At 74.2% G+C, this 55,482-nt stretch carries 53 protein-coding genes, 3 tRNA genes and 1 CRISPR repeat array (1 of these 57 cut by a window edge); of the genes, 33 read left to right on the top strand and 23 right to left on the bottom strand.

Features of this window, described 5'->3' with window-relative positions:
* The 10 genes from EYB28_RS12205 to EYB28_RS12160 form a co-directional block, all read left to right on the top strand.
* Positions 1–307, top strand: the final stretch of a protein-coding gene (locus tag EYB28_RS12205) for a DUF5107 domain-containing protein (RefSeq protein WP_166848221.1). Its footprint begins 2,996 nt before the window's first position; 307 of the gene's 3,303 nt are visible here — the last part of the coding sequence; its start codon lies beyond the left edge, outside the window; the stop codon is at positions 305–307.
* Between the two features lie 34 nt (positions 308–341).
* Positions 342–2,804: a beta-galactosidase gene (locus EYB28_RS12200; RefSeq protein WP_166848218.1), complete on the top strand. Its 2,463-nt coding sequence runs from the start codon at positions 342–344 to the stop codon at positions 2,802–2,804.
* Positions 2,795–4,123 carry an ABC transporter substrate-binding protein gene (locus EYB28_RS12195; protein ID WP_205710907.1) on the top strand — a complete coding sequence of 443 codons (1,329 nt, stop codon included), beginning with the start codon at positions 2,795–2,797 and terminating at the stop codon, positions 4,121–4,123. Before EYB28_RS12200 ends, EYB28_RS12195 begins: the two co-directional genes overlap by 10 nt.
* Positions 4,120–5,055 carry a carbohydrate ABC transporter permease gene (locus EYB28_RS12190; RefSeq protein WP_166848215.1) on the top strand — a complete coding sequence of 312 codons (936 nt, stop codon included), beginning with the start codon at positions 4,120–4,122 and terminating at the stop codon, positions 5,053–5,055. Before EYB28_RS12195 ends, EYB28_RS12190 begins: the two co-directional genes overlap by 4 nt.
* On the top strand, positions 5,052–5,948 hold the full coding sequence (locus EYB28_RS12185; RefSeq protein WP_166848212.1) for a carbohydrate ABC transporter permease: 897 nt from the start codon (positions 5,052–5,054) through the stop codon (positions 5,946–5,948). The genes EYB28_RS12190 and EYB28_RS12185 overlap by 4 nt, the downstream gene beginning before the upstream one ends.
* Before the next feature lie 5 nt (positions 5,949–5,953).
* Entirely contained in the window at positions 5,954–7,270 is a 1,317-nt protein-coding gene (locus EYB28_RS12180) for a cellulase-like family protein (RefSeq protein ID WP_240930534.1), read from the top strand.
* 349 nt (positions 7,271–7,619) lie between these two features.
* Positions 7,620–7,793 (top strand): hypothetical protein, encoded by a 174-nt coding sequence (locus EYB28_RS12175; RefSeq protein ID WP_166848210.1) that lies wholly within the window; start codon positions 7,620–7,622, stop codon positions 7,791–7,793.
* 106 nt (positions 7,794–7,899) lie between these two features.
* Positions 7,900–7,972, top strand: a tRNA-Gly gene (locus tag EYB28_RS12170).
* Between the two features lie 56 nt (positions 7,973–8,028).
* Positions 8,029–8,099: transfer RNA gene (locus tag EYB28_RS12165), tRNA-Cys, on the top strand.
* Between the two features lie 16 nt (positions 8,100–8,115).
* A tRNA-Val gene (locus EYB28_RS12160) sits at positions 8,116–8,173 on the top strand.
* 82 nt (positions 8,174–8,255) lie between these two features.
* Positions 8,256–10,373: a CRISPR direct-repeat array (repeat unit 21 nt; unit sequence GTGCTCCCCGCGCGAGCGGGG).
* A gap of 105 nt (positions 10,374–10,478) precedes the next feature.
* Here the strand turns inward: EYB28_RS12160 and EYB28_RS12155 are convergent.
* Both EYB28_RS12155 and EYB28_RS12150 read right to left on the bottom strand, forming a co-directional pair.
* A complete protein-coding gene (locus tag EYB28_RS12155) occupies positions 10,479–11,108 on the bottom strand; it encodes a VanZ family protein (RefSeq protein WP_166848207.1) in 630 nt (209 codons plus the stop codon).
* Positions 11,105–11,749, bottom strand: a complete 645-nt coding sequence (locus tag EYB28_RS12150) for a M15 family metallopeptidase (protein WP_166848204.1) — start codon at positions 11,747–11,749, stop codon at positions 11,105–11,107. The genes EYB28_RS12155 and EYB28_RS12150 overlap by 4 nt, the downstream gene beginning before the upstream one ends.
* Positions 11,750–11,836: 87 nt before the next feature.
* Between EYB28_RS12150 and EYB28_RS12145 the strand changes: the two genes are divergently transcribed.
* Together EYB28_RS12145 and EYB28_RS12140 are read left to right on the top strand one after the other, a co-directional pair.
* Entirely contained in the window at positions 11,837–12,544 is a 708-nt protein-coding gene (locus tag EYB28_RS12145) for a response regulator transcription factor (RefSeq protein ID WP_166848202.1), read from the top strand.
* Positions 12,537–13,637: a HAMP domain-containing sensor histidine kinase gene (locus EYB28_RS12140; RefSeq protein ID WP_166848199.1), complete on the top strand. Its 1,101-nt coding sequence runs from the start codon at positions 12,537–12,539 to the stop codon at positions 13,635–13,637. Before EYB28_RS12145 ends, EYB28_RS12140 begins: the two co-directional genes overlap by 8 nt.
* A 14-nt stretch (positions 13,638–13,651) precedes the next feature.
* Here EYB28_RS12140 and EYB28_RS12135 read toward each other — a convergent pair whose 3' ends face one another.
* Both EYB28_RS12135 and EYB28_RS12130 read right to left on the bottom strand, forming a co-directional pair.
* Positions 13,652–15,253, bottom strand: coding sequence for a Na+/H+ antiporter NhaC family protein (locus tag EYB28_RS12135; RefSeq protein ID WP_166848196.1), 1,602 nt, complete (start codon positions 15,251–15,253; stop codon positions 13,652–13,654).
* A gap of 90 nt (positions 15,254–15,343) precedes the next feature.
* Entirely contained in the window at positions 15,344–16,966 is a 1,623-nt protein-coding gene (locus EYB28_RS12130) for a glycoside hydrolase family 10 protein (protein ID WP_166848195.1), read from the bottom strand.
* A gap of 261 nt (positions 16,967–17,227) precedes the next feature.
* On the opposite strand from EYB28_RS12130, the gene EYB28_RS12125 reads away from it, so the two are divergent.
* Together EYB28_RS12125 and EYB28_RS12120 are read left to right on the top strand one after the other, a co-directional pair.
* Complete coding sequence (locus tag EYB28_RS12125; RefSeq protein ID WP_240930533.1) at positions 17,228–17,800, top strand: SigE family RNA polymerase sigma factor; 573 nt, start codon at positions 17,228–17,230, stop codon at positions 17,798–17,800.
* An 885-nt stretch (positions 17,801–18,685) separates the two neighbouring features.
* Entirely contained in the window at positions 18,686–19,132 is a 447-nt protein-coding gene (locus EYB28_RS12120; RefSeq protein ID WP_166848191.1) for a hypothetical protein, read from the top strand.
* On the opposite strand, the gene EYB28_RS12115 is transcribed toward EYB28_RS12120, so the two are convergent.
* The gene (locus EYB28_RS12115) at positions 19,110–19,865 is read right to left on the bottom strand and encodes an SDR family oxidoreductase (protein ID WP_166848190.1); all 756 of its coding nucleotides are present in this window, start codon (positions 19,863–19,865) and stop codon (positions 19,110–19,112) included. The two genes, EYB28_RS12120 and EYB28_RS12115, sit on opposite strands and share 23 nt — an antisense overlap.
* Before the next feature lie 112 nt (positions 19,866–19,977).
* Here EYB28_RS12115 and EYB28_RS12110 point away from each other — a divergent pair, with 112 nt between their 5' ends.
* The 3 genes from EYB28_RS12110 (at position 19,978) to EYB28_RS12100 (ending at position 22,408) form a co-directional block, all read left to right on the top strand.
* Positions 19,978–20,823, top strand: coding sequence for a helix-turn-helix transcriptional regulator (locus EYB28_RS12110; protein WP_166848188.1), 846 nt, complete (start codon positions 19,978–19,980; stop codon positions 20,821–20,823).
* A gap of 158 nt (positions 20,824–20,981) precedes the next feature.
* Entirely contained in the window at positions 20,982–21,362 is a 381-nt protein-coding gene (locus tag EYB28_RS12105; protein WP_166848186.1) for a PadR family transcriptional regulator, read from the top strand.
* Complete coding sequence (locus tag EYB28_RS12100; protein WP_166848184.1) at positions 21,359–22,408, top strand: hypothetical protein; 1,050 nt, start codon at positions 21,359–21,361, stop codon at positions 22,406–22,408. The genes EYB28_RS12105 and EYB28_RS12100 overlap by 4 nt, the downstream gene beginning before the upstream one ends.
* Positions 22,409–22,498: 90 nt before the next feature.
* Here the strand turns inward: EYB28_RS12100 and purB are convergent, their stop codons facing one another.
* A complete protein-coding gene (gene purB, locus EYB28_RS12095; RefSeq protein ID WP_166848183.1) occupies positions 22,499–23,998 on the bottom strand; it encodes an adenylosuccinate lyase in 1,500 nt (499 codons plus the stop codon).
* Between the two features lie 94 nt (positions 23,999–24,092).
* The gene (locus EYB28_RS12090) at positions 24,093–25,457 is read right to left on the bottom strand and encodes an FAD-binding oxidoreductase (protein WP_166848181.1); all 1,365 of its coding nucleotides are present in this window, start codon (positions 25,455–25,457) and stop codon (positions 24,093–24,095) included.
* 104 nt (positions 25,458–25,561) lie between these two features.
* Between EYB28_RS12090 and EYB28_RS12085 the strand changes: the two genes are divergently transcribed.
* From EYB28_RS12085 to EYB28_RS12075, 3 genes are all read left to right on the top strand, one after another.
* On the top strand, positions 25,562–26,431 hold the full coding sequence (locus tag EYB28_RS12085) for a sigma-70 family RNA polymerase sigma factor (protein ID WP_166848178.1): 870 nt from the start codon (positions 25,562–25,564) through the stop codon (positions 26,429–26,431).
* Positions 26,432–26,548: 117 nt separating this feature from the next.
* Positions 26,549–26,785, top strand: a complete 237-nt coding sequence (locus EYB28_RS12080) for a hypothetical protein (RefSeq protein WP_166848176.1) — start codon at positions 26,549–26,551, stop codon at positions 26,783–26,785.
* Positions 26,782–28,407, top strand: coding sequence for a hypothetical protein (locus tag EYB28_RS12075; protein ID WP_166848173.1), 1,626 nt, complete (start codon positions 26,782–26,784; stop codon positions 28,405–28,407). The genes EYB28_RS12080 and EYB28_RS12075 overlap by 4 nt, the downstream gene beginning before the upstream one ends.
* Before the next feature lie 11 nt (positions 28,408–28,418).
* Here the strand turns inward: EYB28_RS12075 and EYB28_RS12070 are convergent, their stop codons facing one another.
* Positions 28,419–28,811 carry a phage holin family protein gene (locus tag EYB28_RS12070; protein ID WP_166848171.1) on the bottom strand — a complete coding sequence of 131 codons (393 nt, stop codon included), beginning with the start codon at positions 28,809–28,811 and terminating at the stop codon, positions 28,419–28,421.
* Between the two features lie 91 nt (positions 28,812–28,902).
* On the opposite strand from EYB28_RS12070, the gene hisC reads away from it, so the two are divergent.
* Positions 28,903–29,988 (top strand): histidinol-phosphate transaminase, encoded by a 1,086-nt coding sequence (gene hisC, locus EYB28_RS12065; RefSeq protein ID WP_240930531.1) that lies wholly within the window; start codon positions 28,903–28,905, stop codon positions 29,986–29,988.
* Positions 29,989–30,006: 18 nt separating this feature from the next.
* On the opposite strand, the gene EYB28_RS12060 is transcribed toward hisC, so the two are convergent.
* A complete protein-coding gene (locus tag EYB28_RS12060) occupies positions 30,007–30,717 on the bottom strand; it encodes an SDR family NAD(P)-dependent oxidoreductase (protein WP_166848168.1) in 711 nt (236 codons plus the stop codon).
* A gap of 102 nt (positions 30,718–30,819) precedes the next feature.
* Between EYB28_RS12060 and EYB28_RS12055 the strand changes: the two genes are divergently transcribed.
* Complete coding sequence (locus EYB28_RS12055) at positions 30,820–31,686, top strand: helix-turn-helix transcriptional regulator (RefSeq protein ID WP_166848166.1); 867 nt, start codon at positions 30,820–30,822, stop codon at positions 31,684–31,686.
* On the opposite strand, the gene EYB28_RS12050 is transcribed toward EYB28_RS12055, so the two are convergent.
* The 3 genes from EYB28_RS12050 to EYB28_RS12040 form a co-directional block, all read right to left on the bottom strand.
* Positions 31,683–33,422, bottom strand: a complete 1,740-nt coding sequence (locus EYB28_RS12050; protein WP_166848163.1) for a pyruvate dehydrogenase — start codon at positions 33,420–33,422, stop codon at positions 31,683–31,685. The genes EYB28_RS12055 and EYB28_RS12050 overlap by 4 nt on opposite strands.
* 90 nt (positions 33,423–33,512) lie before the next feature.
* Complete coding sequence (locus EYB28_RS12045) at positions 33,513–34,655, bottom strand: low temperature requirement protein A (RefSeq protein WP_240930530.1); 1,143 nt, start codon at positions 34,653–34,655, stop codon at positions 33,513–33,515.
* A gap of 40 nt (positions 34,656–34,695) precedes the next feature.
* Entirely contained in the window at positions 34,696–35,400 is a 705-nt protein-coding gene (locus tag EYB28_RS12040) for a TetR/AcrR family transcriptional regulator (protein ID WP_166848161.1), read from the bottom strand.
* 54 nt (positions 35,401–35,454) lie between these two features.
* Between EYB28_RS12040 and EYB28_RS12035 the strand changes: the two genes are divergently transcribed.
* The 4 genes from EYB28_RS12035 to EYB28_RS12020 are packed head-to-tail and all read left to right on the top strand — an operon-like array spanning position 35,455 to position 38,190.
* The gene (locus tag EYB28_RS12035; RefSeq protein WP_166848158.1) at positions 35,455–35,793 is read left to right on the top strand and encodes a nuclear transport factor 2 family protein; all 339 of its coding nucleotides are present in this window, start codon (positions 35,455–35,457) and stop codon (positions 35,791–35,793) included.
* Position 35,794: 1 nt separating this feature from the next.
* Positions 35,795–36,526 carry a potassium channel family protein gene (locus EYB28_RS12030; protein ID WP_166848156.1) on the top strand — a complete coding sequence of 244 codons (732 nt, stop codon included), beginning with the start codon at positions 35,795–35,797 and terminating at the stop codon, positions 36,524–36,526.
* 45 nt (positions 36,527–36,571) lie between these two features.
* Positions 36,572–37,276 (top strand): thiamine pyrophosphate-dependent enzyme, encoded by a 705-nt coding sequence (locus tag EYB28_RS12025; RefSeq protein ID WP_166848154.1) that lies wholly within the window; start codon positions 36,572–36,574, stop codon positions 37,274–37,276.
* Complete coding sequence (locus EYB28_RS12020; RefSeq protein WP_240930529.1) at positions 37,273–38,190, top strand: transketolase; 918 nt, start codon at positions 37,273–37,275, stop codon at positions 38,188–38,190. The genes EYB28_RS12025 and EYB28_RS12020 overlap by 4 nt, the downstream gene beginning before the upstream one ends.
* On the opposite strand, the gene EYB28_RS12015 is transcribed toward EYB28_RS12020, so the two are convergent.
* On the bottom strand, positions 38,183–38,596 hold the full coding sequence (locus tag EYB28_RS12015; RefSeq protein WP_166848152.1) for a DUF952 domain-containing protein: 414 nt from the start codon (positions 38,594–38,596) through the stop codon (positions 38,183–38,185). The genes EYB28_RS12020 and EYB28_RS12015 overlap by 8 nt on opposite strands.
* A gap of 46 nt (positions 38,597–38,642) precedes the next feature.
* On the opposite strand from EYB28_RS12015, the gene EYB28_RS12010 reads away from it, so the two are divergent.
* Entirely contained in the window at positions 38,643–39,227 is a 585-nt protein-coding gene (locus tag EYB28_RS12010) for a TetR/AcrR family transcriptional regulator (RefSeq protein WP_240930528.1), read from the top strand.
* 5 nt (positions 39,228–39,232) lie between these two features.
* On the top strand, positions 39,233–39,859 hold the full coding sequence (locus EYB28_RS12005) for a class I SAM-dependent methyltransferase (RefSeq protein WP_166848147.1): 627 nt from the start codon (positions 39,233–39,235) through the stop codon (positions 39,857–39,859).
* On the opposite strand, the gene EYB28_RS12000 is transcribed toward EYB28_RS12005, so the two are convergent.
* The 3 genes from EYB28_RS12000 to EYB28_RS11990 all read right to left on the bottom strand — a co-directional run bounded on the left by EYB28_RS12000 (position 39,813) and on the right by EYB28_RS11990 (position 42,452).
* Complete coding sequence (locus EYB28_RS12000; protein ID WP_166848145.1) at positions 39,813–40,175, bottom strand: hypothetical protein; 363 nt, start codon at positions 40,173–40,175, stop codon at positions 39,813–39,815. The genes EYB28_RS12005 and EYB28_RS12000 overlap by 47 nt on opposite strands.
* A 72-nt stretch (positions 40,176–40,247) precedes the next feature.
* The gene (locus EYB28_RS11995; protein WP_166848142.1) at positions 40,248–40,928 is read right to left on the bottom strand and encodes an SDR family oxidoreductase; all 681 of its coding nucleotides are present in this window, start codon (positions 40,926–40,928) and stop codon (positions 40,248–40,250) included.
* 81 nt (positions 40,929–41,009) lie between these two features.
* Complete coding sequence (locus EYB28_RS11990; RefSeq protein WP_166848140.1) at positions 41,010–42,452, bottom strand: MFS transporter; 1,443 nt, start codon at positions 42,450–42,452, stop codon at positions 41,010–41,012.
* Between the two features lie 101 nt (positions 42,453–42,553).
* Here EYB28_RS11990 and EYB28_RS11985 point away from each other — a divergent pair, with 101 nt between their 5' ends.
* Positions 42,554–43,456 carry a helix-turn-helix transcriptional regulator gene (locus EYB28_RS11985; RefSeq protein ID WP_166848137.1) on the top strand — a complete coding sequence of 301 codons (903 nt, stop codon included), beginning with the start codon at positions 42,554–42,556 and terminating at the stop codon, positions 43,454–43,456.
* A gap of 36 nt (positions 43,457–43,492) precedes the next feature.
* Here the strand turns inward: EYB28_RS11985 and EYB28_RS11980 are convergent, their stop codons facing one another.
* Positions 43,493–44,512: an acetylxylan esterase gene (locus tag EYB28_RS11980; RefSeq protein ID WP_166848135.1), complete on the bottom strand. Its 1,020-nt coding sequence runs from the start codon at positions 44,510–44,512 to the stop codon at positions 43,493–43,495.
* 85 nt (positions 44,513–44,597) lie between these two features.
* Here EYB28_RS11980 and EYB28_RS11975 point away from each other — a divergent pair, with 85 nt between their 5' ends.
* The 3 genes from EYB28_RS11975 to EYB28_RS11970 are packed head-to-tail and all read left to right on the top strand — an operon-like array spanning position 44,598 to position 45,667.
* The gene (locus EYB28_RS11975) at positions 44,598–45,398 is read left to right on the top strand and encodes a DeoR/GlpR family DNA-binding transcription regulator (protein ID WP_205710905.1); all 801 of its coding nucleotides are present in this window, start codon (positions 44,598–44,600) and stop codon (positions 45,396–45,398) included.
* A 3-nt stretch (positions 45,399–45,401) separates the two neighbouring features.
* Entirely contained in the window at positions 45,402–45,524 is a 123-nt protein-coding gene (locus EYB28_RS20500; RefSeq protein ID WP_255461516.1) for a hypothetical protein, read from the top strand.
* Positions 45,521–45,667: a GNAT family N-acetyltransferase gene (locus EYB28_RS11970; protein ID WP_166848130.1), complete on the top strand. Its 147-nt coding sequence runs from the start codon at positions 45,521–45,523 to the stop codon at positions 45,665–45,667. The genes EYB28_RS20500 and EYB28_RS11970 overlap by 4 nt, the downstream gene beginning before the upstream one ends.
* Positions 45,668–45,682: 15 nt before the next feature.
* Here EYB28_RS11970 and EYB28_RS11965 read toward each other — a convergent pair whose 3' ends face one another.
* From EYB28_RS11965 to EYB28_RS11940, 6 genes are all read right to left on the bottom strand, one after another.
* The gene (locus EYB28_RS11965) at positions 45,683–46,630 is read right to left on the bottom strand and encodes a LacI family DNA-binding transcriptional regulator (RefSeq protein WP_240930527.1); all 948 of its coding nucleotides are present in this window, start codon (positions 46,628–46,630) and stop codon (positions 45,683–45,685) included.
* Positions 46,627–48,903: an FAD-dependent oxidoreductase gene (locus EYB28_RS11960; RefSeq protein WP_166848128.1), complete on the bottom strand. Its 2,277-nt coding sequence runs from the start codon at positions 48,901–48,903 to the stop codon at positions 46,627–46,629. The genes EYB28_RS11965 and EYB28_RS11960 overlap by 4 nt, the downstream gene beginning before the upstream one ends.
* Positions 48,904–48,996: 93 nt before the next feature.
* The gene (locus EYB28_RS11955) at positions 48,997–50,895 is read right to left on the bottom strand and encodes a BNR-4 repeat-containing protein (RefSeq protein ID WP_166848127.1); all 1,899 of its coding nucleotides are present in this window, start codon (positions 50,893–50,895) and stop codon (positions 48,997–48,999) included.
* An 11-nt stretch (positions 50,896–50,906) separates the two neighbouring features.
* Positions 50,907–52,211, bottom strand: coding sequence for an extracellular solute-binding protein (locus EYB28_RS11950; RefSeq protein ID WP_166848125.1), 1,305 nt, complete (start codon positions 52,209–52,211; stop codon positions 50,907–50,909).
* Between the two features lie 65 nt (positions 52,212–52,276).
* Positions 52,277–53,215, bottom strand: a complete 939-nt coding sequence (locus EYB28_RS11945) for a carbohydrate ABC transporter permease (protein WP_240930526.1) — start codon at positions 53,213–53,215, stop codon at positions 52,277–52,279.
* On the bottom strand, positions 53,212–54,138 hold the full coding sequence (locus tag EYB28_RS11940; protein ID WP_166848123.1) for a carbohydrate ABC transporter permease: 927 nt from the start codon (positions 54,136–54,138) through the stop codon (positions 53,212–53,214). Before EYB28_RS11940 ends, EYB28_RS11945 begins: the two co-directional genes overlap by 4 nt.
* A gap of 318 nt (positions 54,139–54,456) precedes the next feature.
* On the opposite strand from EYB28_RS11940, the gene EYB28_RS11935 reads away from it, so the two are divergent.
* The gene (locus EYB28_RS11935) at positions 54,457–55,473 is read left to right on the top strand and encodes a LacI family DNA-binding transcriptional regulator (protein WP_166848121.1); all 1,017 of its coding nucleotides are present in this window, start codon (positions 54,457–54,459) and stop codon (positions 55,471–55,473) included.
* Positions 55,474–55,482: the final 9 nt, after the last annotated feature.

The raw sequence follows: 55,482 nt of genomic DNA, 5'->3' as shown, positions 1-55,482 counted from the left end.
CGCGGCGCAGCAGGGCGACTTCGAGGGCATGGCCGTCCAGGAGTTCTCCGAGCGGACGGCGGCCTCCGTCCTCGCGCTGCGCCGGCTGGGGCGCGACGACGAGGCGCGGCACCTGCGCCACGGGCTCGCCCGGTACGTCGAGGCGGAGGCCGGCCGCCGCGCGACCGTCGACTACTTCGCCACCTCCCTGCCCACGATGCTGCTGTTCACCCACGACGTCCAGCAGGACCACGACGACCGGGTCCGCGCGCTGCGCGACCAGCTCGCCGCCCTCGACCGGCACGCCGCCGCCACCGCGCCGGCCTGACCACCCCGTCCACGGATCTCGAAGGAGAGAGACGATGCCCGACGCCCTCACGACCCCACCCCTCACGCACCGCGTGCGGGCCGCCCGCCCCGCCCCGCCGCCACGCGACCAGCTCGACCTGGGCGACCCGCCCGGCACGCCGGACGCCGTGGCGGTGACCGGCCGGTACCTCGAGCGGGCGGGCTGCCCCTGGTTCCCGGTGACCGGGGAGGTGCACTACTCCCGCGTCCCGCGGCGGCGCTGGTCGGAGGTGCTGGGACACGCGTCCGCGGGCGGGCTGGACACGGTGGCCACCTACGTCCTCTGGCAGGCGCACGCGCCCGCGCCCGGCGACTTCCGCTGGGACGGCGACCTCGACCTGCGGGCGTTCGTCGAGCTCGCGGCGCGGCACGGCCTCGACGTGATCGTGCGCATGGGGCCGTGGGCGCACGGCGAGGCGCGCTACGGCGGGTTCCCGGACTGGCTCGTCGAGCGCGGGCTCGCCACCCGCACGAACGACCCGGCCTACCTCGACCTGGTGCGGGCGCTCTACGGGCAGACGATCGCCCAGCTCGACGGGCTCCTGCACGCCCAGGGCGGTCCGGTCATCGGCGCCCAGATGGACAACGAGCTCTACGACCAGCCGGACCACCTGGCCATGCTGCGCACGATCGCCGAGGAGCTGGGCCTGCAGGTCCCGGTCTGGACGGCCACCGGCTGGGGCGGGGCGCAGGTGCCGGACAACCTGCTGCCCCTGTACAGCGCGTACGCGGACGGGTTCTGGGAAGAGACCGACACCGAGTGGCCGGCGTTCGCGCCCGTGCACTTCCGCTACAGCACCGTGCGCGACGACCTGTCCGTGGGTGCGGACCTGCGCGAGGCCCTGGACGGGCTCACGGTCGACGGTGCCTCCGGGGTCGCGTCCCGGGACCTCGACGACGACGCCCTCCCGTACGCCACGTGCGAGCTCGGCGGTGGGATGCACGTGGCCTACCACCGGCGGCCGCTCGTGACGCCCGACGACGTGGCCGCGCTCGCGCTCGCGAAGATCGGCAGTGGGTCCGTCTGGCAGGGGTACTACATGTACGCCGGCGGCACCCAGCGCGTCGGGCCGCACGGCACCGAGCAGGAGTCGCACGCCACCGGGTACCCGAACGACGTGCCCACCCGCAGCTACGACTTCGGCGCGCCCGTCGGCGAGCACGGCCAGGTGCGCCACCACCACCACCTGCTGCGCCGCCAGCACCTGTGGCTGCGGCAGGACGGCGCGGCCCTCGCGGCCATGACGACGACGGTGGGCGGCGGGAGCGACGACCCGTCCGAGCTGCGCTGGTCCGTGCGCGCGGACGGGCGTCGCGGCTACCTCTTCCTCACCACCTACCAGCCCGCGCGGCGGCCGCTCCGGGCGCAGCCGGGCGTGCAGGTGGAGGTCGGGCTGGACGACGCGACCGTCGTCGTCCCGTCGCGCCCCGTGGACCTGCCGACCGGTGTCAGCGTCGCGTGGCCGCTGCGGTTCCCGCTCTCCGACGGCCTGGCGCTGCGCAGCGCGACGGCCCAGGTGCTCACGCGCCTCGACGCCGACGACGCCGAGGGCGCCGGCCGTGAGCTCGTCGTGCTGGTCGCGACCGACGGTGTGCCGGTGGAGCTGGTGGTCGAGCGTGACGGCGGGGGCGAGGTCGTGGCGAGCGGGCCCGTCGAGGCGCGTGCCGAGGACGGCGCGACCGTCCTCGACCTGGTCGGCGCCCCGGGGCCGGACACCGTGGTCGGCCTGAGCGGCCCGGGCGGCGAGGATGCGGTCGACGTGCTGGTGCTCGACGAGGCGACCGCGAACCGGCTGTACCGCCTCGACGTGGGCGGCCGCGAGCGCCTGGTGCTCTGCGACGCCCCGGTGCACGCCCTCGACGGTGCGCTCGTCGTGCACACCGAGGCTCCGGCCGTGACGGTGTCGATGCTGCCCGCCCCTCCGTCGCTCACGGTGACGGGCGGCGACGACGGCGCGAGCGTGGCACCCCGCGGCCAGGGGACGCGGTGGCGGTCCTGGTCCCTGTCGGTCCCGGCTGCCGGGCGCCGCCGGGTCGCGGCGGACCTGCGTCCGCACGCCCCGGCCCCGCCGGAACCCGCGCGAGGGGGACCGGTCGGCCGGCTGAGCGCGCCGACCGACTTCTCGGGCGCGGCCCGGGTGCACGTGGACGTGCCCGCCGGCGCGGTCACCGGCGTCGACCGCGCGCTGCTGCGCGTCGCGTGGACGGGCGACGTCGGCCGCGCGCTGGTGGGTGGCGAGGTCGTGAGCGACCACTTCTGGCACGGCCGCGACTGGGACGTCGACCTCACGCCGTGCCGCGACGACGTCGCCCGTGACGGCCTGACGCTCGAGCTCCTGCCCTGGCGCGCGGCGACCGGCGTCTGGGTCGACCCGTCCGTGCGGGACGTGCCCGACGGGATCGCCGTCGCGGCGGTGGACGTCGTGCGGGTGGCGCGCGTGGTGCTGACCGCGGGGGAGGAGCGGCCGTGGACCTGAACCGGCGAGACCTGCTGCGGCTCCTCGGCGTCACGGGTCTCGGCGCCGCGGGCGCCGGGATCCTCTCGGGCTGCGCGACCACGACCGCGGTCGACCCGGTCCGCTCCGGCGAGGCGTCCCTCGGGCTGTGGACGCACGACCCGGGCTACGCGAGCTACTTCACGCAGGCGGCGACCGACGCCGCCGTCGTGGGCGGCAGCGCGTGGTCCTTCGGCGTCGACGTCACGTCCGTCGCGCCGGCGGACATCGTCTCGCGCCTGGTGACGCAAGCGGTCGCGCAGCGGCCGCTGCCGGACCTGGCCGGCCTGGTGATCGACCAGTTCCCCCGCGTGATGCGGGCGGGGATCGCGGAGAACCTCTTCGTCGACCTCACCTCGCTGACGGCGCCGCTCGGCGACCGGTTGCTCAAGACCCAGCCGTACACGGTGGACGGCAAGGTGTACGCGCTGGAGTCGGACAACTCGATCTCGGTGATGTTCTACCGGGCCGACCTCTTCGACGAGCTGGGCATCCCGGCGGACGTCGACACGTGGGAGGAGCTGCTCGAGATCGGGGCCGAGGTCGCCGCCGACACCGGGCAGGCGATCGGCATGGTGGCCAACGGTGACAACGGGTCGATCGTCAACGGGTTCACCCAGCTGCTCCTGCAGCGCGGCGGCACCCTCTACGACGCCGACGGGAATCTCGCCGTGCTGTCGGACGAGGCCGTCGAGGTGCTCGAGCTCATGGCCGAGGGCGTGCGGACGGGCGCGTTCGTCGCCCTGGCGGACCCGTACGGCGGTGCCGCCGCGGCGGCGCTCAAGGGCAGCCGGCTCGTCGCGACCGTCATGCCGAACTGGTACGAGGTGTACGGCCTGCAGGCCAACGCCCCGGACCAGGAGGGCCTCTGGCGGGCGCGCACCATCCCGCGGTTCGCGGGCGGCGGCCACGTCGCCTCCACCATGGGCGGGACCGCGTTCGCGGTGCTCAAGGACCAGCCCCTCACCGAGGCCGCGACCGACTTCCTGCGGCGGGCCTACCTGTCCCAGGAGGGGCAGCTCGCCCGGTACTTCGCCGGTGCCTACATGCCCACCCTGGTCGACCTCTACGACGCACCCGAGTTCCAGGAGATCACCGACCCCTACCTCGGCGGCCAGCGCGTCTTCGAGGTCTTCTCCGCCGCCGCGGCCGACATGCCGCTCTTCTACCAGTCCGCGGGCGCCTCGGTGCTGCGCGACAGCCTCGGCGGCCCCGTCCTTCGCGCGATCACCGGGCAGGTCGGCGCCGAGGAGGCGCTGCGGGCCGGGGTCCGCACGTACGAGAGGCAGGTGCAGCGATGAGCACCCTGACCAGGCCGTCGACGGCGACGGCCACACGGGGCGCCGCGCGCGCCCCCCGACCTGGCGTCCGGCGGCAGTGGGCGCCCTACCTGTTCATCTCCCCGTTCTTCCTGCTGTTCACGGTATTCATGGTCGTGCCGGTCGGGGCAGGGGTGTACCTCAGCCTCACCGACTGGGCCGGCCTGGGCAGCCCGGAGTACGTGGGGCTGGCGAACTACTCGCGCCTGCTGCGCGACGCGAGCTTCGGCGCGGCCCTGGCGAACACCGCCTTCTACACGGTCTTCGCGATGGTCGTCGTGCTGCCGCTGGCGCTCCTGATCGCGCTCGCCCTCGACGCGAGGGGGCTGCGGCTGCGGGACTTCTTCCGCCTCACGTACTTCATGCCGGTGGTCCTGTCGCCGATCGTCATCGCCCTGATCTTCGGGCTGATCTTCGACGGCGAGTACGGGCTGCTCAACGCGACGCTCGAGGCCCTGTTCGGTGTCGGCGGGGTCTCCTGGCTGACCGACCCGTGGTGGGCGCGCGTCGTCGTGGTGGTGCTGGTGCTGTGGCGGTGGACCGGGTACCTCACGATCTTCTTCCTCGCCGGCCTGCAGAACATCCCGCGCGAGCTGCACGAGGCGGCCGAGCTGGACGGCGCGGGCGTCGTGCGGCGGTTCTTCGCCGTCACGGTGCCCCAGCTGCGGCCGGTCACGGCGTTCATCGCCGTGACGATGCTCGTCAGCACCGCCCAGATCTTCGAGGAGCCGTTCCTGCTCACGCAGGGCGGCCCGGGCGAGGCCACGCTGTCGGTCTCGATGTTCGTCTACCGGGCCGGGTTCCAGCGCCAGGAGCTCGGCTACGCCGCGGCCGCCGGCGTCGTCATGTTCGTCATCGTCTTCGTGCTGGGCCGGCTCGGCACCCGCGCGTTCGGCGTCGGGAGGAACCGATGAGCACACCGACCCTCGCCCGGGCGCCCCGCGCCGGCACGACCCCGACGGCCCCGGTGACGCGCCCGGCGCGGCGCCTCCGCCCGGGCCGTGTCGCGCTGTACGCGGTGCTCGGCCTGCTGACCGTCGTCTACGTGGCGCCGCTGCTGTGGGCCGTGTCGTCGTCCCTCAAGGACCGCAGCGACATCTTCGCCTTCCCGCCGTCGCTGATCCCCGACCCGGCCACGGTGGACAACTACGCGAACCTCCTGGCCACGCAGCCGTTCTGGCGGTGGATGCTCATGAGCACCGTCGTCGCCGCCGTCAGCACCGTCGCCACGGTGTTCCTGTGCTCCCTGGCAGGCTTCGGGTTCGCCAAGTACGAGTTCCGCGGCAAGCGGGTGCTGTTCGACGTGATGTTCTCCTCGCTCGCGATCCCGTTCGCCGTGATCGTGGTGCCGCTGTTCGTCCTGGTCGCGAAGCTGGGGCTCGCGAACCCGTTCTTCGCGCTCGTCGTGCCCTGGGTGGCGCCGGCGTTCGGCATCTTCATGATGCGTCAGTACACCGAGCAGTCGGTGCCCGACGAGATCCTCGACGCGGCCCGCATCGACGGGTGCTCCGAGCTGCGGACGTTCCTGTCCGTCGTCATGCCGCTGCTGCGGCCCGCGGTCGGGGCGCTCGCGGTGTGGAGCTTTCTCAACTCGTACAACACGCTGCTGTGGCCGCTGGTGATCATCGCCGAGCCCGAGTACTACACCCTGCCGCTCGGGCTCCAGGCGCTGTTCGGCGCGGAGGGGCGCCAGTACGACCTGGTCATGGCGGGGTCGGTGCTCGCCGCCGTGCCCGCGCTGATCGTGTTCTTCGTGCTGCGCAAGCAGCTCGTCAGCGGCCTGACGGCGGGAGCGGTGAAGGGATGAGAGCGATGACGGACCCCCGGATGGTGACGGGATCGGCGGCGACGACGGGCGGCGGCGCCGCAGGCGTGCCCGCCCACCTGCCACGGCGCCTGGCGATCACGCTGTGGGACTTCTCCTGGTACGTGCGCACCGGGCCGGGAGAGCCGTTCGAGGACCTGGACGCGGCGTTCGCCCGCGCCGCCGACCTCGGGTACAACGCCGTGCGCGTCTGCGCGATGCCGTTCCTGCTGTTCCGCTCCGGCCTCGACACGCGGGCGCTGCGGCTCGGGCCGATCGGCGGCGGCTACGCGTCGCGGGTGCGCTGGTACGACGTGCGCGAGCCGACGACGATCGACGCCCGCGCGCACCTGCTGGAGCTCTTCCGCGGCGCCGACCGGCACGGCATGACGGTGATCGCGTCGTCGTGGGAGTACCAGCAGAGCCCGGCGTTCGCCGACGGCCGTGCCTGGTACGACGCCCTGCAGGCCGTCGACCCCGAGGAGCGCCTCACCGTGCTCGGCGAGGCGATGGCCGACCTCGTGGACCTGCTGCGGGACGAGGGCCTCGACCACGTGCTCGCGTACGTCGAGCCGCACAACGAGGTGCAGGCCGGGCATCTCACGGCCGGGCTGCCCGGCGTCGAGGACCCGGTGGTCGAGCTGCGCGACCGGCTCGAGCGGGGGATCGCCGCGTTCTCCGCGCGGCACCCCGACGTGCTCTGCGGCCCGAACTACGCCGCCGTCCCGGTCACCGCGATGCGGGGGCTGCCGCGCAACGCCGGCGTGCTGGGGGTCCACCCCTACGTGTACGGCGTGCTCGACGACCTGGTGCGCGAGTTCGCGCTGCGTGGCGAGGCCGCCGACTTCCCGCAGGAGCGGGCCGACGCCGAGCTGCTGCGACCGGGGGCGCCGCGCCTCGGCGAGTGGGCACCGCCGGCCGGCGAGGAGTGGAAGCGGCACGCGTCGATCGTCGGCCACGCCGAGATCTACGTGCACGACTGGTGCGACCCGCAGGCCGTCGACCGGTGGCTGTACGAGCGCTACGGGGCGCACCGTCTCGCCATGGCGGAGCGCCTGCGCGAGTGGATCGGCGTCGCCGCCGACCACGCCGCGCGCCTCGGCGTCCCGCTCGTGCTCGGCGAGGGCTGGGTGGGCTACACGCCGCGCGACACGCGCTTCGAGGAGGGGCCCGTCGGGGCGCAGATCTGTCGCGACGCCGTCCGGCACGCGGACGCCGTCGGTGCCTGGGGCTCCGTCGTGTGCTCCAACGCGGCGCCGCACCACGCCATGTGGCACGACGCGGACCTCCAGCGCGAGTGCACCGCGATCCTGCGGGACGCCTGAGGCCCGGTGCGGCGGCCGGGCCGAGAGGCTCAGACGGCGGCGGGCTCGCCTTGTGTCACGGGCGCGCTCGCGGCCTCGGCCGTGCGGGGGCCGTCGTCGGGCTGCCCGAGCCCCAGCCCCAGTCGTTGCCCTTCGAGACGCCGACCAGCACGGCGACCAGGCCGACGGCGACGGCGCGTGCGCCCGATCGCGTCGCGGCTGACACGGCGTCCAAGCACGCGGTGATCGGCCTGACCAAGTCGCCCGCCGTCATGGACGTGGGCACCGGCGGCGACTGGTGGGGCCCCACCCGCGGCGCTACGTTGGCCCGAGGTCCAGGAGCGGTCGACCGACGGACGAGGAGAGGCGCATGAGCGACGACCCGAACGAGCGGGCACGTCCGGACGAGGAGGACGCGCAGCCCCTGAGCGAGCGGGAGCGGGCGCTGCGCGACGGCCGCGCCGCCGACGTCGGGGCGGTACCCGGTGAGGACCCGAAGGACGACCCCGACGAGGAGGGCGAGGACCGCTTCGACGCCGGGTGAGGGTGCGGGCGCAGGTCACACGGCCGGCGATTGGACCTCCGGGCCGTGGGTCCAGTAATGTTCCTCAGGCGCCGGGAGCGCAGGGGAGACCCGAATTCCTGGTCGTGCGGATGTGGCTCAGTTGGTAGAGCATCACCTTGCCAAGGTGAGGGTCGCGGGTTCGAGTCCCGTCATCCGCTCGGAGGCCCCACTCTCTGTTCGGCTCAACCACGAGCGTCCAGAGGGCACGTCTCAAGGTGGGTTGGCCGAGAGGCGAGGCAGCGGCCTGCAAAGCCGTATACACGGGTTCGAATCCCGTACCCACCTCGCAGCACGGGCGATTGGCGCAGCGGTAGCGCGCTTCCCTGACACGGAAGAGGTCACTGGTTCGATCCCACGCCGAAGATCTCGGCGACGACCCTGGCGACCGCGCTACACCACTATCGGGGACTCAACTCCGTTCTGGTCGCGCCGTCTGTCGGGGTGCTCCCCGCGCGAGCGGGGATGAGCCCCTCACGAGCTTCGAGGTCCGCGGCTGGCGATGGTGCTCCCCGCGCGAGCGGGGATGAGCCCCGCCCTGTTGAGCCGCGAGAAAGTGCTCGCCTGTGCTCCCCGCGCGAGCGGGGATGAGCCGCCGCGCACACCGCCAGCCCCGAGTGCGCCCGCGTGCTCCCCGCGCGAGCGGGGATGAGCCGGGCCCCGAGGATCACCCCGGGGCCCTTCGTCGGTGCTCCCCGCGCGAGCGGGGATGAGCCCTGGTCGTTGATCGCCTGCTGCACCGTGGGCAGGTGCTCCCCGCGCGAGCGGGGATGAGCCCCCCTCGTTCTCGTTCCAGAGCTTCACGACGACGTGCTCCCCGCGCGAGCGGGGATGAGCCGGACTGGTTCGACATGGCAACCGAGAAGGAGCTGTGCTCCCCGCGCGAGCGGGGATGAGCCCATTCGGGCTCCCAGCCCGGGAACGACGAAGGCGTGCTCCCCGCGCGAGCGGTGATGAGCCCCGGTACGCCGACGACGTGCTCATGATCTACGAGTGCTCCCCGCGCGAGCGGGGATGAGCCGCTCGGCAACATCAAGCGCCGCACCGTCACCGTGTGCTCCCCGCGCGAGCGGGGATGAGCCGGCGACGTCGAAGACCTTCGGCACCCAAGAGGGGTGCTCCCCGCGCGAGCGGGGATGAGCCCGCGGGCCGCAGGCCGTGGAGCTTGCCGGAGTCGTGCTCCCCGCGCGAGCGGGGATGAGCCGATGAGGCGGTAGTACTTGCTGGCCACCTGGTGGTGCTCCCCGCGCGAGCGGGGATGAGCCCAACGCGGCCTCACGCCGGGCACCAACGACCCGGTGCTCCCCGCACGAGCGGGGATGAGCCCGGGGGACAGGAGGACAGGCCTCCCCGGTATGGGTGCTCCCCGCGCGAGCGGGGATGAGCCCAGCGGCGGCGAGCACCGACCCTGGCGACCGCGCTACACCACTATCGGGGACTCAACTTGCTCCCCGCGCGAGCGGGATGAGCCGTCCGCCGGGTCCCGATGGGCTGGCAGCACCCGGTGCTCCCCGCGCGAGCGGGGATGAGCCGCACCAGGAGTCAGCGGAGCAGATCGCCAAGCTGTGCTCCCCGCGCGAGCGGGGATGAGCCGGCACCACCACCTCATGGCACAGATCACCCTCAGTGCTCCCCGCGCGAGCGGGGATGAGCCCTCCTCGAACGAGGCGACGCACAACGCGATGGTGTGCTCCCCGCGCGAGCGGGGATGAGCCCGCCCGCGAGCCCGTCGAGGACCGCGACGCGGGGTGCTCCCCGCGCGAGCGGGGATGAGCCGGCGACGGGCGCGGCAACCGCAACCCAGCTCGGGTGCTCCCCGCGCGAGCGGGGATGAGCCCCACCCTAGGAGGGCTCATGAGCACCAGGCTGGGTGCTCCCCGCGCGAGCGGGTGTGAGCCCGACACGACGCTGGGCGACGACATCCGAGCCATGTGCTCCCCGCGCGAGCGGGGATGAGCCGCCGCGGAACCTCGACCCCGCCGTCGCCGGCGAGGTGCTCCCCGCGCGAGCGGGGATGAGCCCCCGCACCCGCAGCCGAAGTCCTCGCAGCGGTAGTGCTCCCCGCGCGAGCGGGGATGAGCCCTGCCACGACCCCCGGAGCGTCGCCAACCCGGAGTGCTCCCCGCGCGAGCGGGGATGAGCCCTTCCAGACGACGATGACGTCGGCCTCGCCCGCGTGCTCCCCGCGTGAGCGGGGATGAGCCCCGCTTGCCGTCGACGACCGAGTACCGCGGCACGTGCTCCTCGCGCGAGCGGGGATGAGCCCGACGGGTTCGCCCGGACGATGGCGGCGCTGGCGTGCTCCCCGCGCGAGCGGGGATGAGCCCGACCGCGCCGAGCGGGCCCTGGTCATCGTCTAGTGCTCCCCGCGCGAGCGGGGATGAGCCCAACGCGGCCAACCAGAACAGCGCCGCCGACCGGTGCTCCCCGCGCGCGCGGGGGTGAGCCGTGCGTCGTGCGCGGGTTCGCGGAGGACGGTGAGTGCTCCCCGCGCGAGCGGGATGAGCCCCGACCGGCCATGGTGCCGGCGTCGAGGGCGATGTCCTCCTCGCGCGAGCGGAGATGAGGGATGAGCCCCACTGCCGCGAAGCGGCAACCCAGGATGAGCCCCCATGGGCAGTTGGCCTGTGTAGAACGGGAGGCCGGCGACCTGCCGTGCCGGCCGGATCATCCGGGGGCGTCGTCCCGCACGCTGGTCCCGGCGTCCTGGGCGGGGAGGGTCCGGTGCGGCCGCGGCGCGTCTCTGGGCGGGGCGTAGCGGAGCGGGGAGGCGACGACGAGCGCGCTCGCGAGGAGTGCGAGCACGGTCACGGCCGCGCACGCCCGGGTCACGACGGCGGTGGCCCTGGCGCGCAGCGTGCGCCGCGCGAGGGCGTGCAGCGCGAGGCCGACGACGCCGCCGGCGGTGTTGACGACCAGGTCGGTGACGTCGGACCGCCCGACGGCGAGGGCGTACTGGGCGGCCTCCAGGGCGAGGCTCGTCCCGGCGACCGCGCCCACCGCCTTCCACCACGGCCAGGACGGCGCGAGGAGGCCGAGGTAGAGGCCGAGCGGCACGAAGAGCACCAGGTTCGCCAGGACCTCGGACGGGTCGCTGGCGCCCGCGCCGCCATCGGCGGCGAACGGTACGAGCTTGACGACCCGCTGCGCGGCCGTGCCGACCCACGGGGTCTCGAGCTTCCACAGCACGATCCACCCGAGCAGGGCGAGGTAGACCACGAAGAGCGCGGTCGTGGCGGTGCCGGGGCGGGGTGCCGCCTCGGCCTCGGGGAGGGGCCGGGGTCTCGTGCCGGTCACTGCTGCATCCTCGGGTCCTCGGTGGGGTCGGCGTACGTGTCGGGGCAGCCGGCGTCGGCGGCGTCGGGGAACAGCTCGTAGTGCCAGGGCTCGTTGGCGTAGACCTGGCACAGCCCGAACCGAGCGCCGTGCTGGGACAGCCAGGCGGTGGCCGCGGTGGGGCCCAGGTCGACCGCGTCGCCGGACACGTGCGCCGACGTCTCCGCGGTGGCCACCCAGCGTGCGGCCTCCTCGATGGAGCCGTATTCCGCGACCGCCTCGTCGAAGAGCTGCGTCTGGAGCTCCGCGGAGCGCCACCCGCTGTTGACGTGGAACGTGACGTCGTCGCCGGCGGCCTCCGCCGCGGCCTCGCGCAGTGCGGCGAGCAGGTCGTCGTCGAGGCGGGCGACGCCGGGATCGGTCTCGTCCAGCACCGTCCCGCCGCCGGGGCCGGGCGGCGCGACGTGGTCACCGTGACGTGGGCGTTCGCCGTCGGACGATGCGGACGACGCGGACGCGGAGGACCGTGACGCGGGCGCCGCCGTCGGGGACGGCCGAAGGAGGACGGCGAGGGCGACGCCGGCGGTCAGCAGGAGGACGAGGCCGGCGAGGCCGACGGCACGGGCGCGGTAGGCCGGTCGTACGTGCTGGTGTCTGGTCATGCCGACCAGTCCAGGTGCCGGGGCGTTGCCGGGGCGTATGCGCTTCTCGATACGCCGGCGATATGTGCGGGCTCGTAGCATCGAGAGGTGCGTGTGCTGATCGTCGAGGACGAGCCCTACCTGGCGGACGCCGTCCGCGACGGGCTGCGCCTGGAGGCGATCGCCGCGGACGTCGCCGGCGACGGCGACACCGCCCTGGAGCTGCTGGGCGTCAACCCGTACGCCGTCGCCGTCCTCGACCGCGACGTCCCCGGGCCCTCGGGCGACGAGATCGCCGCGCACATCGTCGCCTCCGGGAGCGGCACGCCGATCCTCATGCTCACCGCCGCGGACCGGATCGACGACAAGGAGTCGGGGTTCGGGCTCGGCGCCGACGACTACCTGACGAAGCCCTTCGAGATGCGTGAGCTCGTGCTCCGGCTGCGGGCGCTGGACCGCCGTCGGGCCCGCCACCGGCCGCCCGTGCGCGAGCTCGCGGGCCTGCGGCTGGACGCGTTCCGCCGCGAGGTCTACCGCGGCGGGCGCTACGTCGCGCTGACCCGCAAGCAGTTCGCGGTGCTGGAGGTCCTCGTCGACGCCGAGGGTGGAGTCGTCAGCGCCGAGGAGCTCCTGGAGCGGGCCTGGGACGAGAACGCGGACCCGTTCACGAACGCCGTGCGCATCACCGTCTCGGCGCTGCGCAAGCGGCTCGGGGAGCCGTGGCTGATCGTCACCGTGCCGGGCGTCGGCTACCGCATCGAGGGGGCTCCCGACCCGGCGCCCGAGGCCGCGCGTCCCGGCGGCGCGCGTGGATAGGCGGCCCGGGCCGAGCGTCCGGCTCAAGCTCACCCTCAGCTACGCCGGGTTCCTCATGGTGGCCGGGGCCCTGCTGCTCGCCGTCGTGTGGGTGTTCCTGCTGCGGTACGTCCCCGAGTCCGTGGTCGTCACCGTCGCCCCGGGGAGGCCGGGCGCGGGCCAGTTCGTGCCCGACCGGTCCGACCTCGAGCAGGCCTTCGCGCCCCGGGTGGCCTGGGCGCTGGCCTTCCTCCTGGTGTTCGGCCTGGTGGGCGGATGGTTCCTCGCCGGCCGCATGCTCGCCCCGCTGAACCGGGTCACGGCCGCCACCCGCCTGGCCGCGGGAGGGTCGCTCTCGCACCGCGTCCGGCTGCCCGGCCGCCGGGACGAGTTCCGCGAGCTCGCCGACGCGTTCGACGCCATGCTCGCGAGGCTCGAGGCGCAGGTCGCCGAGCAGCGACGCTTCGCGGCCAACGCCTCGCACGAGCTGCGCACCCCGCTGGCGACCACCCAGGCGCTCCTCGACGTCGCCCGCGGCGACCCGGACCAGGACACGGGCGAGCTCGTCGAGCGCCTGCGCGCCGTCAACACCCGCGCGATCGACCTCACCGAGGCGCTGCTGATGCTCAGCCGCGCCGACCAGCGGTCCTTCCGCCCCGAGCATGTCGACCTGTCCCTGCTCGCGGAGGAGGCCGCCGAGACGCTCCTGCCCCTTGCGGAGCAACGCGGCGTCACCCTCGAGACCTCCGGCGACATCACCCCGGCCGTGGGGTCGCGGGCCCTTCTGCTGCAGCTGGTCACGAACCTCGCGCACAACGGGATCGTCCACAACCTGCCCGACGGCGGCACCGTGCGGGTCGACACGGCGACCCGGCCCGGGCGGGTGGTGCTCACCGTCGAGAACACCGGCGAGGTCCTCCCGCCCGAGCTGGTCGCGACGCTCACCGAGCCGTTCCGGCGCGGCACCGAACGGGTCCACGACGACCAGGCCGGCGTCGGCCTGGGGCTGGCCCTCGTCGCGAGCATCGTCCGCGCGCACGACGGTGCCCTCGCTCTCGCGCCCCGGGCCGGCGGCGGCCTGGTCGTCACCGTCGAGCTGCCCGTCCCCGGCTGAGGAGGGCGGCCGGCTCAGGCCGCCGCGCCGGGCTCCGGAGCCGGGGTCTCCGCGGCGACCGGGGCGGTGAGAAGCCGGATCGTCACCACGGCCGCGACGAGCGTCGCCAGCGTGACCAGCAGGCCGACGAGCGTGCCGGCGCCGAGCGCCAGGACGACGTAGCCGAGCAGCGCGCACCCCGCCGCGAGCACGGCGTACGGGAGCTGGGTCAGCACGTGCGTGAGCACGTGGCAGCTCGCGCCGGTGGCGGACAGGATCGTGGTGTCGGAGATGGGGGAGGCGTGGTCGCCGGCGACGGCCCCGGCGAGCACGGCACCCATGGCGGGCAGCAGCAGCTCGGGGGCGTCGGTGGAGGCGATGATCCCGCCGACCAGCGGCAGCAGCAGGCCGAACGAGCCCCACGAGGTGCCGGTCGCGAACGCCATCGCCGACGCGACCACGAAGACGACGGGCACGAGCCACGCCGTCGGGAGGTTCGCGCCCTCGACGAGGTCGCCGAGGTAGGCGCCGGTGCCGAGCTGGTCGATGAGGGACCCCAGCATCCACGCCAGCAGCAGGATCTCGATCGCGGGCAGCATCGACCTCGCGCCCTCGACCCAGCCGCGGCCGAACGTGCCCGCGGCGAACGTCGGGTTCGGGGCGGTGTACCGCAGGTACAGCAGCACGGCCGAGACCAGGCCGGCGACGCCGCCCCACATCAGTGCCAGCGAGGAGTCGGTCGCGGCGAGCACCTCCACCGGGTCCCACGACCCGGAGGCGGTGTGCCCCGTCCACACGATCCCGGCGAACACGCCGACGACGAGCAGCACGAACGGCACGACGAGCGCCCGCTTGGCGCCCGGGTGGTGCACGGGCAGGTCCTCGGACAGCCGGCCCGGCAGGTCGGCGTCCTCGGCGAACGGGCGGCCCTCGGCGACGGCCCGCTCCTCCTCGCGGCGCATCGGGCGCAGGTCGATGCCGAGCAGCGCCACGAGCCATACGAGCACCAGCGCCGCGATCGCGTAGTAGTTCGCGGCGGCCGCGCCGAGGAACGCCTCGACGCTGCCGAGCGACAGCGACGTCGCGGCCACGATCGGCACCATCAGGCCCATGATGTACGCGCCCCAGCTGGAGATGGGGGCGAGCACGGACACGGGGGCCGACGTCGAGTCGATGATGTAGGCGAGCTTGGCGCGCGAGACCCGGTGCCGGTCCGTGACGGGGCGGCTCACCTGCCCGACGGCCAGCGCGTTGAAGTAGTCGTCGATGAAGATGATGATGCCGAGGACGGCCGGCAGCACCTGGGCCCCGCGCCGGGTGCGGATGCGCGTCATCGCCCAGTCGGCGAACGCCCGCGTGCCGCCCGACATCATCACGAACGCCGTCGTCACGCCCAGCATCAGCAGGAACGCCAGGATGTAGACGTTGCCCGCGTTGACGGCGCCGTCGGCCCAGAAGATGCCCGCGAACGACTCCCACACCAGGCGCACGGTCTCCAGCGGGGACAGGTCCGCCACGAGCAGCGCCGCGGCCAGCACTCCCACGCCCAGGCTGACGAGCACCTTCTTGGTGATCACCACGAGCGCGATCGCCACCAGCGGGGGCAGCAAGGTGAGGGCCGGGTAGGTCTCGATCATTCGCAGAATGCTACGCAGGTGTGCCGAACATGCGGATGGTCCGGGATTCGGCGCGTGAATCCCGGACCATCCACATGTTCGGCGAGGCGGTCAGACCCGGCGGGTGCGGCTCGGCCGCGACTCGTTCCACAGCCGGTCCAGCGCCGTGACGACGTACGTGTACGCCTGGCCCGGCACGGCCGTGGCGTCGGTGAACGTCTGGTCCGCCGCCTCGTGGTCGGCGCGCACGGTGGCGACGAGGTGGGTGGCGTCCTCGACGTCGACGACACCGTGCCCGTCCGCGCGGTAGACGGCGAACGACGTCGCCGCACCGCTGCGCGGGCCGGCGTCGACCCACTTCAGCGTGACGCCGTCGGGGCTCGGCACGGCCTCGGCGAGCAGGGGCACCCGCACCCGGCGGGCGGGCAGGTGCGGCATCACCGGTACGAGGGCGGGCCGGGAGTAGTGGTCCTGGCGCACCCGGGTCATGGCGCCGTTCACGTCCTGCGGGATGTGGTTCGCGGAGAAGTACACGTTGCCGTGCACGGGCGTGCCCTGGTCGTCGAGCTCGGCACAGTACGTGAGGTGGTTCGTCATCTCCTCCGGGTCGGTGAAGGCACCGGACGTCACCTTGTACAGCGCCTCGCCGACGTACAGGTGCGTGCCCGACTGCGCGGCGACGTCGGCCCACCACGGCACGAGCTTGAGGTAGTCGGCGACGGCGAGGCCGAACTGCCAGTAGATCTGCGGGTTGATGTAGTCCAGCCAGCCCTCGGTGACCCAGTGGCGGGTGTCGGCGTACATCTGGTCGTACGCCTCGAAGCCGGCGGTGTCGGAGCCGAGCGGGTCGGTGGACGCGTTGCGCCAGATGCCGAACGGGCTGATGCCGAACTTCACCCACGGCTTGAGCGCCTTGATGCGCTCCGAGATCTCCCGCACGAACGTGTTGACGTTGTCGCGCCGCCACGCCTCGATGGAGTCGAAGCCACCGCCGTAGGTGGCGTACGTGCCGGCGTCGGGGAGCTCCAGGTCGCCGGACGGGTAGGGGTAGAAGTAGTCGTCGAAGTGCACGCCGTCGACGTCGTAGTGCTCGACGCTGTGCAGGATCGCGGAGTAGATGTGCTCGCGCGCCTCGGGGATGCCCGGGTCGAAGTACAGCTTGGGCCCGTACGCCCACACCCAGTCGGGGTGCTGCCGGGCGGGGTGCTCGGGGACGAGCTGCGCCGGGTCGTTCTGCATGGACACCCGGTACGGGTTGTACCAGGCGTGCAGCTCGAGGTTCCGCTGGTGGGTCTCGTCCACGATGAAGGCCAGCGGGTCGAAGCCCGGGCCCTGGCCCTGCGTGCCGGTGAGGTACTGCGACCACGGCTCGTACGGGCTGGGCCAGAACGCGTCCGCCGTCGGGCGCACCTGCACGAAGACGGCGTTGAGGTTGTACTCGACGGCGACGTCGAGCCAGTGGAGGTACTCGGCCTTGAGCTCCTCCGCGCTCAGGCCGGTGCGTGACGGCCAGTCGATGTTGACCACCGACGCGATCCACATCGCGCGCAGCTCGCGCTTGCGGCTCGTCGTGGACGACTGCTGCGCGGCGGCGAGCGGGGCGGCGCTCGCGGGCGACATCGAGCCGATGGTCACGGACAGTGCGGAGCCGGCGAGGCCCGCCGTGGCGAGGGTGAGGAAACCACGCCGGTCGACGGCGGGCGCGGGTGCGGTGGTCTCGGAACGGTGCGTCATTGCTGGTCCTCCCAGGGAACGGTCGCGGGGACGATCGCGTGGGTAAGACAATTTCACAACTGGCACTGATTGTGAAGGTTTCCGTCCTTATTCGGCGGCGACCCGGTTCCGGACAGACGGTCGGCGCCGTCACCCGCGGGGAGGACCGCACTGGACGGGCCACTGGGGCCGACGGTGGGACGCGAGATCGGCGCCGGCGAGCAACCTCGCCGGGGCGTCGGCCGTCTTCATGTCGTGACAGCGATGCGAGAGGATCCGGTCGTGACCGACCGGTGGACCCCCGTGATCCGTGTGCGAGGGGACGGGGCGGCGAGGACCGCGCCGGGCAGGGATGCGGAGTTCACCGCGTTCATGGCCGACGTCGAGCCCGTCCTCGGCCGGATGGCATACCTGCTCACCGGCGACATGCATCGTGCGGAGGAGCTGGTCCAGCAGACGCTGGTGCGGACCTACGCGGCATGGCACCGGGTTCGGGACGGGGACCCGGTCGCGTACGCGCGCCGGGTGCTCGCGAACGCGAGGATCGACGCCTGGCGCAAGCGGCGGCGCGAGGTCCTCGTCACGCCGGCCGACCTCCCGCACGATGCCGAGCCCGCGGCGCACGAGCAGGCGCACGCCGACCGCGACCAGCTCGTGCGGGCGCTCGCGCTCCTGCCCGAGCAGCGCCGCCGTGTCGTGGTGCTGCGCTACATGCTCGACCTCGGGGAGCGGCAGGTGGCCGCCGACCTCGGCATCAGCGTCGGAGCGGTGAAGTCGGCAGCCTCGCGAGGACTCGCGCAGTTGCGCGCCGTGATCGACCCGGAACCCGCCGCGCGAACGGAGGACCAGCGATGAGCGACGACGACGTCGTGCACCGGATCCGAGAGCTCGGTACCGACCTGCCCGCCCTCGACATCGACCGGGAGGCGGTGCTGCGCGCGGGGCGGCGCCGTCGACGGTGGCGGAGGGCGGCGGCGACCGGCGGCGCGGGGGCGCTGTGCGCCGGACTCGTCGTCGGCGTGCTCGCCTGGTCCGGATCGACGGCGCATGCGCCGACTCCCGGGCCCGCGTCGAGCCCGTCGTCGAGCCCGTCATCCAGCCCGGCGCCGACCGGCAGTCCGACGAGCAAGGACGACGACGGCCCCCGCGCCGTCGTCGACCACGCCGCTGGCACCATCCGGCTGCCGACCGACGACTGGTCGCCGACGCCGGAGCAGCAGGCCGTCATCGACACGGCGCGCGAGTACCTGGAGATCCAGTGCTACACGGAGGCCGGGTACGGCGACGAGGTCGAGTTCGTCGGGCTCGCGACGCGCTACCTGGGCGGGCCCGGGCGGTACCGCGCGCTCGGACTGTGGTCGGACGACGACCTCGAGGCGAGCTATGACGAGGTCATCGGTCGGGGCGCGTTCTGGTGGGGGTACGAAGGTGTCGCCACGTCGCCCAACGACGCCGATCCCGGTGCGGTGCCCGACGATGACGTGATCGCGTGCACGGAGGGTGCCGAGGACCGGCTCACCGGACTGACACAGCAGGAGCTGCGGGACACCGCCTGGTCCGCGGGGACCGGGGGGGCGACCCGAGCTCGCGGCCGACCTGGCCGGCTACGACGACGACAGCCTCGCTGCCCTGTCCCGTCCCGAGAGTCGGGCCGGCCGGAGTGCGAAGAAGGTCGTCGACGAGTGGCGGCAGTGCCTGGCGGACGCGGGCTACCCGGCGTTCGAGAACACCCAGGCGCTCGTGCCGGACGGGGTGCTCGACCTCACCGTGGAGTACACACCGGAGCAGCAGGCCATCCTCGACGACATCGAGGAGCACTCGGTGCCGACGAAGCACGGCATGGTCCAGCCCGACCCCGCCACGCTCGGGTACACCCCGGAGGACCTGGAGTTCCTGGACCAGGACGCGCCCTACCCCTCGCGGCTCCTGCCGCCCCAGGCCGAGCACGCGGTCGTGGAGGCTGACGTGCGCTGCAAGCGAGAGCTCCGCGTGGTCCAGCGGTTGGCGGATCTCGACGCCGCCGTCCTCGAGAAGTACATCGCGGACAACCCCGAGTACTTCCGCAGCGTCCGGGACGTCACCTCGACGATGCTCCGTAACGCCGTCGAGGTGCTCGACACAGCGGGTGTCGACGTGCCTGACGTGGGCGAGGTCGGCGCGGGGGCTAGTGCGGGTCGGCGGCGTTGAGCCGCGCGACCGTCTCGTCGTAGGCGCCCCGCACCTCGGCGAACCGGAGGAACTTCACTCCCTCGACCAGGATCTCGTGCGCGTCGGGCCGTGCGGCCAGCAGGTCCATCACCTCGTCGGCGTAGTCGTCCAGCGGCATCGCGATCGGGCTGTCCTCCTGGCCCGGCACGATCGCGGTCCGCACCGCGGGCGGCACGATCTCGATCACCTGGACGCCGGCGGGCTCGAGCTGCAGCCGGATGCCTTCGCTGAGCCGGTGGATCGCGGCCTTCGTGGCGTTGTACGTCGGCGTCACGGTCAGTGGTACATGTGCCAGCCCGGACGAGACGGTGACGAACGCGGCCCCGTCCCTGGTTCGCAGGTGCGGCAGGAACGCCGCCGCGAGCCGGATCGGTCCCAGCAGGTTGGTCACGACCGTGCGCTCCGCTGCGGGCAGGAAGTCGGGCGACGTCCAGTCCTCGGGCTGCATGATCCCGGCCATCGCGACGACGGCATCGAGCTCGGGGTGGCGGGCCAGCACCTCGTCGCGAGCGGTCTCGATGCTCGCCGAGTCGGCGGTGTCGATACGGACGGAGTCGATGCCGGGGTGCGCGGCGGCGATCTCGTCGAGCAGTGCGGTGCGCCGGCCGCCCACGATCACGGTGCTGCCGCGGGCCTGCAGACGTAGGGCGAGGGCGAGGCCGATGCCGCTCGTCGCGCCGGGGATGAAGACGGTACTGCGGGTGATGTCCATGCCTCCACGCTGCGCTGTGCCCGCCGGGAGCGGGAGAGGAGCGGACATCGGGGGACCGGCGGTCCCTGGCTCAGGTCTGGCCCGCCCCGCGCCGTCGGCGGACGATGGGCGCATGGACCGAGCAGCACTGGCCGAGTTCCTCCGCCGTCGCCGCGAGTCGGTGCGGCCTGCCGACGTCGGCCTGCCCGCCGGGGCGCGCCGGCGCACGGCGGGGCTGCGGCGCGAGGAGGTCGCGCTGCTCGCGGCGATGTCCACCGACTACTACACGCGGCTCGAGCAGCAGCGCGGCCCGCAGCCGAGCGAGCAGATGCTGGCGTCCCTCGCGCGGGCCCTGCGCCTCACCGACGACGAGCGCGACTACCTGTTCCGGGTCTCGGGTCGCGGCGCCCCGGACCGCGTCACGACGTCGTCCCACGTGCGCCCCGCGCTGCAGCGCGTGCTCGACCGGCTCTCGGACACCCCTGCCCTGGTGCTCTCGGCGCTGGGGGAGACGCTGGTCGCGAACGACCTCGCCGTGGCGCTGCTCGGCGACCGGTCGAGCCTGACCGGGTGGGAGCGCAGCGACGTCTACCGCTGGTTCACCGACCCCGACGAGCGCACGATCTACCCCGCCGACGACCGCGACCGGCAGGGCCGCGCCCTGGTCTCGACGCTCCGCGTGGCCCACGGCATCCTCGGCCCGCGGTCACGCGCCGCCGAGCTCGTCACCGTCCTGCGCACCCGCAGCGCCGAGTTCGCCGCGCTGTGGGACCGGCACGAGGTCTCCCAGCGGTTCGCGGACCACAAGACGCTGCTGCACCCCCAGGTCGGCCCCGTCGAGCTCGACTGCCAGGTCCTGTTCACCGAGGACCAGACCCAGGCGCTCCTCGTCCTCACCGCGCCGCCACGGTCCGAGGCGGCCGAGAAGCTGGAGCTGCTCGCCGTCCTCGGGCGGCAGGAGGTCGCGACCACGACCTGACCGCCGCGCCGCCCGTCACTTGCAGCTGCCGAACATGGGGTTGGTCCGGGATTCAGACTCTGAATCCCGGACCAACCCCATGTTCGGCACCGAGGAAAGCCATGGTCGACGGGCCGTGTCGGCGGTCTATAGGTTCGTCGCGAGGGTATATTCGCGACATGGCATCGCGACCGTTGCAAGAACCGGCGTTCCTGATCCTCTCTGCGCTCGCGCAGGGGCCGTCGCACGGGTACGGCATCTCCAAGGACGTCGAGGAGAGCTCGGGCGGCCGGGTCACGTTGCGGGCGGGCACCCTGTACGGCGCGATCGACCGGCTCGTCGGCGCCGGGCTTGTCGAGGTCGACCATGAGGAGGTGGTCGACTCCCGGCTGCGGCGCTACTACCGGCTCACGCCCGACGGCGGTACGCGGCTCGCGGCCGAGGCCCGACGCACGGAGGCGCAGGCGCGGCAGGCGCTCGAACGGCTGGGGTCGCGACGGGTCGGCGTTCCGGCGCTCGGGGAACGGGGCCCGGCCGGGCTCGGGGAGGTGCCGGCATGAGCGACGAGACGACGTTCGTGCCGCCCGCGCTGGTGCGCGACTACCGGCGGCTGCTCCGCCTCTTCCCCTATGCCCATCGGCGGGCGCACGGCGCGGAGATGCTCGGGCACCTGCTCGACGGCGCGACGCCCGGCCGGTCGCGGCCCACGCGACCGGAGGTGGTCGACCTGCTTCGCGCCGCCGCACGCGAGTGGGTGCTCGCGCCGTTCGGCTCGACGCCGGAGCAGCGGCGGTCGGCGGCCGGCTGGCTCCTCGTGCTGCTGCCGTTGGTCCTGGCGGGCCCCGCCATGGTCGCGCTGGGCTCGGCGGCCTCCGCCGTCCTCGTGCACGACGGTGCGGTCGTCGACGGGCAGATCGGCAGTCTGCTGGCGTGGTCGCCGCTGCTGCTCTCCTGGGTGCTGTGGGTCTGCGGGATGCTCGCGCTCGCGGGGGGACTGCACCGCGTCGCCCTGTCGGCCCTCGCCGTCGCGGCCGCGTCCGGGTGGGTCGTCCTGCTCGGCCTGTCCGTGGTCGGAACCGTGTATCGCGGCCTGTTCCCCGTGTTCACGGCGATGGGGTGGGTCGTCGCGCTGACCGCGCTCGCTGCCGCGGCGGGGATCCGGTGCGTCAGCGTGTCGCTCGTGGGGAGGATACGGAGCCGGTCGTCCATGGCAGCGGCGGCCGTGGCCGCCACCCTGCCGGTCGCGGCGGTCGTGCGCGTCGGGATCGCGGATGACGACTCGTGGATCCCCGCCCCGTCCTCGACGATGCTCCTCGGGAACGGTGCGATGTTCGTGGGACTGGTCGTCGTCTCGGGCGTCGTCCTGGCCACGAGGCGGGGGCGTCACGCACTCCCCGTCCTCGCCGGCGTGGGGACCGCCGTCGGGCTGGGGCGGATCGGCCTCTTCGCGTCCCAGCTCAGGCAGCTCGACGTCGTCGACGCCGGGAACGTCGCGGCGCTGCTCGCCGCGTCGGTCGCGGTGGCGTCCGTGCTGCGGTGGGTCGTCAACCGGGTGGACGAGCTCGGTCAGGCGCGTGCACGGCTTCGTGCCGAGCTCGCCGGTTGACCGGAGTCCGCCGAACATGGGGTTGGTCCGGGATTCAGACCCTGAATCCCGGACCAACCCCATGTTCGGCTCCGAAGAAGGACATGTTCCTCAGGCGAGGTAGTCCTCGACCAGCCGGGCGGCGACGCCGGTGTACGACGCCGGGGTGAGGGCCGCGAGGCGCTCGGCGACGTCGTCGGGCAGGCCGAGGCCGGCGACGAACTCGCGCATGCGGGCGGCGTCGACGCGCTGGCCGCGGGTGAGCTCCTTGAGGCGCTCGTAGGGGTTGTCCATGCCCTCGACGCCGGCGACGGACGCGGCGCGCATCGCGGACTGGACGGGCTCGCCGAGCACCTCCCAGTTGGCGTCGAGGTCCTCGGCCATGAGGGCGGCGTTGACGTTCAGCGCCTTGAGGCCGCGGCGGACGTTGTCGATCGCGAGCAGCGAGTGCCCGAACGCCGGGCCGATGTTGCGCTGCGTCGTGGAGTCGGTGAGGTCGCGCTGCAGGCGGCTCGTCACCAGGGTCGCCGACAGGGTGTCGAGCAGCGAGCAGGAGATCTCGAGGTTCGCCTCGGCGTTCTCGAACCGGATCGGGTTGACCTTGTGCGGCATCGTCGAGCTGCCGGTGGCGCCCGCGACGGGCACCTGCGTGAAGAACCCGAGCGAGATGTACGTCCACACGTCGGTCGCGAGGTTGTGCAGGATCCGGTTGAAGCGGGCGACGTCCGCGTAGACCTCGGCCTGCCAGTCGTGCGACTCGATCTGCGTGGTCAGCGGGTTCCAGGTCAGGCCCAGGTGCTCGACGAACGCCTTCGAGACGGCGGGCCAGTTGGCACCCGGGACGGCCACGGTGTGCGCGCCGAAAGTGCCGGTGGCGCCGTTCAGCTTGCCCAGGTACTCCGCGCCCTCGACCCGGCGCAGCTGGCGGCGCAGGCGGTGGGCGAGGACGGCGATCTCCTTGCCCATCGTCGTCGGGGTCGCGGGCTGGCCGTGCGTGCGGCTCAGCATCGGCACCTCGGCGTGCTCGCGCGCCATGGCGGCGAGCTGGTCGCCCAGGTCGGTGGCCGCGGGGAGCCACACCTCGCGCACCGCGCCGGCGACCATGAGGGCGTACGAGAGGTTGTTGATGTCCTCGCTCGTGCACGCGAAGTGCACCAGCTCGCTCGCGGCGGGCAGCGACGTCTCGCCCAGGGCCTCGGGGGCGGCGGCGATGCGGCGCTTGATGAAGTACTCGACCGCCTTGACGTCGTGCACGGTCTCGCGCTCGATGGCGGCCAGCTCGGCGATCTCGTCCGCGCCGAACGTCGCGGGGATCCGGCGCAGGTAGCCGACCTCGGCGTCGGACAGCGTCGGCGCGCCCGGCACGACCGCCCCCGGCTGTGCCGCGGTCCCGTTGCACAGGGTGATCAGCCACTCGACCTCGACGTGGATGCGGGCCCGGTTCAGGGCCGCCTCGCTGAGGTGGTCCACCAGCGGCGCGACGGCCCCGCGGTAGCGCCCGTCGAGCGGGCCCAGCGCGACGGGCGGGGTGACGTCGGCGAGGTTCACGCGGGCGGGCTGGTCGGCAGTGGTCGTCGAGGTCTGCGGCGTGGTGGAGGTCACGCCCCGCATTCTCCCACGGGCCCAGGCAGACGTTGTGAGCGCGATCTCGGGGACAGTGCGACCCCGAACTGTCCCCGAGATCGCGCTCACAACGCCCGGGGGCTCAACCGAGGAGGGGGTAGGCGCCGCGGACGGTGCCCTGCGGGTCGCGGGCGCGCTTGAGCTCCCGCAGGCGGGCGAGGGCGGCGTCGTCGTACGCGGCCGCCGCGCTCTCGCCGGGTGCGAGGAACGTGGCCGGCTTGCGCCCCGTGGCGACGCCGTCGAGCTTGACCGGCAGGGCGTCGAGCCGCCCCCCGACGGCGGTCGCGAGGCCGGGCTCGAACGCCAGGCCGAACGCGTACAGGAGGTACGGCTCGGTGATGGGGCCCAGCGCGCCGGCGTCGTCCTCGGGCGCGGCGAGCGCACCGCCCAGGTGCCGCAGCTGCAGCATCAGCAGCGGCGCGACGGACGTCGTGAACAGGCGCTCCACCGCCTCGTCGTCGACTCGCGACAGGAGCTCGGCGCGCGACCGCCCCGCGGCCGGGTCGGTCGGGTCGGCCGTGATGTCGCCGACGTCCGCCAGCCGGACCGGGCCGATCGCGGCGTCGAGCCCGGGGCCGAGGGCGCCCGGGACGGCGGCGAACGGCGCGAGCAGCGCGCGGGCTGACGCGGCGTCGCCCAGGTACGCGGCGTGCACGACGACGACGGCAGGGGCGCCCGGCGCCTCGACCCGCGACAGCCACACGCTGAGCTCGCGCGGCGCGGCGGCGGTGACCTCACGGAAGACGGCGAGGACCTCGGCGGCACGCGCGGCCGGCCAGGCGACCTTGCCGCCCGAGAACGCGGGCACCTCGACGAGGTCGATCTCCATGGCCGTCACGACGGCCAGGTCGCCGCCACCGCCGCGCAGCGCCCAGAACAGCTCCGGGTCCGACGCCGCGGTGACGGTGACCTGCTCGCCCGCCGGGTCGACGACGTCGAACGACCGCACGTGGTCGGCTGCCAGGCCGTGGGCGCGGCTGAACCAGCCCAGACCGCCGCCGAGCGTGTAGCCGACCGCGCCCACGCCGGGTGCGCTGCCGAGCAGGGTGGTGAGCCCGTGCGGCGCGGCCGCCGCCTGCACCGCGCCCCACGACGCGCCGGCGCCGACGCGGGCGGTGCGGCGCGCCGGGTCCACCTCGACGGCGTCGAGCGCGCCGGTGCGCAGCAGCACCGTGCCCGCCACGTCGCCCGACGCGCCGTGGCCGGTCGACTGGGCGGCGACGGCGAGTCCCGCGGCCCGCGAGTGCCGCACCGTGGCGGCGACGTCGTCGGCGTCCGCGGCCTCGACGACGGCGGCGACCGGCTGCCGGACGGCGAGGTTCCACGGCGTGGCGGCGGCGTCGAAGCCGTCGTCGCCGGGAAGCAGGCGGCGTCCCGTGAGGGCGCCCGCGAGGGCGGTGGAGAAGGTGTCGGTCGAGGCCAGATCGTTCGACGTCCGAGAGGTCATGCGGGCTCCTGTCCGAGGGCCGGTGTCGCACTCCTGTGGTTCGGTGGGCACCGGCAGCGTGTGCTGTCACCCCTCTGACACGGCCCGACGAAGGAGTGTGACCGATGAGCGCGGACCAGCTCATGGCGGACCAGTTCGAGACGTTCCGCCCGCACCTGCGCGCGGTGGCGTACCGGGTGCTGGGCTCCACGGCCGACGCGGAGGACGCGGTGCAGGACGCGTGGGTGCGCGCGCACGCCGCCGGCACGGCCGGCGTGGCGAACCTCGGCGGCTGGCTCACGACGATCGTCGCCCGGGTCGCGCTCAACCTCCTGCGCTCCCGGGGTGCACGCCGGGAGACCGGCGGGGACGGGCACCTGCCCGACCTGCTGGTGACGTCCGTCGACGACCTGGAGGATCCCGAGCGGAGAGCGGTCGAGCAGGACGAGCTCGGCGCGGCGCTCCTCGTGGTGCTGGACACGCTGGCGCCGGCCGAGCGCGTCGCCTTCGTGCTGCACGACCAGTTCTCCGTGCCGTTCGAGGAGATCGCGCCCGTCGTCGACAGGTCCGTCGCCGCCACGCGCCAGCTCGCCAGCCGCGCGCGCCGCAAGGTGCGTGAGGCCGTGCCCCCGCAGGACGACGTCGCGCGACGCCGGGAGGTCGTCGCCGCGTACCTCGCCGCGTCGCAGGCGGGGGACTTCGACGGTCTCGTGGCGCTGCTCGACCCCGAGATCGTGGTACGTCTCGACTACGGGCCCGGGGAGCTGTCCCGCGTGCTGCGCGGCGCGCAGGCGGTGGCCGAGCAGGCGCGGCTGCACTTCGGCACGGCGCGCTTCTCGCGCCTCGTGCTCGTGGGCGGGTCGCCCGGCCTCGTCACCGTGCTCGACGACGGCACGGTGTACTCCGTGCTCGCGTTCACCGTGTCGGGCGGTCGCGTGACCGGCATCGACATCCTGTCCGACCGGGACCGGCTCGCCGGGGTCGACCCGACGTGACCCGCCGGGTCGTGGTCGCGGCGGGGTGCCGCCCGCAGGCCGTCCACAGGGGGCGTCCGTGCACAGTGCGGTCCGTAGGCTCCGGACCGGGCGGACCGCCGACCTAGCGTCCGGGCCATGACCTCCCCGGACGGGCCGTTCGCGCCACCCACGCTCCTGCCATCCGGCGTCGCCGGGCTGCTCGGCGCCCGCGCCGACGCCGAGGACGCCGCGTCGCGGGCACGGCGGAGCCTCCAGATCGGGTGGGAGTCACCCGCCGCCGCCCGGTTCCGGGCCGAGGTGGGCATCCTCCTGCGGGAGATCGACCGTCACCTCGGCGACATCGACCAAGCCGTGGCGGTGCTGCCCCGGTGACCGGTCAGGAGGACGGCGGACTGGCACCGGAGGAGACGCTGACGATCGTCGGCGGGCGCCCGCTGATGCGCGTCGACGCCGACGACGTGCGGCACGCCGCCGCCCTGCTCGACGACGCCGCGGCCGGGCTGCGTGCGGCGGCGCGGCGCTGCTCCGCGGCCCACGACGTGCTGCGGCGGTCCACCTGGGCGCCGGACCCCCTCGGCGTGCCGTTCGAGGCCAGGCCCGGTCCGAGCGAGGTCGCGGCGGCCAGCCACGCCGCCGACCTCGCCCAGGAGGTGGCGGCCGGCCTCGCCGCCCGGGCGACGACGTCCGACCGGCTCGCGCTGCGACTGCGGATCGCCGCGGGACTGTACCGGCGGGGCGAGTCCGTCGTGGAGCGGTCCGCGGGGGTGCTCGTGACGACACTCTTCGCCGTCGCGGGTCGGGCCGTCGACGTCCACCTGCTGCCGTGGATGCGGATGAGCACCGGCGTCGGCGCCGCGACCCTGCGGTCCGCCGACGACGGCGCGGAGTCCGCGCCCGCGTGGGCCGAGCGGACGCCGCCCGGCACCGCCGTCCGGGACGGCCACGACGGCACCCTCGCCGCCGCATGGCGGCAGGTCGCCTCCGTGGCCGCCGAGGCGATGTCCGGCCTGGCGTGGGGCGTCGACCCGCGGCGGGGCGTCACCGGCGGGGCCGGCGAGCTCGCCACGCTCGTGGGCACCGCGGTGCCGGACGGCACGGTCCGGGTGGCGCCGCTCGCTGCCGGCGGTCCGGGCACGGGACCGCCGGACTGGGCGGGACGGCCGTCGGCCACGGTGGACGAGGCGCTGGCGCGCACCGCCGACCTCTACCCGCACGGCAGCGGGATCGCCGGCAGGCCGGGTACCGGTGCGCCCGCCGGCACGCTCGCCGTCGAACGCGTGACGCACGACGACGGGACGACGTCGTGGACCGTGCTCGTGCCGGGAACCCAGGGACTCGTGTCGGCGACGCACCCCTTCGACGGACTGAGCGACCTCGAGCTGATGGCCCACCAGGCGTCGGAGCTGACCGACTCCGTCACGCAGGCGCTGGACCGGGCCGGCGCGGAGTCGGGCGACCCGGTGGTCCTCGTGGGGCACAGCCTCGGCGGCATCGCCGCGGTCGCGCTCGCGTCCTCGCCCGCGTTCGCCGAGAAGCACCGCGTCGGCGGCGTCGTGACCGCCGGCGCGCCCACCGCCACGTTCGACACCCCCCGCGGCGTCCCCGTGCTGCACCTCGAGACCGACGAGGGGCTCGTGGCCGCGACCGACGGCCGGTCGAGCGCCGAGAACCCCGCCACCGCCGACCGCGTCACGGTGGGCCGCGCGCTGCGGGCGTCGGACGAGCCGCTCGACCGCGCCGCGTCGGGCAGCGTCGCGCTGGCGCACGCGATGCCCACCCATCTGCGCACCCTCGCAGCAGCGCGCACGTCGCGGAACGTGCAGGTCGCGGACGTCACCGCCCGCATCGAACGGCTGCTCGGCGGCACCGGCTCGCGGACCACGTTCTTCGCCGCACGCCGCGTCGCCTCCGGGCCCGTGGTGATGGCGCCCGGACGGGCGGGCGGGACGACGACGCCCCCGCCGGGAATCCCGGCGAGGGCGGTGGCGCACTGAGGAAGCGGCGGTCAGTCCTTCTTCGGGGCGAACGCTCCGATGATCGCCTGCAGCACCGCGAGGATCAGCGCGATCCACACGAACCACCAGAACCCGCCGGAGACCTCCAGCCCCCAGTCGCCGAACCAGCCCTGGTCCGTGATCCACGTGGTCAGCCACAGCATGAACGCGTTGATCAGCAGGTAGAACAGGCCCAGGGTGAGGATCAGCAGCGGGATCGAGATGATGCTGACGATGGGCTTCACGATCGCGCTGACGAGCGAGAACACCAGCGCGACGCCCAGGATCACGAGGATCCGGCTGCCGACGCTGTCGTCGCCGCCGTAGATCTCGAGGTTGGTGAAGATGAGGTCGCTCAGCCACAGCGCCACGGCCGTGACGATCACGCGGACGAGGAAGTTCATGCCCGCATCCTGGCACGTCACGCGTGCCGGTGGGCGGTGAACCACCGTCGACGGGCCGACCGGTACCACCGGGGTGGCATCCTTGACGGCTGTGACCACCGCCGCTGACTCCCCGATCGTCCCCCTGCGTGCCGCCGTCGCCGCGCTGCCCGCCTACGTCCCCGGCGCACGGCCCGGGGCCGGCGCGAAGCTGTGGAAGCTCTCCTCGAACGAGAACCCGTACCCGCCGCTGCCGTCCGTGCTCGCCGCGATCGCGGACGCGGCCGCGGAGGTCAACCGGTACCCCGACATGTTCGCGACCGAGCTCGTCGAGGCGCTCGCCGCGCACGTCGGCGTCGACGCGGACCAGGTGGTCGTCGGCAACGGCTCCGTCGCGGTGCTCGGTCACGTGCTGCAGGCCGTCGTCGAGCACGGGGACGAGGTCGTCTACCCCTGGCGCTCCTTCGAGGCCTACCCCATCACCGTCGCCGTCGCCGGCGGCACGAGCGTCACCGTGCCGGTGCGGCCCGACGGGCGGCTCGATCTGCCCGCCATGGCCGCCGCCGTCACCCCGCGCACGCGGGTGGTCATGGTCTGCACCCCGAACAACCCGACCGGGCCCGTCGTGCACGCGGACGAGCTGGAGATGTTCCTCGCGGCGGTGCCCCGCGACGTGCTGGTGATCGTCGACGAGGCCTACCTGGAGTTCGTGCGCGACCCGCAGGCGCCCGACGGCGTGGACCTGCTGCGCCGGCACCCCAACGTCGTGCTGCTCCGCACCCTGTCCAAGGCGTACGGGCTGGCGGGTCTGCGCGTCGGCTACGCCGTCGCCGAGCCGCGCGTCGCCGCCGGGATCCGCGCCGTCTCCACCCCCTTCGGCGTCTCGCACATCGCCCAGCGCGCCGCGCTCGCGTCGCTCGAGCCCGCCGCGCAGGCCGAGCTGCTGGAGCGCGTCGACGCCCTCGTGGCCGAGCGCGCCCGCGTCACCGCGGCGCTCGCCGAGCAGGGCTGGGACCTGCCCGAGACGCACGCCAACTTCGTGTGGTTCGCACTCGGCGACGCGACCGTGGACCGCGCTGCCGAGGCCCGCGAGGCGGGCGTCCTCGTGCGCCCGTTCGCCGGGGACGGCATGCGGGTCAGCATCGGCGAGCGGGAGGCGAACGACGCGTTCCTCGCCGTCGCCGCCCGCTGGCGCTGACCGGGGGGCGTCAGGGCCTCACCAGCCCAGCTCGCCGTCGTCCTCGTGGAAGGTGCCGGTCGGGCCGTCGGCGCCGATCATGGCCAGCCGGGCCACGACCTGTGCGCTCACCTCCGCCGGTCGCCCCGGGTGGCTGCCGGGGTCCCCGCCGCCGAGCCGCGTGGCAGTGATGCCGGGCTCGACGGCGTTGAACTTCACCTCGGGCACGGCCTTCGCGTACTGCACGGTGAGCATCGACACGGCCGCCTTGCTCGACCCGTAGACGATCGACGGGAAGTGCGCTGCGGGTCTCGACTCCTCGTGCGTGGCCCAGAACGAGCCGAGCGCGCTGGAGACGTTGACGACGACCGGGTTGTCGGACCGGCGCAGCAGCGGGAGCGCCGCCTCGGTGACGCGCACGACGCCCACCGCGTTCGTGTCGAAGACGCGCAGTACGCTCGGGCCGTCGAGCATCTCGCCGTGGCCGTCGCGGCCCCGCAGCGCGATCCCGGCGTTGTTGACGAGCACGTCGAGCCCTCCCTGTTGCTCGATCGTGGCGAGCGCGGCGACGACCGAGTCGTCGTCGGTGACGTCGATCTGGACGAAGCGCGCGCCGAGCTCCTCGGCGGCGGCCCGTCCTCGCCCGCCATCGCGGGCGCCGACGTAGACGGTGTGCCCGGCGGCGACGAGACGGCGGGCGGTTTCCAGGCCGAGGCCGGTGTTGGCCCCGGTGATGAGTGTCGTGGTCATGGATCCACCGTCGGACGGGTCCTCCCCGGGAGGCAGTCGTCGGGATGTCGTAGGACTGCCAGGGCCAGGACAGCGCGAGGGACCGCGCGAGAGACTGGCAGGGTGGAGCAGCAGGAGTTCGGGCGGGCGGTGCGCCGGTGGCGCGACCGGGTCGCGCCGGGCGCCCTCGGCCTGCCGGTCGGCGGACGCCGGCGGGCGGCGGGGCTCCGGCGCGAGGAGCTCGCCGACCTCGCGGGCATCTCCGTGGACTACCTGACCCGGCTCGAGCAGGGCCGGGCGACGTCGCCGTCGGAGCAGGTCGTCGAGGCGCTCTGCCGGGCGCTGCGGCTCTCGGACACCGAGCGGGAGCTCCTGTTCCGGCTGAGCGGCCGCCCGGCACCCGGGCCGGGCGTCGTCTCCCAGCGGATCCCGCCCAGCGTGCAGCGCCTGCTGGGCCGGCTCTCGGGCACCCCGGTCGTCGTGTACGACGCGATGTGGAACCTCGTCGACGCCAACGCGCCCTACGAGGCCCTCACGGGCGCGTCCGCCTGGCGCGGCATCGAGCGCAACGGCGTGTGGCGCAACCTCGCGGGCCCGGGCCCGGTCGCGCGTCACACCCCGGAAGAGCTCGCCGAGCAGCAGGAGGGCCTGGTCGCGGACCTGCGGATGACGGCGGCGAAGTATCCCGCCGACCGTCGCGTCGACCGGCTGGTCGCCGAGCTCCGGCGGGCGAGCCCGCGGTTCGCCGAGCTCTGGGACGGCGGCGAGCTGCGGGCCCACGAGTCCCGGTCGCGCCACAAGATCATCGACCACCCGCAGGTCGGGCCGATCGGGCTCGACTGCGACACCCTCGTCGTCGCCGGGGACGACCTGCGTGTCATGGTCTACACGGCGGAGCCGGACACCGAGGACGCCGCACGCCTCTCGCTGGCCGTCGTCCTCGGGACGCCGTCGCCCGCCTCTGAGCCGTCCCCCAGCCGGAACACCTAGCGCGGCAGGTTGCGCAGGTTCGAGCGCGCCATCGACATCACCTCGCCCATGCCGCCGCCGAAGATCTCCTTCGTCATGGCGGTGGCGAAGCCGCGGATCTGCCCGGAGGTGATCGACGGCGGGATGGACAGGGCGCGCGGGTCGGTGACGACCTCGACGAGGGCGGGGCCCTCGCGGTCGAACGCGCCGGCCAGCGCCTTGCGCAGGTCGCGGGGCTTCTCCACCCGGACCGCGGGGATGCCGACCGCCGTCGCGATGTTGCGGTATTCGACGGCGGGGGAGTCGGTGCCGTGCGAGGGCAGGCCCTCGACGAGCATCTCCAGCTTGACCATCCCGAGGGTCGAGTTGTTGAAGACGACGATCTTCACCGGCAGGTCGAAGGTGCGTACGGTGATGAGCTCGCCCAGCAGCATCGACAGGCCGCCGTCGCCGGCGAGCGCCACGACCTGGCGTCCCGGCTGGGCGAACGCCGCGCCGATCGCGTGGGGCAGGGCGTTCGCCATCGACCCGTGGATGAACGACCCGATGACGCGGCGCCGCCCGTTCGGGGTGATGTACCGGGCCGCCCACACGTTGTTCATGCCGGTGTCGACGGTGAAGACGGCGTCGTCGGCCGCCGTCTCGTCGAGCTGCACGGCCGCGTACTCGGGGTGGATGGGCGTGTGCTTCTCCACGTTGCGCGTGTACGCGCCCACGACCTTGGTCATGGTCTCGGCGTGCTTGTCGACCATCCGGCGCAGGAAGGTGCGGTCCTTCTTGCGGGTGACCAGCGGGTTGAGCAGACGCAGCGTCTCGCCGACGTCGCCGTGCACGGGCAGGTCGAGGCGGGTGCGGCGGCCCAGGTGGCTCGCGTCGACGTCGATCTGCGCGGTGGGGACGTCGTCGGGCAGGAACGAGTCGTACGGGAAGTCCGTGCCCACGAGGATCAGCAGGTCCGCGGAGTGGATCGCCTCGTGGCAGGAGCCGTAGCCGAGCAGGCCGGACATCCCTACGTCGTGCGGGTTGTCGTACTGGATGATCTCCTTGCCGCGCAGCGAGTGCCCGACCGGCGCGGCGGCGAGGTCGGCGAGCTCGAGGACCTCGGCGCGGGACCCGCGCGCCCCCGCCCCGACGAACAGCGTCACCTTCGTCGCGTCGTTGATCGCGTCGGCCAGGGCCGCGACGTCGCCGTCGTTCGGCACGACGCGGGCCGGGCAGGCGCCGGGCACGAGGATCGGGGCGTCGTCGTCCGGCACGCGCTCGTCGGCGACGTCGCCGGGCAGGGTGAGGACCGCGACGCCGGGCTCGGCCAGGGCGTGCTGGATCGCGGACCGGGTGACGCGCGGCAGCTGGGCGGCGGTGGAGATCATCTCGGAGAACACGGACGCCTCGGTGAAGAGGCGGTCCGGGTGCGTCTCCTGGAAGAACCGCGTGCCGATCTGCGCGCTCGGGATGTGCGAGGCGATCGCCAGCACGGGCACCTTGGAGCGGTTCGCGTCGTAGAGGCCGTTGATGAGGTGCAGGTTGCCGGGCCCGCACGACCCCGCGCAGACGGCGAGCTCGCCGGTCACCTCTGCCTCGGCCGCGGCGGCGAACGCGGCCGCCTCCTCGTGGCGCACGTGCACCCAGTCGATGCCCTCGGTGCGGCGGACGGCGTCGACGACGGGGTTGAGCGAGTCCCCGACGATGCCGTAGATGCGCTTGACGCCGGCGGCGACGAGCTGGTCGACGAGGTGCTCAGCGACGGTACGGGCCACGGCGGAACCTCCAGGCGGGACGACGGCGGGTCCCTCCCGATCGTGCCCGAGGTGCCGCCGGTCCGCGCGGGGGATGAGGTGGGGCGTGCGTCACGCCCGCCGGCCGCCGGCCACGACCAGCGCGCCGAGCACGGCCAGGACGAGCGCCGCCGTCGCGATCAGCGGCAGCAGGGGTGCGACGGCAGCCACGACCGCGAGCGCGGCGAGCCCCGCGACGCGCGAGCGCGGGGTGCGGCCCCACAGCGCCCGCTGGAACAGCAGGTTGCCGACGAGGTACAGGGCGGGGCCGCCGGCGATCGCGGCGGCGGCCATCGCGTCGGTGTGCTCGCCGGGGTGGTGCACCACCGTCTCGATGCCGACGGCGACGAGGATCGCCCCGCCGACCATGAGGGCGTGCGCGTACGCGTAGGCGCCGCGCGCGGCGGCCGTGGGGTCGGCGTCGTCCGCGAGCTCGTGCTCCTGGTTGCCGTACCGGTGGTCGAAGTAGAGGCGCCACAGCAGCACGATGGTTGCGAACCCGACGAGGGCGGCCAGCACCACGGGCCCGGTGAGCTCGCCGCCGAGCAGGGTGCCGCCGAGCACGAGGATCGACTCGCCGAGGGCGATGATGAACACCAGGCGGTTGCGCTCGGCCAGGTGGGACTCGGTGACCGGCCACGTCGACATGGGCGCGGTTCCCCTCCCGGGGATCCAGAAGCCGACGCGCGGGGCGGCGTAGTCGACGACGACGGCCAGCGCCCACACGGCGAGGCGCCAGTCGGCGGGGACGAGCAGCCCGACGACCCAGAGCACGCCGGCCGCGGCGCTCCAGGCGAGGAGGTGCGCGTAGTTGCGGCCCATGGTGCGGCCGCGGAAGACGGCGACCATGACGGCGCTGCGGAGCAGCTGCAGCGTCAGGTACGCGGCGACGAAGAGCCCGGCGGACTCGTCGAAGGCGTGCGGGACCGCGACCGCCATGGCGAGCGCCGCGAGCATGAGCACGGCCACGAGGCCCTGGACGGCGCGGCTCTCGGGCTCGAGCCAGTTCATCGCCCAGGCGGTGTAGTTCCAGCCCCACCACACGGCGAGGAACAGCACGGCGGCCTGGGCCAGCCCGGTGAGGGTGTCGTGCTCCACGACGTAGTGCGAGAGCTGGATGATCGTGAAGACGTAGACGAGGTCAAAGAACAGCTCGAGCGGGCCGACGTGGCCCCGGCGCTCGTCGGTGCGCAGCATCGGTGAGGGGGCGGTCATGGTCTCCTCGCTGGGTCCGGTGTGTGGGCGGCGTGTGTCGTCAGTCGGTCCGGGCGAGCGTGGCGAGCCACTTGCGCAGCAGCGCCTGCTCGGGCTCGCCGAGCGGGAGGGCCGCGTCGGCGGCGAGCGCGCGCAGCAGGGTCGCCGCGGCCGCGGGCGTGCCGTCGTCCCGCGGCGCGGTGCCGGCGGCCCGAGTGCCGGTGACCGCGGCGATCGTCGCCTCGCGGACCGCCGCGGACAGTGCCGGGTCGGGGGCGTCCGCGGTGATGAGGTGCAGCGTCACGCCGACGTTCGCGGCGAGCACGTGGTCGGCGGCCTGCACGGGGTCGACGACGAGACGGCCCTCCCGCGCGGCCCGGGTGGTGAGCTCGCGCAGCGCGGCGGTGGGGCGGGCCTGGGCCGCGGGCCGGTAGCCGGGGATCACCTGCCCGTACATGAGGGCGTAGAAGGCGGGATTGTCCAGGCCGAAGCGGACGTGCGCGTCCCACCCCTGGCGGACGTCCTCGATCGGGTCGCCGGTGGACTCCTGGGCGCGCTTGAGGCCGACGTAGCGGTCGAAGCCGTGCTCGATGACGGCCTCCAGCAGGCCGGACTTGCTGCCGAAGTGGTGGTACAGCGTGGGCAGCTGCACGCCCACCCGGTCGCAGATGGCGCGCAGCGGCACGTCCTGGCCCGGCGCGCCGGCGACGAGCTCGGCGGCCGCGTCCAGCAGGGCCTGGCGGGTGTTCTGGTTGCGCGCTTCCATATCGTCGTTAGCCTATCCGTATATCAAGAAGATACGCACGACGAAGGAGGACCCATGTCCGAGCAGGCCCCGACCGTCCCCGAGCCCGTCGCGTCGTTCGTGGCGGCGGTCAACCGCCACGACGAGCAGGCGTTCCTCGACGCCTTCGCCGCCGACGGCTACGTCGACGACTGGGGGCGCGTCTTCACCGGGCGCGACGCCATCCAGGGCTGGAGCGCGCGCGAGTTCATCGGCGCCACCGGCACGCTGACCCCGGAGGAGGTCGACGTCGCGGGCGACGGTGCCGTGACCGTCGTCGGGGACTGGCGCAGTACCCACGCGAACGGGCGCAGCTCGTTCCGGTTCGTCGTCGACGGCGACCGCATCGCGTCGATGACCATCCGCGAGGGCTGACGTGCCGGGCGCCGAGGCCCCCGCCCCACCGGCGCCGGCCCGCGCGCGGCCCGGTCGCACCCGGGCGCTGGCCGCCCTGCTGGCGGCCGCCGTCGTGCTGCAGTTCGGCTACCCGGTCACGGGCTACGGCGCCCTGTGGACGGCGGCCTACATGCTCGGGTACGCCGTCATGCTGGCGGTGGGGATCGTCGTCGTGCGCGACGAGGGGCAGCACGTGGCCCCGATGGTGGCCGTCACCGGCGTGTTCCTCGTGTGCGGCACCTGGTTCGCGGTGGCGCAGGACAGCACCACGGCGACGGCGGCGATGCTCACGTCGGTCGTGCTCGCGATGGGCACGCTGATCTTCGCGCTGCTGCGGTTCGTGTTCCGCCGGTCCCGCGCCGCCGGTCTCGACCTGGTGCTCGCGTCGGTGACGGCGTACCTGGTGCTCGGCGGGCTGTTCGCCGCCGGGTTCGCGCTCCTGGAGCTGGTGGCGCCCGGCAGCTTCGCGGACCCGCAGTCCGGGGGTGGCCCGCTGACCTGGCAGGAGACGCTCTACTACGCCTACGTCACCCTCGCGACGCTCGGTTACGGCGACGTGCTGCCCGTGACGCCCTGGGCCAGGTCGCTGGGGTCCTTCGTCGCGGTCGTCGGGACCCTGTACCTCACGGTCGTGGTCGCGCGCCTGGTCGGCATCTGGTCGTCGACGGCGTCCGACGGGGTGCGGGAGGAGAACGCCGGCGCGTCGTCCTGAGACATCGCTTGACCTCAATCATGGTTGAGGTTGAACGATCGTGCCATGACGACCACGACGACACCCCCGGCACGCGTCCCGGAGGCGGTCCGCGCCCTCGTGCGGCGGGTCACCGGCGACGAGAAGCACGACCCGAGCGCCCACTCCACCCTCGACACCCTCTGGGTCCTCTACGACCAGGTGCTGCGGGTCGACCCGCACGACCCCGACCACCCCGACCGCGACCGCTTCCTGCTCTCCAAGGGCCACGGCCCCGCCTCGACCTACGCGGTGCTCGCCGCCAAGGGCTACTTCCCCGCGGACTGGCTCGACGACGTCGCGAGCTGGGACTCCCGGCTCGGCCACCACCCCGACCGCACGCTCGTGCCCGGCATCGAGATCGGCTCCGGGTCCCTCGGCCACGGCCTGCCGCTCGCGGTCGGCATGGCCCTCGGCCTGCGCGACCGGTCGCCCGCCCGCGTCGTCGTCCTCGTCGGCGACGCCGAGCTGGACGAGGGCAGCAACGCCGAGGCGATCGCCGTCGCCGGCCGCTTCGGTCTCGGCAACCTCACCTGCGTCGTCGTCGACAACCACAGCGACAATCTCGGCTGGCCCGGCGGGATCGCGTCCCGGTTCGCCCTCGAGGGCTGGGATCCCGCGGAGGTGCGCACGCACGACCATCCGCGACTCGCCGCCGCCCTGCGCCGCACCGTGGCCGACCGGCCCACGGTCGTCGTCGTCGACACGTCCGCGAAGGAGGCGACGGCATGAGCACCACGACCCTCGCCCGCGACATGAGGACGCGCTTCTACGCCGAGCTCGACCCGGTGCTCGGCGACCACCCGCACGCCGTCCTCGTCCTCGCCGTGATCGGCTCCGGGTACCTGCCCGCGCCCGCCGCGCGCCGACCCGACCAGGTGATCGACGTCGGCATCCGCGAGCAGGCGCTCGTCGGCGTCGCCGGCGGCCTCGCGCTGGCCGGGCGGCGGCCCGTCGTCCACACGTTCGCGCCGTTCCTCGTCGAGCGGGCGTACGAGCAGGTCAAGCTGGACCTCGGCCACCAGGACGTCGGCGCGCTGCTCGTCAGCGCCGGGGCGTCGTACGACGTCAGCTCCGGCGGGCGCACCCATCAGGCCCCGGCCGACGTCGCCCTGATGTCCGCGCTGCCCGGCTGGACCGTGCACGTGCCCGGGCACGCCGACGAGGTCTCCGAGGTCTTGCGCCGCGAGGCGGGCGGCACGGGCCGGGTGTACGTGCGCCTGTCGTCGCAGCACAACGCCGCGCCGCACCCCGTGGACGGCCGGCTGCACCTGGTGCGCGACGGCGGCGCGGACGCGCCGCTGGTGGTCGCCGTCGGCCCGATGCTCGACACCGTGCTCGCCGCCACCGCGGACCTTCCGGTGCGTGTCGCCTGGACGGCCACCCCGCACCCCCTCGACGCGACGGGGCTGCGGGCGCTCGCGGGCCCGGCGCCGGCGCTCGCCGTCGTCGAGCCCTACCTCGAGGGCACCAGCGCCCGCGCTGTTGCCGCCGCGCTCACGGACCGGCCCAGCCGCGTGCTGCACGTGGGCGTGCCGGTCGAGGGGGCCGAGCTTCGTCGGTACGGCACGCCGCGCGAGCATGCCGCCGCGCACGGGCTCGACGCCGCCGGGATCCGCCGCCGGATCGCTGAGCTCCTCACGTAGCGGGCGGGGCCTCGTCGCGCACACCCAGCCCGTCGAGGTCCGGCGCCTGCCAGCCGTCGTCGCCGCGCTCCAGGGGGAGGACGGCGACGACGGTCTCGTGGTCCATCGGCAGCAGGCCCTCGATGCGCGGCGCGGCGGCGCCGTCCGCGCCGGCGCCGGGCTCCCATCGGACCGGGATCCCCCGGGCCGCGAGGGCGGCCTCGTCGACGACGGCGAGCACGAGCGGCTCGGACGCGTCGCCGTACGCGTCGCGCAGGACGTGCGGCAGGCCCGCCGCAGTCGTGGCGTGGACGAACCCCGCGTCGTCGTAGAGCGTGCGGCGGGTCGCGACGTCGTACTCGCCGAACCGCCCGCAGGCCTCCCAGTCGTCGCTGAACGCCACGTGCAGCAGCCGGTCGGTGCCCATCGGTCCCTCCTTCGCATCAATGAAACGGCAACGTATCATTTGTGAGGTGAGCACCGACACGAGCGCGACGAGACGCGGCCCCGGCCGGCCGCGACACGGCGAGACCGAGGCGCGCCGGGCGGAGATCCTCGACGCGGCCACCACGCTGTTCGCCGCGCACGGCCTCGGCGGCACCACGATCGAGGCGGTCGCCCAGGCGGTCGGCGCGACGAAACGCACGATCTACCGGCACTTCACCGACAAGACCGGGCTGTTCCTCGCCGCCGTCGAACGACTGCACGCCCACGAGCGCGACCTGCCCGCCGGGGACGACCTGGAGGACGTCGCCGCCCGGATCGTGCACGCCCTGCACGGGGACGACGCCGTGACCCTGCACCGGCTCGTCGTCGCCGAGGCCGACCGGCTCCCGGACCTCGCCGCCGAGTTCTACGCCCGCGGACCGGCGGCGACGGTCGCGGCCCTCGCCCGGCTGCTCGCCGCCCGGGGGCACGACGACGACCTCGCGGAGCCGTTGTACACGCTGCTGCTCGGCGAGCCGCACCGGCGCCGGCTGCTCGGTCTCGCTCCCGCGCCGACCGCCGGCGAGGCGCGCGAGCACGCCCGCCGCGCCGTCCGCGCCGTCGTACGCTGACCGGCGTGACCAGCCACGACGTCGGCGCCGCCTACGCCGCGCGAGCGAGCGAGTACGTCGACCTCTTCGGGTCGGTCGAGCAGGCCGACGACCGCGACCGGCGGCTCGTGACCCGTTGGGCCGACGGCCTGACGGGACGCGTGCTGGACGCCGGCTGCGGGCCCGGGCACTGGACCCGCCACCTCGCGGACCTGGGACATGATGTCGAGGGCGCCGACCTTGCCGAGCCGTTCCTCGAGCACGCCCGCGCCCGCCACCCCGGCGTCCCGTTCCGCCGCGCCGCACTGGACGGCCTCGGCGTCCCCGACGGGAGCCTCGGCGGGGTCCTCGCCTGGTACTCCGTCATCCACACTTCGCCGTCCGGCATGGACGCGGTGCTCGCCGAGCTCGCGCGCGCCCTCGCGCACGGCGGCGGCCTGCTGCTCGGGTTCTTCAGCGGCCCGCGCGTCGAGCCGTTCGACCATGCCGTGACGCCCGCCTGGTACTGGCCTGTCGCGGAGATGAGCGCGCGGCTCACGGCGGCCGGGTTCGACGTCCTGGAGAGCGAGACCCGCACCGACCCCGGCCGGCGCCCGCACGGGGCGATCACCGCCCGTCGTGCCGGCGGGCCTCCGGCCCCAGGTCGAGGGTGACGGACCCGCCGGCGAGCGGGTCCTCGGGCACGGGCTCGACGACCGTCGCCACCGGCTCCGCGGCGCCGTACGTGACCGGCGGGCGGATGCGGCCGAGGTAGAGGTCCTGCACCTCGTCCACGCCCTGCGCCGCGGGCCGCAGGCCGCGCCGCACACTGCGGTGCCGGACGACCCGGGCGACGGCGCCCACCACGACCACGGACCAGAACGCCCACACCGGGACCGCCTGCCAACGGCTCTCGACCGCGACCAGCGTGAGGGTCACGCCGAACAGCACGACCGCACCCAGCAGCAGAAGCCGGCCCCGAGCGGTCATCGCACATCCCCTTCGACGTCGTCCCGACCGTACCGCGCGCCGTTCACGACGGCACGTCTCTCGTGCCGGACCCTAGGCCAGGGATCGCAGGGCGGCCGGGACCGGCGTCTCCCCGGCGCTGAACCGGACGAACCGCCCGACCGTCGCCGGCTCGCGCAGCGTCGCGGCGACCACCTGGGCGACGTCGGCCCGCGGCACGTGCGTGTCCGTGCCGGCCGGGACGGCGCCGGCCTCGGGCAGGAGCGCGATCCGGCCGGTCGGCGGCTCGTCCGTCAGCGTGCCCGGCCCGAGGATCGTCCAGTCCAGGGTCGTGTCGCGCAGGTGGTCGTCCGCGGCGAGCTTGGCGTCCGCATACGCGAAGAACCCCGCGGACTCCGGGACGCCGTGCTCCGGCGTCGAGCCGATCCACGACACCATCACGTAGCGGCGCACCCCGGCGCTCGCGGCGGCGTCCATCGACCGGATCGCGGCGTCCCGGTCGACGGCGTAGGTGCGCTGCGGGTTCCCGCCGCCCGCGCCGGCGGACCACACGACGGCGTCCGCCCCGTCGAGCGCCGCCGCGATCTCGTCGGTGGTGGCGCTCTCCACGTCGAGCAGCAGGGGGTCCGCGCCCACGTCGGCCACGCGGTCCACCTGCTCCGGCCGGCGCACCACACCGACCACCTCGACGGCCGGTCCCGTGCCGCCGTCGACCAGCAGCGGGACGAGCAGGCGCGCGACCTTGCCGAGCGCGCCGACGACGACGACCTTCATCGTGACCTCCGTGGACGGATGTGCGGTGGTCCCACCGTCGCGCACCGAGGCGTCGTCTGCCACCGGCGCGCCGCGAGCGGGTCAGCGGGGCGAGCGGGCGATGCGGGTCGCGAGCGTCGCGAACACCAGCGCCAGCACGGCCTGCACGGCGACGGCGACGGCGAACCCGCGGGGGAGCCCGACGTCCGGGCCGCCGCCCGCGTGCCCGGCGACGGCCTGGAAGAGTCCGCCCAGCAGCGCGACGCCGAGGCCGAGCCCGAGCTGCTGCAGGGTGGTGAACAGCCCGCCCGCCACGCCGGCCGCCCACGTGGGCGTGCGCGAGAGCACGGTGCGCAGCACCGGCCCGTACATGAGCGCCTGGGCGGCGCCGAGCAGCACGAGCAGGGGCTGCAGGGTGAACGCGCTCCCGGCGTGCCCGCTGCCGACGACGACGGCGGTCGCCGCCAGCATCGCGGCCTGCCCGACGGCGCCGCCGGTCATCGTCCACCGGCCCGTGTACCGCTCGACGACGGGCAGCGCGAGCGCCGTCGCGATGAAGCCGCCGCCGAAGCCGAGCACGAGCAGGACCGCACCCCACGCGTCCGCGCCCAGCGCGCCCTGCGTGAGGGCCGAGAACTCGTACAGGAAGCCGCCGTAGCCGACGAAGAACAGGAGCGTCATGACCAGGCCGTGCCGCACGGCGGGGGCGCGCAGCACGCTCGGCGGCACGACGGGCAGGTCGCCTCGGCGCTCCGACGCCCGCTGGGCCCGGGCGAACACCACGAGCACGACGCCGCCCGCGACCAGCATCGCGAGCAACGGCGGGGGCCAGCCGGCCGACGAGCCGAGCGTCAGCGGCACGACGAGCAGCAGCAGCCCGCCGCCGAGCAGGACGGCGCCGCGCAGGTCGAGGGCCAGCGGCGCGGACGAGCGCGAGTCCGGGACGGCGCGCAGGCCGAGCAGCGCCGCCGCCCCGACGGCGCCGGTGAGCACCTGCACGAGCCGCCATCCCAGGTGGTCGCCCGCGACGCCGGCGACGGCGCCTGCGAGCACCTGCCCCGTGATGGTGGCGATGCCGCTCATGGCGGCGAACAGGGTGACGCCCAGGGCGCGCAGCCGGTCGGGAGCCGTGGCCTGGATCGTGGACAGCACCTGCGGGGTGAACAGCCCGGACGCGACGCCGAGCCCGGCGCGCAGCGCGACCAGCACGGGCAGGGTCGGTGCGAGCGCGGCGAGCAGGGACAGCGCGGCGAACGCGGCCAGCCCGACGGCGAGCAGCCGCCGTCGGCCGTACCGGTCGCCGAGGCGGCCGGCGACGACGAGGGCGGCGGCGAACGCCGTCGTGTACGCGGACAGCACGAGCTGGCCGCCCGCGGCCGTGGCGCCCAGGTCACCGGCGATGGCCGGGGCGAGGAGGTTCACCGACCCGAAGGTCATGTTGACGGGCAGGTAGGCGACGAGCAGGACGGCGAGGCCGGTGCCGGTGAGTGCACGGGTCGACGTGGCGGGGGCGGGCCGTCGCGTCCCGGTGGTGGTCGTGGTCATGCCACGACGGTGCGTCCGCGCTCATCCTGGTACCAGGAGCCTGCTGATCGTGGTACCGGCACCACCTGGTTGCCCCGGGCACGATCGCGCACACTGGTGCCATGACCGACGCCGCCCGCACGACCCGCCGCGAGGAGCTCGGCGCGTTCCTGCGCGCCCGGCGCGCCCGCATCACGCCGGGCGACGTCGGGCTGCCCACGGGCGGACGCCGTCGCACCCCGGGCCTGCGGCGCGAGGAGGTGGCGCAACTCGCCGGGGTGGGCGTCACCTGGTACACGTGGCTGGAGCAGGGCCGGGCGCGGAACGTCTCCGACCAGGTGCTGGAGGCGGTGGCGCGGGTGCTGCGCCTGGACGCCGCGGAGCACCGCCACCTCATGGTCCTCGCCGGCCGCGAGCCCGCCGTCGACCCGGTGCCGGGCTTCGAGGTGCGGCCGGAGCACCTTGCGGTGCTGGAGAGGCTGCTGCCGTACCCCGCGGCGATCCAGACGGACTGCTACGACTTGCTCGCCGCCAACCGCTCCTACCGGTTCCTGTTCGACGACCTCGACGCCCGCCCGCCCGAGGAGCGCAACTGCGCCTGGCTGATGTTCACCGACCCGCGCTGGCGCGGCAGCCTCGTCGACGACGAGGCCGTGCTCCGCGACATCACCGCCCGCCTCCGTGGCAAGGCGCCCGAGCACCGCGACGACCCGCGCTGGCGGGCGCTGCTCGACCGGCTGCGGGCGACGTCCTCCGACTTCGTGCGCCTCTGGGAGACGTACGAGATCGCCGGGGACCGCACCCAGCTGCGCCGCTACGCCTCGCCGCGCGTCGGCCGCCTCGACGTGCACTTCCAGAGCTTGTGGCTCGACCGCGCCCGCGGGGACCGGATCATCCTCATGACGCCCGCGGACGACGACACCGCGCGTCGCCTGGAGCGCCTCGACGCCCTTGTCGGGGCCGCGCCGCAGGTGACGTCCGCGGCCGACGCCGCTCTCCGGCACGCCTCCGGGGCGGAGTCCTGACGACCGGCGGCGCGCAGGTGCTGGATCCCGCGCTGATCAGCGCACCGCGGCGCGGCTGACCGCGCGGTCCACGTGCGCGCGGGTCGCGGCGAACGCGGCCGCCATCTCCCGCGCCTGGCCGGGGTACTCGGCATGACCCGCGGAGAGCACCCCGAGCTCGAGCGCGGTGCCCGTCCCCGCCCGCTCGGCGGCGGCGACCCCGTTCGCGACGGCGAACTGGCCCTGCGGCGGCACGTTCGCGTCCCACAGGGCGCACTCGACGCGCGTCGGCACGCGCAGGTGCGTCGCGGCCACGGAGGCGTCGGTCAGCGCCAGCACCCTGCGCGCCTCGGGGTGCTCCGCCACGTACCGGCGCTGCGCCTCGCCGCTGCCGTGGCACGGCACCGCGAGGCGCAGGTCGTACTGCCCGAAGCTCGGCACCGTGAGCGTCGCGCCCACGAACCGGTCGTCCCACGGCAGGGCCAGGGCACCCACGCCGCCACCGAAGCTGCCGCCCACGTAGTACAGCGGCGGCGCCGAGCCCAGCACCTCGGTCAGGGCCGTGGCCGCGTGCCACAGGTCCCGGGCGCACCGGCCCAGCGAGTACGTCGCGACGTCCTCGATGCCGTGCAGCACGTGCTCCGCGCTCGTGCCCGGCGCCCCGACGCCCGCGTTGAGCGCCCCCAGCCCACGCGCGACCGGGAAGATCACCGCGGCGTGCTCCGGCACCCGCTCGAACGTCGGCTCGTCGCGGCCGCCGTACCCGTGCCCGTGCACGATCCCCACGCGCACCTCGCCGCCGGTGGGCAGCGCCACCCACGCCCGCAGCCGCAGCCCGCCGTCGGCGGTGAACGTCGCGACCGAGACGTCGTGGGCTCCGCGACGGCCCACCGGCTCCAGCACCACGTCCGCCGCGACGCCCCGCGCGGCCGCGAACCAGGACCGCCACAGGTCCGCGAAGCCCTCCGGCTCCTCGGCGGGGCGCACCGCACCCAGGGCGTCACGGTCGAAGCCGTACGTGCCGTCGATCTCCGCGTCGGGGAACCAGGCGTCGTACGGGGCGGGCAGGGTGGGCATCGGTCGGCTCCTCGGGACGGTCGTGGGGGAAGGGGCGCGGCGGGCAGGTCGTGGGACACTGAGCCGCAGGTCGAAAGGGGTGCTGGTGCTCGTCGCAGAACGCAGGGCGCGGATCGTCGCCGAGGTGGGCCGCCGGGGTGCCGCGAGCATCGCCGAGCTCGCGGACGAGCTGGGCGTGAGCGCCATGACGGTGCGTCGCGACATCGAGGCGCTCGCCGACGACGGCGCGCTGGACAAGGTGCGCGGCGGCGCGACGACCCGGCGCGAGCGCGGGTCGGCCGGCCACGAGCGCGCCTTCGAGGCCCGCACGCAGCAGCAGGTCGCGCAGAAGCGGGCGATCGCGCGCCGCGCGGCGGAGCTGGTCGCGCCCGGCATGGCGGTCGGGCTCTCGGGTGGCACGACGGCGTGGGTGCTCGCCCAGGAGCTGCGCGGCGTCCCGGACCTCACCGTGGTGACGAACTCGCTGCCGGTGGCCGACGTCTTCCGCCGCCCGGACCGCGCCGACGAGCCGTACACGCAGTCGGTGGTGCTCACCGGCGGCGTGCGCACCCCCTCCGACGCGCTGGTGGGCCCGGTGGCGGTGCGGTCGCTGGAGCACCTGCACCTGGACGTCGCGTTCCTCGGGGTGCACGGCGTGGACCTGCACGCCGGCCTGACGACGCCGAACCTGCTGGAGGCCGAGACCGACCGCGCGCTGCTCGCCGCCGGCGAGGAGGCCGTCGTGCTGGCCGACCACACCAAGTGGGGCGTCGTCGGGCTCACGACCATCGTCGACCTGCACGAGGTGCGGCGGCTCGTCACCGACGACGGGCTGGCCGACGAGGCGCGCGAGCTGCTCGCGGGCCAGGTCGGCGACCTGTGGGTGGTCCCGGTGGAGGGAGACTGACCGATGCCCGTCACGCTGCGCGACATGGCCGCTCACGATCTCCCCGTGTTCCTCGACCGCACCCGCGGCGAGTTCGTCCGATCCGCGCCGACCGGCGCGGTGGCGGTCTCGGGCGCGAGGCCATGATCCTCGGCGAGGAGTACGCCAGGGCGCGGGGTGCTCGCTCCCTGGGCCTCAACGTCTTCGGGTTCAACACCGCCGCTCGGGCGCTCTACGAGTCCCTGGGCTTCGAGACGGCCGCGGTCACCATGCACAAGCGTCTCCGCTGAGTCGCGCGGCACCGCTCAGCGGGCGGTGCTGGCCCGCGGCACGACGCGCGCCTCGACGATCACGTGCCGCACGGGCAGGTTCGCGCCGGGCGGCGTCGCGATCTGCCGCTCGAGCTCGCCGAGCGCGTGCTCGACCAGCGCCTCCCGGTCGGGGGACACGGACGTCAGCGTGGGCGTCGTGAACCGGGCGCCGCGCACGTCGTCGATGCCGACCACGGCGACGTCGTCCGGCACGCGGCGCCCGCCGTCGTGCAGCGCGGACAGGGCGCCGAAGGCCACCGAGTCGTTGGAGCAGACGACGCCGTCGAACGTCGCGCCGCCGGCCAGCAGGGCGGCGGTGGCGCGCAGGCCCTCGTCCGGGGAGAACGCGTCGACCTGCGCGACGAGCGCCGGGTCGTCGGCCAGGCCGAGCGCGGCGACGGCCTCCCGGTAGCCGGCGTACCGGCGGTCGGCCGCGTCGGACGGCCGCGCGTCCCGCGTGCCGACGAACGCGACGCGGCGGCACCCGACGGTCGCCAGGTGCTCGGTCGCGGCGTACGACGCGGCGCGGTTGTCGATGGTGACGTGCGTGAAGGGGCTGACGAGGATGTGCTCGCCCAGCAGCACGAGGGGGCCGGGGGACGTGCGCCGCGTGAGGTCCGCGACGGACAGCGACCGGGGGATGTGGATGAGCCCGTCCGTCGGGGGCAGGCCGATGCCGTTGGCGACGTCGACCTCGCGCTCGTGGTCGCCCGCGGTCTGCTGGATGAGGATCGACAGCCCGCGCTCCTCGGCGCGCCGCACGAGCAGCGCCGTGAGCTCGGCGAAGTACGGCTCCTCGAGGTCCGGCACGGCGAGCGCCACGATGCCGGTGCGCTCCTTCCTGTGCACGGCGGTCAGCGTAGTGCCTCGCACGGCCGGGCGGGCGGGCCGCTCGCGCAGCGGGCCGCGCGCCCGGCCGGGCTCGGCGCGGACGGCGCTCACTCCTGCACCCGCAGCGCGACGACGCGGGCCTGGGGCGCGCCGTTCGTGGCGGCGACGACGAGCCGCACGGCCCGCAGCGGGCCGACGCCGTCCGGCAGGGGGTGCACCCGCAGGCGCCACCGGTTCGCGTCCTCGGTCGCGACGACGGTCCAGTCCCCGCCGTCGGGCAGCACCTCGACGCGGTACTCCTTGACGAGCGTCGGCATGATCTCGTCGGGCGTGCGGTGGTGGTGCAGGGTGTTGAGCTCGACGTCGAGGTCGTCGTCGAGCACGACCCGCACCTCCCGGGCGGCCACGGGCGAGTCCCAGTCGAGGCGCAGCCACTCCTCGCGGCCGGCGACCATCGGCGCGGAGGCCCACAGGTGCGGCCCGCCGTGGTTGCGGTGGTAGCCGCCGGTGGCGCGCTCGGGGGCGAGCGCCCGGGTGTCGGGGCCGGCGCGGAAGACGACGGAGCGGCCGCGCAGCGGCTTGGTGGGCCACTGCACCAGCAGCTCGTCGGAGCTGATCTGCACGTTCTGGTCGTCGTTGTCGACGCGGTGGGTCAGGGTGAGCACTCCGGGCGGGAGCGGCCGCGTGGTGCGCACGGCGACGTCGGGGTTGGCGCGCAGCACGACGACGGCGTTCTGCGGCACGTCGGGCGCGTACGGCACGTGGGCGGTGACCCAGCGCTCGTCGCCCGCGGCCACGGCGACGTCGGTCTTCGCCTCCAGGTGCACCGGCACCACGTTCTGCGGTCTGTCGGCCGACCACACCTCCACGGTGAGCGTCGTGTCGCGGCGCGCGGAGACGAGCAGCTCGACCGTCTCGAGCCGCGGGTCGACGGGCAGCACGATGCCGAGGTCGTCGTCGAGGTCGACGACGTCGAAGTCGTACGGGTCGCCGTCCACCGGCTCGGTGGCGGGGGCGGTGAGGCGCGTCGTCGTGCTCGACGCGCTGACGGCGGCGCGGCGCGCCAGGTCGGTGGGGTCCTCGTTCGCGATGCCGACGGCGGGGGCGTCCCAGCGCAGCAGCGTCTGGCGCAGCTCGGCCAGGTGGTCGGTGTAGATCCCGCGCGGGGTGGTGCCGTGCTGCACGCACAGCGCCGCCGCGGTGCCGGCCGCCTGGCCCATCGCCCCGCAGGTCGCCATGACGCGCGCGGCGCCGAACGCGATGTGCGTGGCGGACACGTCGCGGCCCGCGAACAGCATGTTCTCCACGTTCACGGAGTACAGGGAGCGGTACGGGATCTCGAAGACGCCGTTGGAGAAGCGCTGCAAGGCCCCCGCGCCCTCGGCGTACATGCCCTGGGCGGGGTGCAGGTCGATGGACCAGCCGCCGAACGCGACCCCGTCGGCGAACGACGTCTGATCGACGACGTCGCCCTGGTGCAGCGTGTAGTCGCCGACGAAGCGCCGGTACTCGCGCTTGCCGGGCACGTTGCCGATCCACTCGAGGGTGAGGTTCTCGGCGTCGAACTTGCCGGAGTTCTTGATGTAGTCCCAGATGCCGAGGATGACGCCGCGCAGCTCGTCGCGGATGCGCTCGTTGTCGCCGACGATGTCGAGCTCCCCGCCCCACTCGATCCACCAGTAGTGGGCGCCGGAGTCGCCGCTGCGGATGACGCGGTTCATCGGGATGGGGGTGGTGGTGATGTCGATCGCGGTCTCCGGCGCGACGTACTTCACCGGCCGCCCGACGTCCTTGGTGTAGAAGAGCAGCGTGGAGCCGAGGAACTCGCGCACGGGCTCCGGCGGTGCCCACTCCTCGCCGAACTCCTCCTTGCCCTCCTTGCCGAGCCGGTACCGGGCGCCGGCCAGGTGCCCGACCAGGCCGTCGCCGGTGCAGTCGAGGAACACCGGCGCGGTGAACGTCGTGAGGATCTCCGAGCCCATCGTCCACCCGGTGACCGACTCGATGCGTCGCGCGTCGTCGGGCCCCGTGGCCACGACGTCGCGCACGTCCGTGTTGAGGAACAGTCGTACGTTCTCCTCGCGGCGCACCGTGTCGAGCACGACGTCGTCCCAGTAGACCGGGTTCCCCTCGGGGTTGCGGTACTGGTTCTCCACGTACATCTCGCCGACGATCCCGGTCTCCCGGGCCCATCGCTGGTTGCCGTGGGCGGTCGCGCCGCACACCCACACCCGCACCTCCGAGGAGGAGTTGCCGCCCAGCACCGGCCGGTTGTTCACCAGCGCGACCTGGCGGCCCATCCGCGCCGCGGCCACCGCGGCGCTCACGCCGGCGAGCCCTCCTCCGACGACGACGATGTCGGCCTCGACGGTCTGCGTGCGCATGGTTCTCCTCGTGCTTGCTCGGGTGGTGCTCGGTAGAGCCGGGTACGGCTCGGTGGTGCGGGTGGCGCGTGGGTGTGCGGCGCCGGGCGGGGCTCAGCCCGGCAGGACCTCGATCTCGAAGACCCGCGCGACGTCGGTGTCCGAGGCGGACGGGTCGGTCGCGACCAGGCGGAGCCGGTCGGCGGAGGTGCCGTCGGGCACCGGTACCGTGACGACGCCGGCGGTGCTGCCGGTGTACCGGCCCACCTCGGCCCAGCCGGCGGGCGTGTGCAGCTCGACGGTGAAGTCGCGCAGCACGGCGCTCGCCGGGTCGATCGCGGCGCGGTAGCCGCTGTGCACGCGGACCGTGGACACGGCCTCCGCGGCGCCCCAGTCGACGGTGATCGTCGGGGTGGTGTCGCCGACGGCGGAGACCCAGCGGCTGTCGTCGGTCAGGCCGCCGTCCACGGCCTTCTCGCCGCCGGTGTCCGCGCGCAGCACGGACGAGACGGTGGTCGTGGCGCCGAGCGCCAGGTTGTCGCCGACCGTGCCGCCGTCGTCCCCGTCACCGCCGTCGCTCACGTCGGCGACGACGTCGGCGAGCGGCTCGCCGGGGATCGCCCCGCCCGTGCGCGGGACGTCGGCGACGAACAGCGTGCCGGACGTCGGGCCGGTCTGCGACGCGCTGAGGTACAGCACGTCGGCGCCGGTCGGCGTGGTCCGCGCGGCGATGCGCTGCTGGCCGGGCTGGGTGCCGCCGATCGCGCCGTAGCGCCAGGACGTCTCGCCGGTCACCTGCTCGGCGCGCACGACCTTGCTGCGCGCCGCGCCGTCCACGGTGCCCGTGACGACGGCGTACGCGCGGGTGATGCCCCCGGCGGAGGTGGCGTCCAGGGCCGCGATCGTGTCGATGTCGCTGCCGAGCGCCTCGGCGTCGACGATCGTCTCCCGCTGCCAGGCGCTGCCGTCCCAGCGGGCGAAGCGCACGTCGAACCGGTCGGCGGTGCCGTCCGGCAGGGCCTCGGCGTAGCGGTAGACGACGCCGGCGAGCTCGTCGCCGTGCACCGCCAGCTTGGCCGTCTGCACGGTCGGGGCGTCGGTCTGCAGCGTCTCCCCGGCCGCGAACGGCTGGTAGAGCACGGCGCCGCCGGCGTCCGGGGTGATCGGCGTCGTGACGGCGTTGCCGGCGGCGTCGCTCCACGAGCCGTCCGCCGGGTCGTACACGGCGTACGAGCCGGCGTGCCGGTACGGGCCCGCCGCCCAGCGGTGCCACTCCCACAGCACGTGCAGCCGCCCGTCCGTGCCGACCTCCAGGTCGTCGGGGTACACCGACGCGCCGGTCGCCGACGCGAACACCGCCACCCGCGACCAGTCGTGGGTCGCCGTGTCGTACCGGTAGAGGCGTCCGTCGCGGATCGTGGCGCCGTCGCGGCCGCCGCGCACCATGACGTACACGTCGCCGTCGGTGCCGCGGGCCGTCACCGGGTAGGTGATCGGCACGCCCTGGTCGGGCATCTCGGAGCTGACGTCCACCAGCGACGTGACGTCCCCGGGGGCGGTGGACCGGTAGTACTGCCACGGCACGTGGTGCATGGAGGCGAACGCGTGGATGTAGCCGTCGCCGTCCACGATGATCGACGGCTGGTTGTGGCCCGAGTCGTCGAGGAACGTCACGCAGCCGCCGTCGCCCGCCTGCAGGCAGCCGTCGGTCCACGTGCCGTCGGCGCCACGGGCAGCGACGTGCACCTCGTGGCGCCCGGCGTCGGCCGCGGGCGCGTCGTAGGCGACGTAGGTGACGCCGTCGACGACGTCCAGCGGCGTCCACCAGCCGGCGTTGTTCGTGGGGTCGACGGGGAACGGGAGCTCGCCGACCTGCGCCGTGAACGGCATCGCTCGGTGCGGTGCGTCAGCCGTGGCGGGCGGGGTGGCCGCGCCGACCGTGGCGGCCGCCGCGAGGGCGGTCGCCGCGGCCGCGAGCGCGGTGGGTCGTCGGGGGATGGAGTGTCGTCGCATGGTTCCTCCGCTCAGTCGATGAGGCCCTGGGCGGTCTCGCCCGCGTGCGCCATGGCCGACTTCGCGTCCTTGCTGCCGACCAGCACGGCCTGCACCTGCTCGGCGATGGCGGACTCGATCTGTGCGTACTGCGGGTAGGCCCAGAACGGGTTCGACGTCGCCGTGGCCGTGATGCGCTCGCTGAACTGGGCGCCGAACTCGTCGGCCGCGACCTCGGGCAGCGCCAGCGCCGACTCGGTGGCCGGCGGCAGCCCCCGCTCCTCGAAGTACTCCCGCGCGGCGTCCGGGTCGGAGGTCACCCACCGGGCGAAGTCCGCGGCGGTCTCCGCGCCCTCGCCGTCGACGACGGCGATCGCTCCGCCCCACACGAGGGCGCGCGGGGTGTCGCCCGCGGCGAGCACGGGGCGCGACTGCGCGGCGAGCTTGCCCGCCAGGTCCTTGTCGGGGGACTCGGTGACGACCGCGTCCCGGCCGACGATCGCGTCGTCGTAGATCGGGGTGCGCCCCTGGGCGAACAGGGACCGGGCGTCGAACCGGTCGACGTCGGGCGCGATGAGGCCCTTGTCGTAGAGCTCCTTGTACCAGGTGACGGCCTCGACGCTGGCGTCGTCGCCGATGGTGACGGTGCTGCCGTCCAGCAGGGGGCTGCCGAACGTCTCCATCCAGATGAGGATGTCCTTGAGCTGTGCCGCCTTGGTCGACGCGGCGTAGGGGATGACGCCGTCGCCGAGCTTCTTGATCTTCGTCAGCGCCGTGGTGAAGTCGTCGATGGTGACGGGGAACTCGTCGACCCCGGCCTTGGCCAGCATGGCGCTGTTCGTGACCAGGCCGATGGCGCCGATGTTCCACGGCAGACCGTACTGGACGCCGTCGAACTGCGCGGCCGTGAGCCCCGCCTCGGTGTAGTCGACGCCCTCGGCGAGCGGCCCGAGGTCCTGCAGCTTGCCGAGGGCGGCGAGCGAGCCGAGCCACGCGACGTCGACGTGGGCGGCGCCGGTGAACTGGCCGCCCTGCACCTGGAGCGTCAGCTGGCTGATGTACTCGTTGTACGGGTAGGACACCTCCTCGATCGAGACGCCGTTGTCGTCGCCGTAGGCGCCGAGAAGCGACTGGATCGCCGGGGCGGCCGTCTCCTCGGTCAGCGACCAGGACGAGAACGCGAAGTCCGTCTTCGCGCCGCCGCCCGTGGCGGCCGTGCCCGCCGACCCGCCGGCCGACGGCGCGCACGCGGCGAGGGCCGCGGTGCCGGCACCGAGACCGAGCAGCTGGAACAGGTGGCGGCGCGTGAGCGCGGTGTGGGGGATGGGCGTGGTCATGGGGGTCCTCCGCTTCGAGGGTCGGGTCGAAAGATGTGGTGCGGGTTCGGGGTGGGTGCGCGCGGTCAGCCCTTGACCGCGCCGGCGGTGAGGCCGCCGACCAGGTACTTCTGCAGGGCGATGAAGGCGATGGCGACGGGCAGGGACACGACGAGCGAGGCCGCCATGAGCTCAGGCCACGCCGTCGACGCCTCGCCGATGAACGTGTTCACGAGGCCGGGCGGCAGCGTCTGCTTGTCCGGGCCGGCGAGGGTGAGCGCGAAGATGAAGTCGTTCCAGCCGCGGACGAAGGCGAACAGGCCGGCGGCGATGAGGCCGGGCGCCGCGAGCGGCAGCACGATCGAGTGGATGATCCGGAGCCGGGACGCTCCGTCCACGCGGGCGGCCTCGACGAGCTCGTCGGGGATGGTGTCGAAGAAGCCCTTGAGCATCCACACGCACAGCGGCAGCGTGAACGTGGTGAAGCTCAGCACCAGCGCGGTGTACGTGTTGAGCAGCCCGTACGCGCTGAACACGCTGTAGAGGGTGACGAGCAGCAGCGCCTGGGGGAACATCTGCGACGCGAGCACCAGGTACATGAGGGACCGGCGCCCGCGGTAGCGGAACTTGGAGAACGAGTACCCCATGTACGCGGAGACGAGCACCGACAGCACGGCCGTGATGACCGAGACGACGACGCTGTTGCGCAGGTAGACGAACAGCTGCTCGTTCGACGCGAGGGCTGCGAAGGCGTCGAGCGTGGGCGCGGCGGGGAACAGGCGCGGCGGGTAGGCGAACACCTGGTCGCGCGGGGTGAGCGCGGTGGCGAGCAGCCAGTAGACGGGCAGGAGGCCGAAGCCGCCGCACACGACCACCGTGACCCAGGCGGCGAGGCGCACGCCGGGGCGCTCGGAGCGCAGGGCGGCCCGGCGCCGCCGTGGGGCGGGCGCGGGCGCGGGGGCGGTCGTGGCCGCGGGCGCCCGGCCCGACGGCGGGGTGGCGGGGAGCTGCGTCGTCGCGCTCATCGCTCCTCTCCCTTCTCCGAGAAGCGGACGTACACGACGACGAGCCCCATCAGCAGGACCATCCACAGCAGGCCGAGCGCGCCGGCGCGGCCGAGGTCGAAGCCGTGGAACGCCGTCTCGTAGACGGCGGTGGCGAACGTCTGGGTGGCGCCCGCGGGGCCACCGCCCGTGAGGACGTAGATGATGTCGAAGTGCTGGAAGTTCCAGATGAACTCCAGCAGCAGCACGAGGCCGACGATCCCCTTGAGGTGGGGCAGCGTGATCGCGAGGAAGCGGCGGACCGTGCCCGCGCCGTCCATCTCGGCGGCCTCGTGCAGCTCGCCGGGGACGGTCTGCAGGCCCGCGAGCAGCATGACCATCATCCAGGGGAAGGACTGCCAGGTCTTGGCGAGGATCACGGCGCCCATCGCGGTGCCCGGCTGGGCCAGCCACGCCTGGGGGCCGTCGACGAGGCCGAGCGTCTCGAGCAGGGCGTTCATCACACCGTAGTTGGCGTTGAAGATCCACATCCACAGGAACGACACGACGACGCCGGGCACCAGCCAGGGGATGAGCATCAGGCCGCGCAGCACCTTCGCGCCACGAATCTTCGTGTTGAGCGCCAGGGCGAGGGCGAACCCGACCACGAACGGCAGGACCGTGGTGCCGACGGTGAAGACGAGCGTCTGGCCGAGGAGCCTCAGGAAGTCGCCCTGCAGCACGTCGACGATGTTCTGCAGCCCGACGAACGTGCGCCCGGGGATCACCAGGCTCTGCTCGAAGAACGCGGTGACGAGCGCCGCGACCAGCGGGTAGAGGACCACGCCGGCGAGCAGCGCCACGCCCGGCAGCAGCAGGAGGACGGCGAACTGTCCGTCGCTGAGCCGTCGTGGTGCCTGTTGTGATTCTGTGTGTTTTGTTGTGTGAACTTCTGAGACCGTCATGGCCACATCCCTGTGGGTCGTTCCTCGGCATCGAGGGGGCGGCTGTCGTGCACCAGTGCGGTTCAAGCCCGCCATCTGGCCACTACTCGGTTGTCTGCCGCCAACAATGTCCGAACGCCCGGTGTTCGTCAAGGCGTGTGCATGCTTGTTGCGATTCTGTGACAGGTATCAAAACTTCACAGTTACGAACGACAGAACGTGCCTGCTGCCGTCGGGGTGGGTTCGTCCCGCGGGCGTGGAGGTCTCACGTCAGCACGGGGAGGGTCGTGCGGATGCGACGGGCCGCCGTGGCGCGATGCCGGCGGATACTCTTCATCTGTGCTTCGACCGGAACAGCAGCCTCCCGTGCTTCGCGACGTGGCGGAACGTGCCGGCGTGAGCCTCTCCACGGTGTCCAGGGTGCTGACGGGCCGCACGCCGGTCAGCGAGGGGCTGCGCGCCCGTGTCGAGGCGGCTGTGGCCGAGCTCGGCTACCGGCCCAACGCGGCGGCGCAGACCTTGGTCAGCGGCCGGCGGTCGACCGTGGCGGTGCTGGCCAGGAACACGGTGCGCTACGGGTACGCGGCGACGCTGCAGGGGATCGAGGAGGCGGCTCGGGCCTCGGGTTTCGTGGTGACGATCGGCGTCATCGAGTCGGAGGAACCGGACGCGATGAAGGGCGCCGTGGACCTGGTGCTCTCTCAGCCGTTGGCCGGAGCGATCGTGGTGGAGTTCGATGCCCTCGGCGTCGCGACGCTGGACGCCCTGCCGGAGTCTCTGCCGGTCGTCGCCGCAGCGGGTGCGCGGCGCAAGGTGGGATCGAGGCCCCACGCGTTCCTGGACGACGAGGCCGGGGGGCGCGAGGCGACCGAGTACTTGCTGGGCCTCGGTCACCGTACGGTTCACCACGTCGCGATCCCGGCGACGCGTGCCCGGTCGGGGCGCAGCTGGGGATGGCGCGCGGCGATGAAGGCCGCCGGCGTCGAGCCCCCGAAGGTCATCCAGGCGAGCTACGACCCGGACTCGGGCTACGACGCCGGTCAGCGGCTCGCGCGGGACCCTTCCGTGACGGCGGTGCTCTGCGGCAACGACGAGCTCGCCATCGGTGTGATGCGCGCGCTCGCCGAGGCCGGGCGCCGGGTTCCGGACGACATCAGCGTGGTCGGGTTCGACGACCAGCCGTTCGCGCGCATGTGGACGCCGCCGCTGACGACGGTGTCGCAGGACTTCGTCGGGCTGGGGCGGCGGACGTTCCAGCTACTCGCCGAGTGGACTGCGACGGGACGCAAGCCGCGGAGCACGTCCGCCTCCCCGCGCCTCGTCGTGCGGTCCAGCACCGCCGCACCACCCGCCTGACGGCGGCGT

The organism is Isoptericola sp. BMS4 (assembly GCF_011634835.1).
Classification (GTDB): domain Bacteria; phylum Actinomycetota; class Actinomycetes; order Actinomycetales; family Cellulomonadaceae; genus Isoptericola.
The sequence above is the reverse complement of the archived record's forward strand: the minus strand, read 5'-3'. Positions and strand labels throughout refer to the sequence as shown.

What these genes read in the sequence shown, in the direction of transcription:
- EYB28_RS11940 (WP_166848123.1), bottom strand. Translation starts at nt 54,138, where the DNA reads ATGACGGTCTCAGAAGTTCACACAACAAAACACACAGAATCACAACAG.
- EYB28_RS12000 (WP_166848145.1), bottom strand. Translation starts at nt 40,175, where the DNA reads ATGACCGCTCGGGGCCGGCTTCTGCTGCTGGGTGCGGTCGTGCTGTTC.
- EYB28_RS12025 (WP_166848154.1), top strand. Translation starts at nt 36,572, where the DNA reads ATGACGACCACGACGACACCCCCGGCACGCGTCCCGGAGGCGGTCCGC.
- EYB28_RS12070 (WP_166848171.1), bottom strand. Translation starts at nt 28,811, where the DNA reads ATGAACTTCCTCGTCCGCGTGATCGTCACGGCCGTGGCGCTGTGGCTG.
- EYB28_RS12185 (WP_166848212.1), top strand. Translation starts at nt 5,052, where the DNA reads ATGAGCACACCGACCCTCGCCCGGGCGCCCCGCGCCGGCACGACCCCG.
- EYB28_RS12200 (WP_166848218.1), top strand. Translation starts at nt 342, where the DNA reads ATGCCCGACGCCCTCACGACCCCACCCCTCACGCACCGCGTGCGGGCC.
- EYB28_RS12130 (WP_166848195.1), bottom strand. Translation starts at nt 16,966, where the DNA reads ATGACGCACCGTTCCGAGACCACCGCACCCGCGCCCGCCGTCGACCGG.
- EYB28_RS11955 (WP_166848127.1), bottom strand. Translation starts at nt 50,895, where the DNA reads ATGCGACGACACTCCATCCCCCGACGACCCACCGCGCTCGCGGCCGCG.
- EYB28_RS12105 (WP_166848186.1), top strand. Translation starts at nt 20,982, where the DNA reads ATGGCATCGCGACCGTTGCAAGAACCGGCGTTCCTGATCCTCTCTGCG.
- EYB28_RS12150 (WP_166848204.1), bottom strand. Translation starts at nt 11,749, where the DNA reads ATGACCAGACACCAGCACGTACGACCGGCCTACCGCGCCCGTGCCGTC.
- EYB28_RS11970 (WP_166848130.1), top strand. Translation starts at nt 45,521, where the DNA reads ATGATCCTCGGCGAGGAGTACGCCAGGGCGCGGGGTGCTCGCTCCCTG.
- EYB28_RS11980 (WP_166848135.1), bottom strand. Translation starts at nt 44,512, where the DNA reads ATGCCCACCCTGCCCGCCCCGTACGACGCCTGGTTCCCCGACGCGGAG.
- EYB28_RS12085 (WP_166848178.1), top strand. Translation starts at nt 25,562, where the DNA reads ATGAGCGCGGACCAGCTCATGGCGGACCAGTTCGAGACGTTCCGCCCG.
- EYB28_RS11985 (WP_166848137.1), top strand. Translation starts at nt 42,554, where the DNA reads ATGACCGACGCCGCCCGCACGACCCGCCGCGAGGAGCTCGGCGCGTTC.
- EYB28_RS12115 (WP_166848190.1), bottom strand. Translation starts at nt 19,865, where the DNA reads ATGGACATCACCCGCAGTACCGTCTTCATCCCCGGCGCGACGAGCGGC.
- EYB28_RS12190 (WP_166848215.1), top strand. Translation starts at nt 4,120, where the DNA reads ATGAGCACCCTGACCAGGCCGTCGACGGCGACGGCCACACGGGGCGCC.
- EYB28_RS12080 (WP_166848176.1), top strand. Translation starts at nt 26,549, where the DNA reads ATGACCTCCCCGGACGGGCCGTTCGCGCCACCCACGCTCCTGCCATCC.
- EYB28_RS11995 (WP_166848142.1), bottom strand. Translation starts at nt 40,928, where the DNA reads ATGAAGGTCGTCGTCGTCGGCGCGCTCGGCAAGGTCGCGCGCCTGCTC.
- EYB28_RS12090 (WP_166848181.1), bottom strand. Translation starts at nt 25,457, where the DNA reads ATGACCTCTCGGACGTCGAACGATCTGGCCTCGACCGACACCTTCTCC.
- EYB28_RS12015 (WP_166848152.1), bottom strand. Translation starts at nt 38,596, where the DNA reads ATGGGCACCGACCGGCTGCTGCACGTGGCGTTCAGCGACGACTGGGAG.
- EYB28_RS12020 (WP_240930529.1), top strand. Translation starts at nt 37,273, where the DNA reads ATGAGCACCACGACCCTCGCCCGCGACATGAGGACGCGCTTCTACGCC.
- EYB28_RS11945 (WP_240930526.1), bottom strand. Translation starts at nt 53,215, where the DNA reads ATGAGCGCGACGACGCAGCTCCCCGCCACCCCGCCGTCGGGCCGGGCG.
- EYB28_RS12045 (WP_240930530.1), bottom strand. Translation starts at nt 34,655, where the DNA reads ATGACCGCCCCCTCACCGATGCTGCGCACCGACGAGCGCCGGGGCCAC.
- purB (WP_166848183.1), bottom strand. Translation starts at nt 23,998, where the DNA reads ATGCGGGGCGTGACCTCCACCACGCCGCAGACCTCGACGACCACTGCC.
- EYB28_RS11990 (WP_166848140.1), bottom strand. Translation starts at nt 42,452, where the DNA reads ATGACCACGACCACCACCGGGACGCGACGGCCCGCCCCCGCCACGTCG.
- EYB28_RS12180 (WP_240930534.1), top strand. Translation starts at nt 5,954, where the DNA reads ATGACGGACCCCCGGATGGTGACGGGATCGGCGGCGACGACGGGCGGC.
- EYB28_RS12060 (WP_166848168.1), bottom strand. Translation starts at nt 30,717, where the DNA reads ATGACCACGACACTCATCACCGGGGCCAACACCGGCCTCGGCCTGGAA.
- EYB28_RS12175 (WP_166848210.1), top strand. Translation starts at nt 7,620, where the DNA reads ATGAGCGACGACCCGAACGAGCGGGCACGTCCGGACGAGGAGGACGCG.
- EYB28_RS12100 (WP_166848184.1), top strand. Translation starts at nt 21,359, where the DNA reads ATGAGCGACGAGACGACGTTCGTGCCGCCCGCGCTGGTGCGCGACTAC.
- EYB28_RS12035 (WP_166848158.1), top strand. Translation starts at nt 35,455, where the DNA reads ATGTCCGAGCAGGCCCCGACCGTCCCCGAGCCCGTCGCGTCGTTCGTG.
- EYB28_RS12110 (WP_166848188.1), top strand. Translation starts at nt 19,978, where the DNA reads ATGGACCGAGCAGCACTGGCCGAGTTCCTCCGCCGTCGCCGCGAGTCG.
- EYB28_RS12040 (WP_166848161.1), bottom strand. Translation starts at nt 35,400, where the DNA reads ATGGAAGCGCGCAACCAGAACACCCGCCAGGCCCTGCTGGACGCGGCC.
- EYB28_RS12135 (WP_166848196.1), bottom strand. Translation starts at nt 15,253, where the DNA reads ATGATCGAGACCTACCCGGCCCTCACCTTGCTGCCCCCGCTGGTGGCG.
- EYB28_RS11950 (WP_166848125.1), bottom strand. Translation starts at nt 52,211, where the DNA reads ATGACCACGCCCATCCCCCACACCGCGCTCACGCGCCGCCACCTGTTC.
- EYB28_RS20500 (WP_255461516.1), top strand. Translation starts at nt 45,402, where the DNA reads ATGCCCGTCACGCTGCGCGACATGGCCGCTCACGATCTCCCCGTGTTC.
- EYB28_RS11960 (WP_166848128.1), bottom strand. Translation starts at nt 48,903, where the DNA reads ATGCGCACGCAGACCGTCGAGGCCGACATCGTCGTCGTCGGAGGAGGG.